Below are 55,741 nucleotides of genomic sequence, written 5' to 3'. Positions count from 1 at the left end.
GTGACTTCACGGCCGCCCTGTGGTGCGAGCGCGACGCGGCCGTCGAACCGCGCACCGCCCAGCCCGCCCTGCGCGCGGCGCTGCGGAAGACCGGCCGGTACACGTGGCTGCCCAGCCGCGAAGTCCGCACGCTGACCAACTCCGGCGTCACCGACGACCACGGCGACCACCACGAAGGCGACGCCACGATCTTCTGCACCGGCGCCTGGCTCGGGGGTCTCGTGCGCGAGCTCGCCGGTGAGGTCCCCGTCCGCCGTGTGCGGCTGCAGATGGCACAGACCGAACCCCTCGGCGAGACGCTGACCACGAGCGTCGCCGACGCCGACAGCTTCCGCTACTACCCGGCCTTCCGCGGCGACGCGCTCGCCGAGCTCGGCCGCACCCAGCCCCAGGGCGACGTCGCCGCCGCCCACAAGATGCAGCTGCTGATGGTCCAGCGCCTCGACGGTTCGCTCACCATCGGCGACACGCACGAGTACGACCAGCCCTTCGGCTTCGACGTGACCGAAGACCCGTACGAGCACCTCGCCGAAGTCGCCGGCGCGCTGCTGGGCCGGCCGTTGCCGCGCATCCGCCGCCGCTGGGCCGGGGTGTACGCCCAGGCCCTCGACCCGGCCGTGATCGTGCACCGGGAACGCTTGGCGGACAACGCTTTCCTCGTCACCGGGCCGGGCGGGCGCGGCATGACTTGCTCGCCGGCGATCGCCGAGGACACCGCGCGGGAGCTGGGCCTGTGACGACCGAGCTCGTGGTGCTGGACCTCGCCGGCACCACCGTCGTCGACGACGGCCTCGTGGTGCGGGCGTTCACCGCCGCGATCGCGAGCGCCGGAGTGTCCGAAGTAGACGAACGCTTCTCGGCGATGCTCGCCCACGTGAACGCCACCATGGGCCAGTCGAAGATCACCGTCTTCCGCGCCCTGCTGCCGACCGAGGACCTCGCGCAGCGCGCCAACGCCGAGTTCGAACGCGCCTACGCCAACCTCGTCGCGGCGGGGGAGTGCGAGCCCGTGCCCGGCGCGGAGGACGTGATCCGCGGGCTGCGCCACGGCGGCGTGAAGGTCGCGCTGACCACCGGCTTCGCGGCCGTTACGCAGCAGGTCATCCTCGAGGCGCTGGGCTGGCGCGACCTCGCCGACCTCGCGCTCGCCCCGGGTGAGGGCCTGCGCGGCCGCCCGTACCCCGACCTCGTGCTCACGGCCGTGCTGCGCCTGGGCGTCACCGACGTGCGTTGCGTCGCCGTCGCCGGGGACACGCCGTCGGACGTGCGCACCGGCTTGTCCGCGGGCGCGCGCGTAGTGGCGGGGGTGCTGACCGGCGCAGGCACGCGCGCCGAGCTCACCGGCGCCGGGGCGACGCACGTGCTGGACTCCGTGCGCGACTTGCCGGACGTACTCGACTGAAGTTTCCGAAGTTTCCGGCCGGCCCGTGCAACCACCCCGGCGCGGATTCCGTCCGCTCGGTATGCGGACAACGGTGAAAGTCCTGGGTGTGAGCGTTCTGCTGCTTTCGGCCGCGGCGTGCGGCGGCGGAGGGGCCGCGCCGGCGGGACCGGGCGCGGCGAGCTCGTCGCCTTCTCCGGCGGCGCCGTCTTCGCCGTCGGTGCCGCCTTCCACCACGCTGCCCCCGCCGATGCCGCTGCCGTCCCCGTCCGGCCCACCGCAGACCCATCCGACGCAGGGCCCGCCGCCCGGCGACACGGCACCGGCCGCCGGCCAGATCGACGCGTCGGCGCTGCCCGCCGGCTATCCGCACGACGTGACGCTCGCGCAGGGCGGCAAGGTCGTCGTGATCCACGCCGACGAAGCCGGCTGCGACCACATCATGGCCGCCGCCGGCGGGGAGACCGCGCAGCAGGCCGTCGTGGTCGTCACCGTCACCAAGGCGCCTCACGGCCAGATGTGCCCCATGCACGTGCGCGAGGTGTCGCTGCCCGTGCCGCTGGCCGAGCCGCTCGGCGGCCGCCAGCTGGTGCTGCGCCCCGGTCCGTGAGCGGATGCAACCGGATGCGGCCCCCGTTCCGTCCTTGGCTCATGAGGTACTTGACGAAGCTGGTCGGCACAGGCCTGATCCTCGCCACGGTGACAGCCTGCGGCGCCCAGGGGACCATGGCCACGAACCCCGCGTCCGGAGGCGACTCCGTGGCGCCGAGCGGCAGCATCTCGACCTCACCGTCACCGGTGCCGAAGCCCCTGCCCAACCCGCCGGGCAAACCGCGGCTCGAGGTGCCGGAAGGCAGCACGCCGGTGCCTGCGGACCAGGTCGATGCGAAGGCCCTGCCGCCGGGCTTCCCGCACGAGGTCTACACGGCCAACGGCGGCACGATCATCAACGTCCGCGCCGAAGAGGGCGGCTGCGGCCACGCCCTCGGCGAGGCGATCGAGCAGACCGCGCAACACGTGGTGCTGGATCTGAGCGAGACCAAGGCGCAGACCGGCCAGATGTGCACGATGGACCTGCGTTACCCCTACATCTCCGTCGCGCTCGCCGCGCCGCTCGGCGAGCGGACGGTGGTCCTGAAGCAGTCACCGCCTCGGTGACGGCTTCACGATGGCCGGCGCTGCGCGGCTCGCTCGGGGGGTTACCGGCCCGAGCCGCCGGGCACCGGCCGGGCGGTCACCCGGGTGCCACCTCCCACCGTGGCACCTGGGTGATCTCCCTCGCGGCGCCCGCCGGCCGAACCGTGGGTGCACCGGCGGAGCCCTAGGCTCACCGGGCATGGGTACCCGCCAGATCTCGCGCACCGCCGTCGTCGCCGCCTCTCCGAAGCAGCTCTTCGACCTGCTCGCCGATCCCGCCAACCACCCGCTGATCGACGGGTCCGGCACCGTTCGCGCCGGCCGTGACGGCTCTCCCTCGCGGCTTTCGCTCGGCGCGACGTTCGGGATGGACATGAAGATGGGCGCGCCGTACCGGATCAGCAACACCGTGGTGGAGTTCGAGGAGAACCGGCTCATCGCGTGGCGCCACTTCGGGGGCCACCGCTGGCGCTGGCTGCTGGAGCCCGCGGGCGAGGGCCGGACCACCGTGACCGAGACGTTCGACTACTCCACCGCCCGGTCACCGCTGGCGTTGAAGCTGATGGGCTACCCCAAGCGCAACGCCGACGGCATCGAGAAAACCCTCACCCGGCTTACGAAGATGTTCCCCGGCTGACCGCAATGCGGCGTGAGCTGTACCGCGTTCGGCGGTAGGCGCGGACAGTTAGTTGTAGTGTGCTAAATGTTAGGATTCTACAACTACCTTCGGACTTTGAGGGGTGCCGTGCCGGAGCTCAGCCGTCGGCGGCGGCAGATCGTGCTGGCGGTCTGCTGCATGAGCCTGTTCATCGTCGGGCTCGACAACACGATCGTGAACCTGGCGCTGCCCTCCATCCAGCACGACCTGGGCGCGTCGGTGTCGAGCCTGCAGTGGACGATCGACGCCTACACGCTCGTGCTCGCGAGCCTGCTGATGCTGTCGGGGTCGACGGCCGACCGGCTCGGGCGGCGGCGGACGTTCCAGACGGGCCTCGTGCTGTTCGGCGTCGGCTCGCTGCTCTGCGGTGTCGCCCCCAGCGTGGGACTGCTCATCGCGTTCCGCGCGTTGCAGGCCATCGGCGGCTCGATGCTCAACCCGGTGGCGATGTCGATCGTCACCAACACCTTCACGGACCCGAAGGAGCGCGGGCGCGCGATCGGCATGTGGGGCGCCACGATGGGGCTGTCCATGGCCGTGGGCCCGGTGCTGGGCGGTGTCCTCGTGGGCGCGGCCGGCTGGCGGTCGATCTTCTGGATCAACGTGCCGGTGGTCATCGCGGCGGTCGTGCTCACCGCGGTGTTCGTGCCGGAGTCGCGCGCGCCGCGGCCGCGCCGGATCGACCCGGTGGGCCAGCTGCTGGTGATCGTGTTCCTCGCCGGGCTGACCTACGGCATCATCGAAGGCCGCGACCTCGGGTACGGCTCGCCGCGGATCCTCGTCGCGTTCGTGCTCGCGCTGGTCTCGCTGGCCGTGTTCGTGCCGTACGAACGAAGGCGGCGGGACCCGTTGCTGGAGCCCCGGTTCTTCCGCAGCGCGCCGTTCTCGGGCGCGACACTCACGGCGGTGTCCGGCATCGCGGCGATGGCCGGGTTCCTCTTCCTCAACTCCCTGTACCTGCAGGACACCCGCGGCTACAGCGCGCTGCACGCGGGCCTGTTGACCCTGCCGATGGCCATCATGTGCGCGATCTGCGCGCCCATCTCCGGCCGGCTCGTGGGCACCCGCGGCGCACGGCTGCCGCTGGTGGGCGCGGGCATCGGCACCGTCATCGGCGCGCTGCTGATGCTCGACCTGTCTTCGACCACGCCGCTGTGGCGGCTGGTCATCGCCTACGTCGTGTTCGGCATCGGGTTCGGGCTGGTCAACGCCCCCATCACCTACGCGGCGGTGTCCGGGATGCCACGAGCGCAGGCCGGTGTGGCCGCGGCGATCGCGTCGACGAGCCGGCAGGTCGGCACGTCACTCGGTGTGGCGGTGATCGGCGCGGTCGTCACCGCCCGCGTCCACGGCTCGTTCGCCGAGGGCCTCGCGGCCGCCAGCCACGCCGGCTGGTGGATCATCGGCGGCTGCGGGCTGCTGGTGATCGTGCTCGGACTCGTCACCACCACGCCCTGGGCGTACGCCACGGCGCGGCGTGTGGGCGTCGAAGAAGAAGCCGACACGGGACTGGTGAAGGCCTGACGTGAGCGCCGACGACCACGAGATCGCGACCCGCGTGTGGGCTCGGCTGCGAGCGCTCGTCCTCGACCGGCACGAGCGCAAACGCGAGGTGTGCGAGGCGCTCGGCATGAGCTTCATCAAGATCAAGGCCCTGCGCCGGGTCGCGGCCCGGCCGCTGACGATGAGCGAGCTCACCGAGCAGCTGAACACCGACCGGCCCTACACCACGCACGTAGTGGACGAACTCGTCCGGCGCGGCCTCGTGCTGCGCGAGCCGCACCCGGAGGACCGGCGCAGCCGTGTCGTCACCGTCACGGCCCCAGGCGCCGTGGCCGCGGAACGGGCCGAGCGCATCCTGGGGGAGCCGCCGAAGTCGATGCTCGCGCTGTCGTCGGCGGAGCTGGCCGAGCTCGACCGCCTCACCGCGCAGATCACCGACGACTGACACGGCCGCGCCCCGCTCACCGGGCTCGGTGGGCGGGGCGCCGGCTGTGTTCGGCTAGCGGAAACTGATCTGCAGCACCGGTTCGCTGGTGGCGGCGAAGAAGTCGTTGCCCTTGTCGTCGATGACGATGAAGGCGGGGAAGTCCTCGACCTCGATCTTCCACACGGCTTCCATGCCGAGCTCGGGGTACTCGAGCACGTCGACCTTCTTGATGCAGTCCTTGGCCAGCCGCGCGGCCGGGCCGCCGATCGAGCCGAGGTAGAAGCCGCCGTGGTTCTGGCACGCGGCCGTGACCTGCTTGGAGCGGTTGCCCTTCGCGAGCATCACCATCGAGCCGCCCGCGGCCTGGAACTGCTCGACGTAGGAGTCCATGCGCCCGGCCGTGGTGGGGCCGAACGAACCGGACGCGTAGCCGTCGGGCGTCTTCGCCGGGCCGGCGTAGTACACCGGGTGGTCCTTGAGGTACTGCGGCATCTCCTCGCCGGCTTCGAGCCGCTCGGCGATCTTCGCGTGGGCGATGTCGCGCGCGACGACCAGCGGCCCTGACAGCGACAGCCGCGTCTTCACCGGCAGCTGCGAGAGCTGCGCGCGGATCTCGTCCATGGGGCGGTTGAGGTCCACGCTCACGACCTCGTCGGACAGGTCGTCCTCGGTCACGTCCGGCAGGAAACGCGCGGGGTCGCGTTCGAGCTGCTCGATGAACACGCCGTCGGCCGTGATCTTGGCCTTGGCCTGGCGGTCGGCCGAGCACGAGACGGCGATGCCGACCGGGCAGCTCGCGCCGTGGCGGGGCAGGCGGATCACGCGCACGTCGTGGCAGAAGTACTTGCCGCCGAACTGCGCGCCGATGCCGAACTGGCGCGTCATCTCGAGCACCTGCTGCTCGAGGTTCGGGTCGCGGAACGCGTGCCCCAGCTCGGAACCCTCGGTCGGCAGCGTGTCGAGGTAGCGCGCCGAAGCGAGCTTCGCGACCTTCAGGTTGAACTCCGCCGACATGCCGCCGACGACGATCGCCAGGTGGTACGGCGGGCACGCCGCGGTGCCGAGGCTGCGCAGCTTCTCGTCCAGGAACCGCGCGAGCCGCTTGGGGTTCAGCACGGCCTTGGTCTCCTGGTACAGGAACGTCTTGTTCGCGCTCCCGCCGCCCTTGGCCATGAACAGGAACTCGTAAGAAGGATCTGACGATTCCCCGGCTGTGTTGTCCTTGTGGTAGAGCTCGACCTGCGCCGGCAGGTTCGTGCCGGTGTTGCGCTCGTCCCAGAAGCTGGTCGGCGCCATCTGCGAGTAGCGCAGGTTCAGCTGCTGGTAGGCGTCGAAGATGCCCTCCGACAAGGCCCGCTCGTCGTCACCGCCGGTCAGCACGCCCTCGGAGCGCTTGCCGATGACGATGGCCGTGCCGGTGTCCTGGCACATCGGCAGCACGCCGCCGGCCGAGATGGCCGCGTTGCGCAGGAGGTCCATCGCGACGAACCGGTCGTTGCCGCTCGCCTCGGGGTCGTCGACGATCGCCCGCAGCTGCTGCAGGTGTGACGTACGCAACAGGTGCTGGATGTCCGTGATGGCCGTGCGAGCGAGCGTGGTCAGCGCCGCGGGGTCGACCTTGAGGAACTTCCGGCCGGCCGCTTCGACGGCTTCGACGCCGTCGGCAGTGACCAGCCGGTACTCGGTGGTGGTGTCCTTGCCGAGCGGCAGGACTTCGGTGTGCTGAAACGTGGTGGACGGCACAGCCAGGCTCCTTTGCCCTGATCGGGATCCGACCACGGTACTCAGCGGCCCGCGGTTCCCAGCACACCCGCGCGGCGACTGTGTTGCAGGGCACTCGGCCCGGGTCGCTCGCGGCTGTCTCCCGGCCGTCCGCAGGGCCCGGAGTTTGGTTCGGGAGGCCGGGTCCACCCCGACGGACCCGACCTCCCGGGGAAAGCGGACGGATGCGTACACCCGTTCCGCGTGGCTCACCTGGCGTTCCGTTCGCCTAGCACGACAGTCTCGTGACGTAGGTCATAAGTCAACGCGGCCGAACGGGTGCTGCCCACACCTTGCTACCCAGTCACCAACCACCTCAAACGCCGGTGATCGTCCCCCGGGCCGCGTGGGGAATCGGGAAACGCCGAAGGCCCTGCGGACCGGTGGTCCGCAGGGCCTTCACTTCGACACGTTCGCCTTACTCACCAAGGTGACCACCTTGGGGGTCCAGGGGGCTTGCCCCCTGGCGGGGGTCTGGGGGTTCGACCCCCAGAGGACACCCGAAGCGAGCTGGGTGTGAGCGCTCTCCGCGAGCACACCCCACGCAGCCTCCGGCGTCAGCTCGCGTAGGCGCGGAGCCGGTCGGCCCGCTCGCCCTGGCGGAGCTTCGCCATGACCTCACGCTCGATCTGACGCACGCGCTCGCGCGAGAGACCGAAGTGCTTGCCGATCTGGTCCAGCGTGCGGGGCTGGCCGTCGTCCAGGCCGTAGCGCAGGCGGATGACGTGCTGCTCGCGGTCGTCGAGCGTCGCGAGGACGCGGCGCAGGTCGTCCTGCAGGAGGCCGGAGATGACGGCGCTCTCGGCGTCGGTCGCCTCCGAGTCCTCGATGAAGTCGCCCAGCGGGGCGTCTTCCTCGGCGCCCACGGGCATGTCGAGGCTCACCGGGTCGCGGGACTGGTCGAGCAGGTTCGCGATCTTGTGGACCGGGATGCCCGACTCGGCGGCCAGCTCGTCGTGCGTCGCGTCACGGCCGAGCTGCTGGTGCAGGTCGCGGCGGATGCGGGCGAGCTTGTTGACCTGCTCCACGAGGTGGACCGGCAGCCGGATGGTGCGACCCTGGTCGGCCATCCCCCTGGTGATGGCCTGGCGGATCCACCAGGTGGCGTAGGTCGAGAACTTGAACCCCTTGGAGTAGTCGAACTTCTCCACCGCGCGGATCAGACCCAGGTTCCCCTCCTGGATCAGGTCGAGCAGCGGCATCCCCCGGCCGGTGTAGCGCTTCGCGAGCGAGACCACGAGGCGGAGGTTGGCCTCCAGCAGGTGGTTCTTCGCCACGTGCCCGTCGCGCACCAGCGCGGTGAGCTCGGTGCGGCGTTTGGTCGTGAGGTCTTCGGCGGAGTCGAGCATGTGCTGCGCGAACACGCCCGCCTCGATGCGCTTGGCCAGTTCGACCTCGTCGGCTGCGGTGAGCAGCGCGGTCTTGCCGATGCCGTTCAGGTACACGCGCACCAGATCGGCGGCCGGGCTTTGGGCGTCGAGGTCGGCGTCCGTGAGCGTCCCCACACTCACGGGCTCCTCGTTCTGCTGTGCTGGAATCCCACGCTCGCGAATCCCGCGCGCTTCGCGTTCGAGAGTCTGGACTGACATTCTCTGCCTCCCCGGTCACGGGCTGAACGTGTCTCGCCGGTGCTGTGCCTTCGGTGTCGGGCCCTGTGGAAACCCTGGCCTCCGGCCCAGCCGGCTTAGCTGGACACTTGTGGTAACGCGCCGGGTTTCCAAAACGTTCCCGGCTTCTGAAGAAAGGACGGGCACACCCGTCGCCCGGTTGCTCCACCAACACTGAGCTTTTGCTGAGAAGCGCGCCACAGCGGGAATAATCATGAGAATTCCATGAGAATCCGCACTGGGGGTGAACCATTCGGTGCCCGGTTACGTTCCCGGGCACCGAGAGCGGCAGCGTGACAGTGGTCTAGACCTCAAGAGAACGGTGAACGGACCGTCGTTCACGCTCTCCACGGCCATCATCGCGCCGAAGCGCCCGGTGGCCACGGATGCCCCACGGTCACGCAACTCCTGCACCACGGCGTCCACCAGGGGCTCGGCCACTTCCGGGCGCGCGGCGGCGACAAAGGACGGCCGGCGGCCCTTGCGTGTGTCGCCGTAGAGCGTGAACTGGGACACCACCAGCAACGGCGCGCCCGCACTCGCGCAGGACTGCTCGTCGCGCAGGATCCGCAGTTCGTGGAGCTTGCGCGCCATCGTCGCCGCTTTCACCCGATCGTCGTCGGCGTGAATTCCCAGCAGCACCAACAGTCCCGGTTCTTCGAGGGCACCCGTCACCGCTCCGTCGACCGTCACACTCGCCCGGGTGACGCGCGCCGCGACGGCCCTCACTGTGACGTCAGAGTCAAAGCCGAAGCAGAAGCAGAAGCCGGCACGAGCATCCCGTGCCGAACGAGTTCGCGCACCACGGGCAGCGTGGCGGCGGACAGCTCGGCCGGGTCGAGGCCCTGCGCGGCCGCCAGCAGCTCGACGAGGTCCTCCAGCGCCAGCACGCCCCGGCAGCCCGCCAGCAGTCGCGTGGCGAGCTCGTCGACCTCGTGCTGCCACCCGGGTCCGTCGGTGCGGTGCAGGCGCCGCACGGTCGTTTCCCAGCCCTCGTCGCCGGGGGAGTCGACGCGTTCCAGCAGCACGCTGTCGGGCACGCGGAAGGCGGTGCCCATGAGCTCGTCGCCGTGCGCGCGCAGCCAGTCGACGCGGTCGAGCCAGTTCGCCGCCTCCGGGCCCAGCGGGTCGTCGTAGGCCTGGCGCAGGTCTTCGCACACCACGGTCGGCGTCTTCCCGGCCGCGCGGCGCAGCGTGACGAAGCCGAAGCCGATGCCCTGCACGCGGTTCTCGGTGAACCAGTCGAGCCACGCGGCGGCCTTCACCCGGCCTTCGGGCGAGCGCGGGTCGATGCCCTCGTCGCGCAGCCAGGTGCCCACGTACAGCGCAGGGTCGGCGACATCGCGCTGCACGAACCACGCGTCCGTTTCCGCCGGCAGCCACCGCGCCACCCGATCGGCCCAGTCCTCGCCACCCGTGTGGAGCCAGGAAGCCAGCAGCTGCCCGGTTCCGCCGTCGTTGAGGAACCCCGGCAGCTGGCGCACGACGAGCGCGCTGGCGTCGTCGCCCGCCAGGCCCGAGTCGCGATAGGTGTAGTCCACGCGCGGTGGTCCGACCACGAACGGCGGGTTGCACACGATCTGGTCGAACCGGCGCCGCGCGACCGGCGCGAACCACTCGCCGCGCACCAGTTCCACGTCGAGCTCGTTGAGCCGGAACGTGCCGGCGGCCAGCGCGAGTGCCCGCGCGGAGACGTCCGTGGCCGTCACGCGCTGGGCGTGGCGCGTGGCGTGGAGGGCCTGCACGCCGTTGCCGGTGCCGACGTCGAGCAGCGTGCCGACCGGGCGCCGGCTGGTGGCGCGGATGAGGCTGAGCGACGCGTGGCCGACGCCGAGCACGTGGTCCTCGGGCACGACGTGGCCGAGCAGGTCGGCGTCGAGGTCGGCCACGACCCACCAGGAGCCCTCCTCGTCGCCGTGCGGGCGGATGTCGAGGGCGGCTTTGTACCCGTCGCCGTCGGCCGCGAGGATCCCCGCCGCGACGGCGGCTTCCGGTGTCAGCGGCGAAAAAGCGGACTCAACGGATTTTTCGGACTCGGTGAGCCCGAGCAGGAACAGCCGCACGAGCGTACCGAGGTCGCCCGCGTCGAGGCTCGCGCGCCGGGCGGGCTCGGGCTCGCCGCGGCCGAGCGCCGCGTGGGCCGCGCCGCCGAGGGCGTCGACCACCCCGTCGGCGTCGTAGTCGGCGCGCCGGAAGGCCTCGCGCAACCGCGCGCAGACGTCGTCGGACAGGTCGGGCAGAGGCGTGTTCGTGCTCACGGTGGGTAAGCCTGCCACGATGGGTTCCGTGACCTCCCATCCCGTCGAACGTGTCCTCGCCCCGCTCGCCGCGGCCTTGCCCGGCCTGGAGGCGCTCTACGTCGACTTCCACCGCCACCCCGAGCTGGCGTTCGCCGAGACCCGCACCGCGGCCGAGCTGGCGCGCCGGCTCGAGGCCGACGGGTTCGAGGTCCACCCCGGCGTCGGCCGAACCGGCGTCGTCGGCGTGCTGCGCAACGGCGAAGGCCCCACGGTGATGCTGCGCGCCGACATCGACGCGCTGCCGGTCGAGGAGAAGACCGGCCTCGAGTACGCGAGCACCGCGCGCGGCGTCGACGAGTCGGGCAACGACGTGCCCGTGATGCACGCCTGCGGGCACGACATGCACGCCACCTGGCTGTCGGGCGCCGCGAGCCTGCTCGCCGCCGCGCGCCAGGACTGGTCAGGGACGTTGCTGGTCGTGTTCCAGCCCGCGGAAGAGGGAAACGGCGGCGCCTCCGAAATGATCGCCGACGGGCTGTTCGACCTCGCCGGGCGCCCCGACGTGGTCTTCGGCCAGCACCTCGTACCCGGTCCGGCCGGCTGGGTCCTCACCAGGCCGGGTGTGCTCATGGCGGCCTCCGATACGCTGCGCATCACGCTGCACGGGCGCGGCGGCCACGGCTCGAGGCCCGAGACCACCGTCGACCCGGCCGTGATGGCGGCGTCGGTGGTGCTGAAGCTGCAGACGGTGGTCTCCCGTGAGGTCGCGGCCACCGAGCCGGCGGTGGTCACCGTCGGCTCGCTGCACGTCGGCTCGGTCGGCAACGTCATCGCCGACGACGCCGTGCTCGAAGTCAACACCCGCGCCTTCGGCGACGGGGTGCTGCTGCGGCTGCGCGCGGCCATCGAGCGCATCGTGAACGCCGAGGCCGTGGGCGCGAACGCGCCGAAGCCGCCGACGATCGAGCTGCTCAACTCCTACCCGGCGACCTCGAACGACGAGACCGCTTCCGACCAGCTCACCGAGGTGTTCCGCGGGCACTTCGACGAGGGCACCGTGCTGCCGGCGCCGCTCGTGACGGGCAGCGAGGACTTCGGCGAGTTCGGCGCGGCGGCCGGGGTCCCGTCGGTGTTCTGGCTGGTCGGGGGCCTCGAGCCGCAGGAGGTGATCACGGCGATGACCGAGGGGCGGTTCGAGAGCGACATCCCGTCGAACCACTCGCCGCGCTTCGCGCCGATCCTGCACCCGACGCTGCGCGCGGGCGTGGAGACACTCGTCGTCGCCGCGTTGTCACGGATGTCCCACCCGGGTGTCGGATGACGGCCCGGAGTGGGAGCATGGAAGACGTGGAGGTGGTGCTGTGAACGAGCCCGCCCGAGGTTCCGATCCCCGCCCGGCCCCGGTGCTGATCACCGAGGCAGAACCGTCCTACGACGATCAGCTGGCCGCACGGAAGAAGAAGTACACCATCATGATGGTGTGCCGCATTCCGTGCCTGATCCTGGCCGGGCTGACCTACCACACGTGGTGGCTGGCGGTCACGTTCCTCGTGATCTCCGTGCCGCTGCCGTGGATCGCGGTGCTGATCGCCAACGACCGGCCGCCGCGCAAGACACAGAACGTCAACCGCTACGAGCGGGAGGCGAAGCAGATCGAGAATCGCGAACACCGGGTGATCGACGGCTGAAGCCCGCTCGTGGGTGCTGCCGCCGGTTCTCGCCGGCAGCACCCACGGGTTTCAGGCTCAGGGCTGGGGGCCGAGGCGGCTCACGGCCAGCGCGCCCAGCCGCGTCCCCGAGCGCAGGACGTCCACAGTGGACTGGCCGGCGAGCCAGGTGGTGAGCACGCCCGCGTCGAACGCGTCGCCCGCGCCCGTGGAGTCCACGCACTCGGCTTCGACCGCGGGCACGGTGGTCACGCCGTGGGCGTCGACCCAGGCGGCGCCGCCGAGGCCGGCCGTCACGACGACCGCTCCGACCGTGCCGAGCAGTTCCTTGGCCGACAGCGGATCGGCCGAACCCGTGAGCGCCACCAGTTCCTCGGTGTTGGGCATCAGCAGGTCGGTGCCGCGCACGTCGTCGAGGAACGCGGCCGGGTCGTGGATGTGCGCCGCCGCCTGCGGGTCGACCGACGTGGTGAGCCCGGCTTCCTTGGCCGCCGCCAGTGCCGCGAGGCCCGCGGGCCGCGACGACGGGTCGAGCAGCACATAGCCCGACAGGTGCAGGTGACTCGCGCCGGCCAGCGCCTCGGGCGTCACGTCCTCGGGCCGGAACCGCTTGTTCGCGCCGCGGTCGGCGAGCATGCTGCGCTGTCCTTCGGCGTCCACCATCACGACGACGCAGCACGTGGCCGCCTCGGGGTCGACCGCGAACGCGCAGCGCACGCCCGTCGCCTCCAGTTCGGCCTTGATCAGCCGGCCGCCCGAGTCGTCGCCGATGCGGGCCACCAGCGTGGTGTCGGCGCCCAGGGAACGCAGCCACAGCGCGGTGTTCGCGCCCGCGCCGCCGCCGGTGAAGCGGATCTGCGCGCGGGCGTCGCCGCCGTGGGGGAGCGGTTCGTCGTGGCGGGCGACCACGTCGAGGCCGGCGTCGCCGACCACCACGATGCCGCTCACGCGCGCACCGCCAATGCGACGGCGACCTCGGTGGCGAGCTTGGCGTTGTTGAGCACCAGGGCTTCGTTGGCGTCGATGCTCACGCCGCCGCTCGCGGTGTGGAAATGCTCCAGCAGCACGGGTGTCACGTCGGAGCCGTGCACGCCGCCTTCGCGCAGCTTCGCGAGCCCGTCGGCCAGCAGCCGGTCGTGCACCTCGCGGTCCATTTCGGACTCTTCCGGGATCGGGTTCGTCAGCAGCACACCGGAATTCGCGTACGCGCGGTGCGCGGCGATCACGGCGGCGGCTTCCTTCGCGTCGTCCACGCGCCAGCCGACCGGGTGGCCCGACGAGCGCCGGTAGAACGCGGGGAACTCGTCGGTTCGGTAGCCGAGCACCGGTACGGAGTTGGTCTCCAGCACTTCCAGCGTCGCCGCGATGTCGAGCACCGACTTCACGCCGGAGCACACCACGACCGTCGGCACCTTCGCGAGCACACCGAGGTCCGCCGAGACGTCCCAGCTCTGCGCCGCGCCGAGGTGCACCCCGCCGAGGCCGCCGGTGGCGAAGACGTCGATCCCGGCCGCGGCGGCCAGCGCCGACGTGCCGGCCACGGTGGTCGCGCCCGAGCGGCCGAGTCCGACGGCCGGGCCGAGGTCGCGCAGCGAGAGCTTGTCCAGCCCGGCGCCGGGCGCGCACACGCGCTCCAGTTCGGCGGGCGACAAGCCGATCACCGGACGCCCGTCGAGCACGGCGATCGTGGCCGGCACGGCGCCGCCGTCGCGCACGACCTGCTCGAGGCGGTGGGCGACGTCGAGGTTGCGGGGGTGGGGCAGCCCGTGCGACAGGATGGTGCTCTCGAGGGCGACGACGGGGTGGCCGTCACGCAACGCCGAGGCGACCTTCTCGTGGAGGAAGAGTTGTGTGGTCACGGACGGACATCATCGGTGATCGCCGGCGTGCTCCCGCCAGCGGGTCAGCTCGGCCGCCAGGTTGCGCCGCGCGGCCGTCTCCCAGCGTGCCCGCGCGGTTTCGCTGCGGTACAGCACGGGCCGGGCCAGCAGGTTCGCCAGCACCGCGGCGCGCCCGGCGGCCCAGGCCGGGTCGTCGTACTTCGCGTACTCGCGGCGGACGGCGGTGGCGTACCCGGCGTAGACCGCGGGCGTGGCGCCGAGGATGGCGAGGTCGGCGTCGAGCAGGGCGGTGGCCGCTTCGTCGTCTTCCGGTGCTTCGTGGGCCGCGGTGGCGAGCACGAGGGCCTCGGCGCGCTCGACGTGGTGCGCGCCGGCGCCCGCCCGGGTGAGCCAGTGGCACAGCCAGGCGGCGCTCGCGCGTTCGTCCTCGCCTGGCACGGCGTCGTAGACCACGTCGTGCGCCCACGCGGCCAGCGCGACGGCGGCGCACTCGTCGGGGCCGAGTCCGGCTTCGGCGGCCAGCCGCGCACCGTCGCGCGCGACGGCCGTGGCGTGGGCGAGGTCGTGGTAGTGGCGGTGTCGTTCGCCGTAGCGTGCTTCGAGCTCGCGCCAGGCTTCGCGGGCCACGTCCTCGTCTCCGCCCACGTGCGCGACCGCGGCGCCCCAGGCCGTCACGGCGTGAACTCCCAGCGCGTCGGGGAAGTCGTGAAGTCCTTCTCCCGCAAGGCGAACACCGTCTCGGGCCGCACCCGCACGGACGCGTTCACGGCCGGGTCGAGGAAGTCGATCCCGTACGCCGTCTCGTACTTGGCGTTCATCGCGTCGAGGAATTCGCGGATCTCCTTCGCGTCGGCGACGAGCTCGGCCGGGCCACTGACCACCACCGGCTCTTCGGGGTCCTCCGTCGCGACGGACACGGCCGAGCCGGCCGCGACGTTGCGCGCCTTCACCGAGCGCAGCGACGAGGAGAACCACAGCACCTCGCCGGTCCACACGGCCCACACGGGCATGAGGTGGGGGAGGCCCGCGGGCGTGACGGTGGCGAGCCAGTAGTCGTGGGAGGTGCACAGCCGCTCGTCGGCCCAGCGCCACGGCAGCAGCCCGGCCGAAGCGGGTGCGATGCCGTAGCCCGGCATGTGCGGCCTGGTCGCGATCGGTCCGTCCATGACGCGGCTCCCGCCGTCCGGTGCCCTCGGCGCTCCTCGGGCACCGACGATAGTCCCGCGGCCGGTGATTCCGGCACCCGCGCGACTGAGGCATGATGGACGCGTGAGCACCGAGACGCTGACGAAGCCGGAGACCGACAGCACCGAGTCGACCGACGACGACTCCCCGAAGATGTTCCACTACGTGCGCAAGAACAAGATCGCCGAGAGCGCGGTCATGGGCACGCACGTGGTGGCGCTCTGCGGCGAGGTCTTCCCGGTCACGAAGTCGCCCAAGCCGGGTTCCCCGGTCTGCCCGGCCTGCAAGGAGATCTACGACGGCCTTCGCCCCGGCAAGGACAAGTAGGCACCACGAGCAGGTCCCGACGACCCGCCCCGGGCGTGGCCGCTCAGGCACGCCCGGGCGAACAAACGTGAAAATCATTCACCCGGTGGCTGTGGAGCCGGGAAAGAACTGGTAGATCTTCGATCCCGCCAGTTCCTTTCCCACAGCAGGAGACCTCCACATGCGCAGAACCGGGATCGTCCTCGCCCTCGTCTTGGTGCTCGCGGCAGCCGTGCCGGGCCTCGCCCAGGCCGTCACCGGGTGGACCGCCGTCGGGTCCGACCGCGCCCGCCCGCTCGACGAGAGCCAAGGCCTCGCCACGATCGTCCGCCCGTCGGGCACCACCATCCGCTACACCGGCGTCGCCACGGTCGACGTCGGGCTGGCCGTGCAGGGCTGGAACCACGTCGGCGACCCGGGCTCGGCGCAGGGCTGGTACGTGGAGCCCTACCAGCGCGACGACCGCGGCGCGAAGCTCTTCCGCGTGCAGGCGCCCGACGGCACGCAGACCGACTACAAGCACGCGCTGGAGCCGTGGGAGGCGAGCAACAACTCCTTCGCCGCCGTCTCGCCCGACGCGCGCTGGCTGGTGGCCGGCGAGTGGGGCACGATGGACCGCCTCCTCGTGCACCCCATGCCCGGCGTCGCCTTCACCGACCCGTCGCAGAACCTGCCCTACGCCTCCGCGATCCGCCTCGACCACCAGGTCCGCGACGTGCAGGGCTGCGACTTCGTCACGGCCACGCGCCTGATGTGCGCCTCCGACGACCCCGACGGCAGCCTCTTCGGCACCACGAAACCGCTCCTGCAGGTCGACCTCGACGCGCCGCTGTCCGGCTCCGACGTGACCGGCCACGTGACGTCACTGGGCCAGCTGCCGCTGCAGAGCGGGTGCGGCGGCACCTTCGAGGTCGAGGGGATCGACTTCGACGAGCGCGACAGCACCCTGCGCGTGATCGTGATGTCGCCGAGCGTCTGCATCGCCGTGGACAGCAAGACCTGGCGGTTCCAGCAGCGGTGACCGAAGTCCGTCAGGGGCACCGCTACGGAGCCGGGGTGCCCTTCACGGCAGCTTGCGCACGGCGTCGTGACCGGACCGGTCGGGCAGCTCGCCCGCCGCGTCCTCGTCCGGAACCGCTTCCTCGTGCGACTCTTCGGGTTCGGAGTCCGCAGTGCGTTTGGGGCGCCGCAACGGGATCGTGGTGCGGTCCCAGAGCGTGCGCCCCTCCTCGGCCCGCATCCGCTCGTTGGCCCGCTCCATCTCGAGCCGGCGCCACTTGCGGCGCTGGCGCCGGGTCGCCTTGGCGGGCCACAGTTCCTGGATCGCGCTGTTGAAGTACGCGCCGCCGACCACGGCCAGGCCGATGAAGAACATCAGCAGCAGGAACGCGATCGGCGCGGCGAGCGCACCGTAGGTGTAGCCGGTCTTGGTGATCCAGTTGAGATAGATGCGCAACCCGATGCTGGAGACCAGGAACACGAGCATCGCGAGCACCGCGCCGGGCAGCCCGCGGTGCCAGGGCAGCCGCCGCGGCAGCGACAGCTTGTACAGCGTGGTCAGCGCCAGCACGATCATCACGCCGAGCACGGGGTAGTAGAGCGTGCCGACCCACGCCGACACCGTGTCTCGCCAGGCGACGGGGAAGAACTCCGGCAGCAGGTCCGGCCCGATCGCCAGCAGCGGCAGCCCGACGACGAGGATCACGAGCCCGCACAGGTACAGCAGGAGCGCGAAGATCCGTTGCCACACCTCGTTGCGCACGCCGTACTGGTCGTGGGCCACGGTGATGGCGTCGACGAACGACGACATCGCCGACGAGCCCGCCCACAGCGAGATGACGAAGCCCACCGACACGATCTCGCCCTTGCCGACCGTGAGGATGCTGTTCACCGTCGGCTCGATGATCTCCTGCACCGCGTTGGTGCTGAAGATGGTGCGGCTGAAGGTGATGATGCGGTCGTGCACGGCCGCGACCACGCCCTGGCCGAACCACTCGCCGACGAAGCCGAGGCTGCCCAGCAACCCGAGCAGCAGGGGTGGGAGCGAGAGCGTCTGCCAGAACGCGGCTTCGGCGGCCTCGGAGAAGATGTTGCCGTCCCAGGCCTTGGCGAAGGTGCGCGTGATGAGGCGCCACGGCCCTTTGCGTGCCGTCTTCGTCGCCGTCGCCGCCTCGGCGTCCGGTCTCACCTCACCCATGGTGGGTCCCAGCATGGTCCATTCGCGGGAATTTGGCTCGTCGCGGGTCCCCTCCCCGGGCGTGTCGGGGGACATCACCCGTGGCGGTGCCGGGCGCCGCGGGGCCCGGAAGGTAAGCTGCCCGAAGTGCCCTCACCGCAGTCGCCGGCGTCGAAGCCGGTACCACAGTGGGGGTTTTCGCACGTCACGGCCGCGACTCGCGGCCTGGGGAGGGGGTGAGCGAGGTTGTCCGAGACGACGACGCAGGGGGTCCTCGGGGCACCACCCGCCGAGCAGGACACCACCGCGCGGCCGCTGCGCGCGTGGCAGCGCCGGGCGCTCACGAAGTACCTCTCGAGCAAGCCGAAGGACTTCCTCGCGGTCGCGACGCCCGGCGCCGGCAAGACCGTGTTCGGTCTCCGCATCGCCGCCGAGCTGCTGTCGGACCGCACCATCGAGGCCGTCACGATCGTCACGCCGACCGAGCACCTCAAGCACCAGTGGGCGGGCGCGGCCGCGGCGGCGGGCATCGACATCGACTCGAACTTCCGCAACACCACCGGTGTCACGTCGTCGGACTACCGCGGCGTCGCCGTGACCTACGCGCAGGTGGCCGCGCACCCGACGCTGCACCGCGTGCGCACGGAGAATCGCAAGACCCTGGTGATCCTCGACGAGGTGCACCACGCCGGCGACGCGAAGTCGTGGGGGGATGCGACGCGTGAGGCGTTCATGCCCGCCGTGCGGCGCCTGGCGCTCACCGGGACCCCGTTTCGCAGCGACGACTCGGCCATCCCGTTCGTCACCTACGAGCCCGACGAGGGCGGCTTCCAGCGCAGCAAGTCCGACCACAGCTACGGCTACGCCGACGCGCTCGCCGACGGCGTGGTCCGGCCCGTGGTCTTCCTCGCCTACTCCGGCGAAGCCTCCTGGCGCACGAGCGCGGGGGAGGAGTTCACGGCGCGCCTTGGCGAGCCGCTGACCGCAGAGCAGAACGCGCGGGCCTGGCGCACGGCGCTCGATCCGTCGGGCGAGTGGATCCCCTCGGTGCTGCAGGCGGCCGACACGCGCCTGTCACAGGTGCGCCAGAGCGTGCCCGACGCGGGCGGGCTGGTCATCGCCACCGACCAGGAATCGGCGCGTGCGTACGCGAAGATCCTGGAGCGTCTTTCGGGCCAGACGCCCACGCTGGTGCTCTCGGACGACCCGAAGGCCTCGGGCCGCATCAAGGAGTTCTCCGAGTCCACCGACCGCTGGATCGTCGCGGTCCGCATGGTCTCCGAAGGCGTCGACGTGCCGCGGCTGGCGGTCGGCGTGTACGCCACGAGCGCCTCGACCCCGCTGTTCTTCGCCCAGGCGATCGGCCGCTACGTGCGGGCCCGCAAGAAGGGCGAGACGGCGAGCGTCTTCCTGCCCAGCGTGCCCGTGCTGCTGGAGCTCGCCAGCGAGCTGGAGGCGCAGCGCGACCACGTGCTCGGCAAGCCCCACCGCGAGAAGGACGGCTGGGACGACGAGCTGCTCGCCCAGGCCAACCGCACGGAGGACGAACCGGGCGAAGAGGAGAAGGCGTTCACCTCGCTCGGCGCGTCGGCCGAGCTCGATCAGGTGATTTACGACGGTAACTCGTTCGGGACCGCCGTCTTCTCCGGCTCCGACGAGGAGCAGGAGTACCTCGGCCTGCCCGGGCTGCTCGAACCGGACCAGGTCCGCGCCCTGCTGCGCAAGCGGCAGGAGGAGCAGCTCTCCGACGAGAAGCGCCGCAAGCCCGAGGCCGAGAAGGCTGCTCCGGCACCCGCGAGGCACCAGTCGGTGAGCGAGCGCCTCGGCTCGCTGCGCAAGGAGCTCAACGCGCTGGTCGGCGTCTACCACCACCGCACGAAGAAGGCCCACGGCGCGATCCACAACGAGCTACGCAGGGTGTGCGGCGGCCCGCCGACCGCCATGGCGACCGTGGAGCAGCTCGAAGAGCGGATCGTCACGCTCCGTTCCTGGTGAGGCTCGCTCCCTCGCCTCCGATCCACCCAAAAACCCCAATGCGGCGTTGGTTGCGTTCAACGCACCCAATGTGGCGTTCGGTGCGTTGAACGCAACCAACGCCACATTGGGGTGAAGTGGACGGCGTGGCACAGTCGACTGAGCGTGTGTGGGCGACCCCGTTGAGGCGTGGGGCTCACGAAGAGTCAGCGAAGTCGATCTCGTCACGCTCGGTGCGCACTGGCGATCACTCCGTCAGTGGATTTACCCTTTCCGGGCTGTGGTCGGGCCGTGTTGCGAAACCGTGTCCAATTGGTGTCATTTAATCGATCCAGCTATCTTCCGCGAAGCTGCTCAGCGGCATATGTTGTCGGCCACAACATATGCGCGTCGGTGCGCCGGGTCTTCCGGATCACCGCCCCGCGAGCATGATCCGGAAGGAACGAGGATGCGCAGCAGAACCCTTACCCTCCTTGCCGCCACGGTGAGCGCCGGCCTGGTGCTGACCGCGTGCGGTGCCAACTCGAACTCCGGGGGCACGGGGGACAGCTCCGCCTCCGGCTCGGCCTCCGCCCCCGCCGGCGGCGGCGCGAACGGCAAGGTCGGCGTGATCCTGCCCGAGACCGCCACCTCCGCCCGGTGGGAGGCGTTCGACAAGCCGATGCTCCAGGCCGCTCTCCAGGCCCAGGGCTTCACCGCCGACATCCAGAACGCCCAGGGTGACAACCAGAAGTTCTCGACCCTGGCCGACGGCTTCATCAGCCAGGGCGTGAAGGTCCTGGTCATCGCCCCGTCCGACCCGGCCGTCGGTGCCGCGATCGAGGCCAAGGCGAAGACCGCGGGCATCCCGGTCATCGACTACGACCGCCCGAGCCTCGGCGGTTCGGCCGACTACTACGTCTCGTTCGACAACGAGAAGGTCGGCGAGATCCAGGCGCAGGGCATGGTCGACGCCCTGAAGAACAAGCCGGGTGCCTCGGTCGTCCAGATCGAGGGCGCTCCGACGGACAACAACGCCACGTTGTTCGGCGACGGCCACGACAAGGTCCTCAAGCCGCTGTACGCCTCGGGCGCGCTGAAGCTCGTCCGCAAGCAGGCCATCAACGACTGGGACCCGCAGCTCGGCGGCACGACCTTCGAGCAGATCTTCACCTCGGCCGGCGGCAAGGTCGACGGCGTCGTGGCGGCGAACGACGAGCTGGCCGGCGCGGTCATCACCGTGCTGCAGAAGAACGGCCTCAACGGCAAGGTCCCGGTCACCGGCCAGGACTCGACCGCGGCCGGCCTGCAGGCCATCCTGCGCGGCGACCAGACGCTGACGATCTTCAAGCCGATCAAGCAGGAGGCCGAGAACACCGCGAAGCTGGCCGCCGCTCTGGCCAAGAATGACAAGGCCGCCGCCGACGCGATCGCGACCGGCACGCTGCACGACCCGCAGAACAACCGCGACCTCAAGTCCGTTCTGCTCACGCCGGAGCTGATCACCGTCAACGACATCAAGACCGTGGTCCAGCAGGGCTACGTCAAGGCGTCGGACATCTGCACCGGCGACCTCGCCGCCAAGTGCACCCAGTACGGCATCTCCTGAGCTGACTGAGTAGCACACCCCCAAAACAGCCGGGCCGGGATGCGTTCCCCGACAACGCATCCCGGCCCGGTACCCACGCGAGAGATATGCGAACCCCATGAGCGAGCCCATTCTCGACATCAAAGGTCTGAACAAGAGCTTCGGCCCGGTCCACGTCCTCCACGACGTGGACTTCGCCGTGCGGGCGGGTGAAGTGACCGCGCTCGTCGGCGACAACGGCGCCGGCAAGTCGACGATGGTCAAGTGCATCGCCGGCATCCACCCGTACGACACGGGAACCGTGCGGTTCAACGGCCAGGACGTCCACATCCACAGCCCGAAGGACGCGGCCGATCTCGGCATCGAGGTCGTGTACCAGGACCTCGCGCTGGCCGACAACCTCGACATCGTCCAGAACATGTTCCTCGGCCGCGAGCGCGGCAGCCAGTGGCTGCTCGACGAGGCCAGCATGGAGAAGGCCGCGCGCGAAACGCTGGCCTCCCTGTCGGTGCGCACGGTGAAGTCCGTGCGCACGCCCGTCTCCGCGCTCTCCGGTGGTCAGCGCCAGACGGTCGCGATCGCCAAGTCGGTGCTGTGGAACAGCAAGGTCGTGATCCTCGACGAGCCGACCGCCGCCCTCGGTGTCGCACAGACCCGGCAGGTGCTGGACCTGGTCCGCCGGCTCGCGGAGCAGGGTCTCGGCGTGGTGCTGATCAGCCACAACATGGCCGACGTCTTCGAGGTCGCCGACCGCATCGACGTGCTGTACCTGGGCCGGCTCGTCGCCGAGGTCCAGACCAAGGATGTGACCACGAACCAGGTGGTCGAACTCATCACCGCCGGCCGGTCGGGCGATCTCGGCTTGGCCCGCCCCGAAGCCGTCGTGCTCTGAGCAACGAGAAAGAATCGCAGATGACTGAGACCCCAGCCAAGGTCCCGCAGCCGGACCAGGCGAACGCGATCGCCGACTTCGGTATCGACACCACGTCGATGTCGACGGGCGAGGCGATCAAGGACTACTTCGCGCGGATGAAGGACGGCCAGCTCGGCTCGGTCCCGGCCGTGCTCGGCGTGATCGTCCTGGCGATCCTCTTCAGCGCCCTCTCGAGTGACTTCTTCACGCTTCGCAACATCGCGAACCTGCTCGCGCAGGGTGCGGGCCAGACCATCATCGCGATGGGCATCGTGTTCGTGCTGCTGCTCGGCGAGATCGACCTGTCGGCCGGTACCGCTTCCGGCGTGTGCGCCTCGCTGATGGCGCTGCACTACGTGCACAACGGGAACCTGCTGGGCACCATGGGCAGCGGCGTGTTCATCACGTTCATCGCCGTGCTCGCGCTCGCCGTGATCCTGGCCGTGCTGCAGCGGATCTGGGCCGGGGCGGTGGTGGCGGGGATCGGCATCGTGGTGATCCTCATCGGTGTCCCGGTGAACGCGTGGCTCGAGATGCTGATCGCGATCTGCACCGGCACGGCCATCGGCTGCATCACCGGTTTCCTCGTCTCGAAGATCGGCATGCCGTCGTTCGTCGTGACCCTGGCGCTGTTCATCGTGTGGCAGGGCGTGATCCTGCAGTTCATCGGTGAGGGCGGCACGCTGCCGATCAGCACGAGCCAGACGCTGAACGCGGTGGCCAACGGGAACCTGTCGGTGCTGGGCAGCTGGATCCTCTTCATCGTCGCGGCGGGTGGTTACGCGCTCGTGGCTCTGGGGCAGCACTTCTCGCGGCTCAAGCGCGGTCTCGTGGTGCAGCCGACGCCGATCGTGCTGTTCAAGGTCGGCCTGGTCGCGGTGATCGCGGGAATCGCGACCTACTTGCTCACCGTCAACCGCTCGTCCAACAACCTCGTGGTGATCGAGGGCGTCCCCTACGTCGTCCCGATCGTGCTGGCGCTGCTCGTCGCGGGCACCTACGTGCTCAACCGCACGCGCTACGGCCGGCACCTCTACGCCGTCGGTGGCAACCAGGAAGCGGCCCGCCGCGCCGGTATCAACGTGCCGAAGCTGCGCACCAGCGTGTTCGTGATCAGCTCGACGTTCGCGGCGATCGGCGCGATCGTGTACTCGTCGAAGATCGGCTCGGTCAACCCGCAGTCCGGTGGCCTCAACACGCTGCTGTTCGCGGTGGGCGCGGCGGTCATCGGTGGCACGTCGCTGTTCGGCGGCAAGGGCCGGGTCATCGACGCGGTGATCGGTGGTGCCGTGCTGGCGATCGTGAACAACGGCCTGGGCCTGCTCCAGCAGACCGCCGCCGTGGTGAACATCGTCACCGGTCTCGTTCTGCTGCTCGCGGCCACGGTCGACGCGCTGTCGCGGCGCCGAGCGGCTGCGTCGGCACGCTGACGCCCGATGCCACGTTCAAGCCGGTGACGAGCTCGTCCGTCGCACGACCCGACGAGGTGCGCCGGCACAACCGCACGACCTTGCTCCGTCTGCTGCACGTCGGCGGGCCGAGCACCCGGGCGACCCTGGCCGCGGAGCTGGGGCTCAACCGGAGCACGATCAAGACCCTCGTCGACGGGCTCGCGGAAGCGGGCGTCGTCGAGGAGAAGGTGCCGAGGCCGGGACGAGGGGCGGGCCGCCCCTCGCTCCTGGTCCTGCCCCAGCCGCACGCGGCGGTCGTGCTCGCGGTCGACCTGCAGGTCGAGCACGTGGCGATCGCGCTGGTGGGGCTGGGCGGCCAGATCCTCGGCCGCAACAGCTGGAACTTGCGCGGCCGGATGCGCGAGGCGGACGAGGTGATCACGCACGTGATCGAGTCGGCCGCCGTGCTGGCCGGCGACCTCGGGGTCACGCCCGTGGCCGTCGGGGTGTCGGTGCCCGGGGTCGTGCGGCGCGCCGACGGCCACGTGCACGAGGCGCCGAACCTGCGCTGGACCGACGTCGCCCTCGGCGAGCGCCTGTCCGGCGTGCTGCGCATCCCCGTGCTGGTCGGCAACGACGCCGAGCTCGGCGCTGTCGCCGAGCACCTGCGCGGCGCGGCCCGCGGGTCGTCCGACGCCGTGTTCGTGTCCGCTGACGTCGGTGTCGGCGGAGGCGTCATCGCCCAGGGCTCGTCGCTGCGGGGCGGTGCGGGCTACGTCGGGGAGATCGGCCACATGGTCGTCCGCCCGGGCGGACGACCCTGCTACTGCGGCAGCAGCGGCTGCTGGGAGACCGAGATCGGCGAGGCGGCCCTGTGCCGGGCACTGGGCCTGCCGGAGGACACCGCACGGGGCGCGATCCTGTTCGAGCTGCGGGAGCTGGCCCGCGACCCCGAGGCGGCGCTCTCCCGGCTCGAGGAGTTCTCGGAGTGGCTCACGCTCGGGCTCGTCAACGTGGTCAACCTGCTGGGCCCGCAGCTCGTCGTGCTGGGCGACCTGCTCACGGTGCTGCCGGACTCGGTGATCCGCGCCGTGGCCGCCGAGGTGCGCCGGCGCAGCCTGGTGAGCCGGGCCGTCGGCGGGACGCGGATCGTGAGCTCGGCGCTGGGCGCGGACGTGAAGCTGCTGGGCGCCGCCGAGGTGGCGTTCGAGGTCGTCCTCGACACGGTCTAGGCAGTTTCGTGAAGGGCACCTTGCCGGACTCCGAGTCCCACAAGGTGCCCTTCACGGACTTCCCGGCGATTGCCCATGGGGAATTGCCGAGTGTGGCGTTTGCCACTGAAGTGCCTGGTATTCGGTTTCGGTGCGGTTTCGGACCGGACAGGAATTGTCAATTCAGCACCCGGTGCAAAACGTGAAGTTGCAAGTGGCGAAGTCGCCGGGGTCTCGGTTTCACCGCGAATGGGTCTCGATACGCCGAAGGCGGCAGGTGCATCGGGCACCTGCCGCCTTCGGGCCGAGTCGTTCGTCTCGGCGTGGTCTCTCGAGACCCCTACTTCTGGATCTCCGCGGCCAGTTCCTTGAGCTTGGCCTCGTGCTCACGGGCGTGGTGCCCGCAGAAGAGCAGCTCACCTCCGGAGCTGAGGACGGCGCGTACCTGAGCCGCAGCCCCGCACCGGTCGCATCGGTCGACGGCGGTCAATTCGGGGCGGGTGAGCGTGGGTGATGTCATGGGGGTCTCCCTCCGTCCCGGTACTGGTTGCCCAGTACCTAGATCCAGCTACGCCCACTTCGGAACTGACGCCCTCGGCGGGATCGCCTCCGGCTCCGCGGTGTTCGTGCTTCCACTGTTCCAGACGTTTCGCGGCCCGCAAGTGTTCCCGCGCCGGTGGGACCTGTGTCACGCCGATTTACCCCAGTTGTCGTAGTCCCATCCCGCTCCTTAGGACAAGGGTGCCTGTGCGTAGTCGTTTTCCGAGGTCAGGCACCATGCGCGAGTGGGTTCTGTGCTATCCGGAAAACGTGCGACGGCCATTCCGGCCCCGGTCTTGTTCGTTCTCAGCGGAATTTCGATGTATGCCGGGGCGGCCATCGCGGTCGGGCTTTTCGGGCACGCCTCCCCCGCGGGGGTCGCCTGGCTGCGCTGCCTGGGCGCCGCCGTGGTGCTGCTCGCGTGGCGCCGGCCCGCCCGCGCTGCGTGGCGGGGCCGGCGGTTCCTGCTCGCCGCCGCGTTCGGCATGGTCACCGCCGTCATGAACGTGGCCTTCTACGAGGCCATCGCCCGCCTCCCTCTCGGCACGGTCGTGGCGCTGGAGTTCGCCGGGCCCGTGGTCGTGGCGGCCGTGGGGTCGCGCACGCGCCGCGACCTCGGCGCGCTGGCGCTGGTGGCCGTCGGCGTCGTCGCGATCGCCGACGTGCGGCTGGAGGGCAGCGCGCTGGGTGTCGTGTTCGCCCTGGCCGCGGCGGCCGCGTGGGCCGGGTACATCGTGCTCGGCAAGCGCGTCGCGGCGGCCGGCGACGGCGTGGACAGCCTCGCGGTGGGCTTCGCCGTGGCCACGGTCGTGCTCTCGCCCCTGGCGCTCGGCACGGGTGAGGTGTGGTCTTCGCCACGTATGCTGCTGCTCGGCATCGGCGTGGGCGTGCTGTCGACGGTGGTGCCCTACGTGCTCGACCAGTTCGTGCTGCGGCGAGTGGGCCGCGCCGGCTTCGCGGTGCTGCTGGCGCTGCTCCCGGTCACAGCCGGCGTCACGGGGTACGCGCTGCTCGCGCAGGTCCCGAGCCTGCCGGAGGCGCTGGGCACCCTCGCGGTGGTCGCCGGGGTCGCGCTGCGCCGCAGGGACGAGCCCGCGTTCGACGATGTCTCGCCGGAGCCGCGATACTGACCCGAACCCCCGGAGGTGGCGATGACCAAGGCGGCGTCGGCAGTTGCGAAGGACCTGGCCTTGTCCGGGGTGGGCGGGGTGCACCTGTCCTGGGCCGACAACAACGGCATCCCGCGCTCGCGCATCGTGCCCATCCACGGCCTCGCGGGCGCCGCCGCCCGCGGCGTGGGAGCGACCTCGCTGTTCGCCGTGTTCGACAGCCACGACGCCATCACCTACGGCCACGCGGGCCTGGCGACGCCGTCCGGCGACATCAGGCTCGTGCCGGTGCTCGAACGCCTGCGCCGCCTCGCCGGCCAGCCCGCGCTCGCCTGGGCGCCCGCACGGCAGGTCGCCGCCGACGGCTCGCCGTGGCCCTACTGCCAGCGCTCGGTGCTGGAACGCCAGGTCGCCGAGGCCGGCCGGCGCGGGCTGGAGTTCCGTGCCGGCTACGAGCTCGAGTTCGCCGTGACGCCCGCCGGCAGCACCGACATCGTCGCGGCCCCCGGGCACCCCGGCCCCGCCTACAGCCCGCACGCGCTCGTCCGCCTCGACGGGTTCGTCGCCGCGTTGTTGCACGACTTCGCCGCCAACGGCCTGGAGATCGGCCAGCTGCACGCCGAGTACGGCGTGGCGCAGCTGGAGCTGTCGCTGGCGGCCACCGACCCCGTGTCGGCCGCGGACGACCAGCTCCTCGCCCGCCAGACCATCCACGCCGCCGCGCACGCCCACGGCCTCGCCGTGAGCTTCGCGCCACTGGTCAGCCTCGCGGCCGCCGGTAACGGCTGGCACCTGCACACCTCCGTGCGGCGCCGCGGCCGCAACCTGCTCGCGGGTGAAGGCCGGCCTGTTGACGAGGGCGCCGCCTACCTCGGCGGCCTGCTGCGCGACCTGCCCGCGCTGACGGCCGTCACGGCCCCGAGCGTGCCGTCCACGCTGCGGCTGCGCCCGGGCTACTTCGCCGGCGCGTACGCGTTCTGGGGCGTGGAGAACCGCGAAGCGCCCCTGCGGTACGTGCCGGGCTCGGCCCTGCTCGGCCCGGACCACGCGAACGTCGAGCTCAAGACTTCCGACGCGTCGGCCAACCCGTACCTCGCGCTGGCGGTCGTGCTGGCCGCCGGGATGGCCGGCATCGAGGACAGTGCCCCGCTGCCCGAGCCGATCGCCGAAGACCCGGGCGGCTGGACGGCGGGCGAACGCGAGACCCGCGGCGTCCTGCCGCTGCCCGCTAACCCTGCGGACCAGGCCGCGGCGCTGCTCGCGTCGCCCCGCGTCTCGGGCGCCCTCGGCGACGAGCTGCTGGGCGCGTTCCGCGCGGTCCGCGCGTCGGACGCGGCGTGGGCCGCGGACCGCACGCCGGAGGAGATCGTCGCGGCCCACGCTTGGCGGTACTGACCGCGTGGCCGACACTGAGCTCTCCGCCGTGCACTGGCTGCCCGGCGCCGCGCGGCTCATCGCCGAAGCGCGCGCCGAGCTGCCGCAGAAGGACGGGCTCTCGGCCGCCTTCGCGGCGCTGGCCGTGTTGCGGGCGGCCGGCTGCGCCGTGGCCGACCAAGACGAGGTCGCCGTGGCGGCCGGCACCGTGCGCGCGCCGGGCGAGCCGCCGGCCGGGGCGAAGAACCGGGACGACTTCCGGCTGCCCGTCCCGTGCGACGCCGCGACGGCGGGTACTGAGCCGCAAGCGCTGGCCGCCGCCGTGGAAGCGTTGTCGGGCAGGCGGTTGCGGGTCGTCCCGGCGACAGGGGAGTGGTCCCCGCAAGCCTTGGTCGACCTGCTCGTGGCGCTGTGGGACCTGCCGCGAGTGGCGGTGCTCGCGCGGCTGGACCCGGCCGAGCTGGGCTCGCCCGACACCCCGGAACGCGCGCTGCTCGACTACCTCCACACCGGCGTCCCTCCCTTGTGGACGAACCGGTGGCGCCCGCCGGGCCACCACCACGTGCTGGTGGCCGGCGTGCGGATCGGCGCGGAGGGCACACTGCTGTCCGTTGTGGACACCTACGCCGCGCTGGGAGACAACGGGATCCACGACCAGCCGGCGGAATGGGTCACGGCCGCGCTGGCCGCCTCGGGAGTGCTGCTGCTCGTCGCGGACGCGGCCCACGCCGGCGAGCTCGCCGAAGCGGTCGCCGGCGCGGGCCTGCGGCCCGGCTTCGCCTAGGTGGTCGACCCGGCCCGGTTGCCCGGCGCGAGGCGGGAGTGCTTGCGGCCGTAGAAGAAGTAGATCAGCAAGCCCAGCACGAGCCACGCGGCGAAGCGGATCCAGGTGAGCACGTCGAGGTTCAGCATGAGGTAGAAGCACGCCACCGCGGCGATGATCGGTACCACGGGGGAGAACGGCACGCTGAACGGCCGCTTCAGGTCAGGGCGGCGCTTGCGCAGCACCGGCACGGCCAGCGCGACGATGATCATCGCCGAGAGGGCGCCGATGCTGACCATGTCCGACAGCGCGGAGATCGGCACGAACGCCGCGAGCGCCGCGATCAGGATGGCGCCCAGGATGGTCATGCGGTGCGGGGTGCCCCAGCGCGGGTGGGTGGTGCCGATGGCCTTGGGCAGCAGGCCGTCGCGGCCCATCGCGAAGCCGATGCGGCCGATGGTCACCAGCTCGACCATCATCACCGACGTCAGGCCGGTCACCGCGCCGAGCGAGATCAGCGCGCCGACCCAGTGCTGGCCGACGCTGTCGAACGCGGCCGCGAGCGGGGCGCCGGTGTCGATGTCGGTGAACGGGATCATGCCCGTGAGCACGATCGAGACGGCGATGTAGAGCACGGCGCACACGGCCAGCGCGCCGAGGATGCCCACGCGCAGGTCCTTGCGCGGGTTGATGGTCTCCTCGCCGAGGTTCGCCAGCGCCTCGAAACCGGTGTAGGCGAAGAACACCACGGCCGCGGCGGTCACGACACCCGCGATGCCGTACACGGACTGCTCGAGGCCGAGTGCGGCCTGCACCACCGGCTGTTCCAGCACGCCCGAGCCACCCGAGGGCGGCTGCGCCGGCGGGATGAACGGCGTCAGGTTGGCGCCCTTGATGAAGAACACCCCGACCACGATGATCAGGATGCACACGGCGACCTTCACGCACACCAGCACGTTGGTGAGCCACGCGGATTCCTTGATCCCCAGCACGGCCACCACCGTCAGCACGGCGATGATGATCACCGCGCCGATGTTGACCTTCGCGTCCTCGCCGAACCACGTGGGCGACAACCCGAGGAGGTTCGCCAGGTACCCGGACCACCCGCGCGACACCACGGCGGCGCCGAGCGCGAACTCCAGCAGCAGGTCCCAGCCGATGATCCACGCGAACACCTCGCCGAGCGTGGCGAACGCGTAGGTGTAGGCGCTGCCGGCTGTCGGCACGCTGGAGGCCAGTTCGGCGTAGCAGAGCGCCGCGAGCCCGGCCACGACCGCGCCGATCACGAACGACAGCGTGACCGCCGGGCCCGCGTGGGTCTTGGCCTCGACGCCGGCGAGCGTGAAGATCCCGGTCCCGATGATGATCCCGACGCCGAACCCCACCAGGTCGCGTCCCCTGAGCCGCCGCTTCAGCTCGCCCGAGTCCTGGCGCTTCAGGACCTCGTCCACGTCCAACGTTCTCCGCACACCCATGGAAGAACGTTAGAAGCTCACGGGCCGGCCTGCAGATCGGCTGCTCGACGCGGACTTCAGTTCAGCGCGAGCCCGGCTTCCTGCGCGAGGATCGCGGCCTGCACCCGCGAACGGAGGTCGAGTTTCGTGAGCACGCGCGAGACGTGCGTCTTCACCGTGGTCTCGCCGATGTGCAGGCGGGTGCCGATCTCGGCGTTGGACAGGCCGGCGCCGAGGCAGCCCAGCACCTCGCGTTCGCGGTCGGTGAGGTCGTCCAGACCAGAGAGCGCGGTGACGAGTTTCCCGGCCGACTGCGCGAATTCCGTGATGAGCTTGCGAGTCACCTGCGGCGCCGGCACACCCTCGCCCGCGGCGACGAGCTTCACGGCCTCGATCAGCCGCGGCGCTTCGACGGACTTGAGCAGGAAACCCGCGGCACCGGCGCGCAGGGCGGCGTGCACGTACTCGTCGAGGCTGTGGGAGTGGCTGCCGCGCCTCGGCGGCCTCGTGGGCATCTGGCTCTTCGCCGGTCCGCTGTGGACCGAGCTGTTCGGCAAGAAGGAAGAGCCGAGCAAGCAGAAGGTGACCTCGTGATCGAGCTCCTCGGTCTCCTGCTCGTGATCCAGGGGGCCGGCGGGCTCATCAACCGGCTCGCCGGCTGCACGAACCCCAGCTGGTTCGTGCAGCTGCACCTGCTGCCCCCGCAGCTGCACATCGCGGCCAGCGCCGTGCTGCTCGCGGTGGGCGCGGGCGTGCTGTTCGCCGGACAGGCTCGCAAACGCCGGCGCGATCACCTGTGACGCGGCTTACACTGGACGCGTGGCCGACGCGACCGGCAGCGTGGCCGGGCCTCTCGTCCTCTTCGCCGTGGTCAGCCTCGCTCCCTCGGCGCTCTTCTGGTGCGCGCTGCGCGTGCCCACCCTCTGCCACTGGCTGCGCGACCGCCGCCGCGAACGGCTCCAGCCGGCGGGCCCGCCCGTCGAACGTCTCTCCGCGGACCTGCGACGGGTGCACCGCGTGCTCGCGTCGTACCCGCCCGGCACTCCGGCGGCCCGGCGCATCGGCACCCGCCAGGCTTACGACGAGCTGCTGCAGACGGCCTGCCGCGCGGTCGGCGTCGAGCACCGGCTCGAGTCGCTGCCCGAGGGCATCGACCGCGATCTCGAACGGCTGCGCATCGAGGAGTCGTTGAGGCGCGAGGGCCTGGCGGTGCCCTGAGCGGCCGGGGTGCGGAGTGTGATCGAGTGCCGCTGACGGGCCTGCCAGGATGAGCCCATGGACTTTCGCCCCCTCGACCGCCCGATCGGGGCGTTCCAGCAGCAGCTCGGCCCCGAGCAGATCCGGGCGGTGTGCGAGCGCGTGTTCGGGCCCGGGACCGTGGTCCGCGGCGCGACCGAGCTGGGCTGGGGCGGCTACAACACGACCTACCGTGTGGAGCTCGCCGACCGACCCGTGATCCTGCGCGTGGCGCCCGAGCCCGCGCGCCAGACTCGGACCGAGTGGCAGTTCATGCGCAACGAGTACGTCGCGGCGCCCTACTTCGCACCCATCGCGCACCTGCTGCCACGCACGATCGCGGCCGACTTCACCCACGAGGTGCTCCCGCGCGACTACGTGGTGCAGGCCGTGCTCGCCGGCCGCGCCGGGCCCGACGTCCTCCCGACGTATCCGCCGGCCGAGCGCGGGCCGTTCTTCCGCGAGCTGGGCCGGCTGACGCGCCTGGTGCACGACGTGCGTGGGCCCGCCTTCGGCCCGGTCGCGGGGCCGCACTTCGCCACGTGGAGCGAAGCGCTGGTCGCCTTCTTCGCCGACAACGCGCTCGACCTGGAGGACCTCGGCCTCGACGCCGCCGACGTGCGGGAGATCGGCAAGCTCGCGGCCCGCGACTCGGCGCTGCTCGATGAGGTCACCGAACCGCGCCTGCTCCACGGCGATCTGTGGACGGTGAACGTGATGCTCGCCGACGATCTCCGCGTCACCGGCGTCTACGACCACGACCGCAGCTCGTGGGGGGACCCGGCGGCCGACTGGCCGATCCGCATGGCGCTGGCCAAACCCGGCACTGAGCGCGACGAGTTCTGGGAGGCCTACGGCCCGCTCGACACCTCGCCCGAGGCCCGGCGGCGGATGCTCTACTACCGCGCCCGCCACCTCGGCGCGCTGCGGCTGGAGCGCCACCGCCTCGACCAGGCGGAGAAGCTCGCGGACTCCTACGACGAGCTGGCCGTCGTCCTCGGGGAGCTGGGCTCAGACTGACGGGTCGGAGCCGCGCAGCGCGGCCCACCAGAACCCGAACGCGGCGACGAGCACGGTGACCACGAGCCACCCGCTGAAGCCGCTGCCGTCGACGAAGGCCCAGAACGCGCCGACCACGGGGGCGACGGCCAGCACCGGCAGGTCGGCGCGGAACTGGCGGGCCAGCGACACCGGGCGCGCCGCGGCGAGCGCGCGTTCTTCGTCGGGCTCGGCGGGGTTGTCGGTGCGGCGGCCGCGCGGTTCGGTGGCCCGCACCGAGCCGGCCGAGTACAGCAGCTCGTCGCCGACTTCGACGGCGACGAGCCGGTCGCGGCGCACGTCGCCGCGGACCACGACCTTCGTCGGCGCGGGCAGGCCGATCAAGGTGGGGGAGAAGTACACCGGGATCCAGCGCGGTGACGCCGTCTCGGTTTCGAGCCAGGACCGCGTGAGCAGACCGCGTTGCACCTTCACCCGTCGCACCGGGATCGGTGACGTCGATGCCGCGGCTCGCGCGGGCCGGACGAAGCGTGTGAAGAACAGGAAAAGATCGACGGCCAGGACCGCCGCGGCCGCGACCACGGTCACCGTGGCGTAGGTTGTCGCGCGGTCGGCGGTCACGATCGGGGTCGCGTCGCGGATCAGCGCGCGGGAGGGCTGCGCGGGGTCGTACAGCACGGGCACGCTCGTGCCGGTCTTCGGCGCCGAGCTGTCGAGCGCGACATCCGCCGTCGCGAGAGACCCGCCGGCCACCGGGAAGCGCACGGTCGCCGAGCCTTCACCGCCGCGCACCACCGTGCCCGTGGCCTGCGCCGTGATGCCCCGGACGTCGGCCTGCGCGTGGGAGAACTCCAGCAGCTGCAACACGAACACGGCCGCGCACGCGACCAGCACGACGGCGCTCGTCACGAGGATGTGGCGCACCGGCCGCAGCCGCAGGAAACTCCGCATGAGTGCCACCTTAGGTGTCTACAAAGGAAAGAGCGGCGCGGGCCGGGGCCCGCGCCGCTCTCCCGGGGGTACAGCGTTACTTCACGAAGCCGATCTTGGTGTAGTCGTACGGCGTGTTCGCGTAGCCGGGCGAACCGAAGTTGCCCAGGGTCTTGCGCACGGCGAACGCACCCGGCGACTGGAAGATCGGGAGCTGGTGGCCCAGGGCCCAGATCTCCTTGTCGGCGGCGTTGATGTCCGCGGCCCGCTTCGTGTCGTCCAGTTCCTGGGCCGCGGTGTCGAGCAGCTGGTTCAGCTTGTCGTCACCGATGCGGCCGTAGTTCTGGTTGATGTTCTTCGGGTCGAGGTAGTAGATGCCCTTGCTGCCGCCGATCGGGAACGAGTTCGACAGCCAGCGGAACAGCGTCAGGTCGAAGTTGCCGACGTTGACGTAGTTCTTGAAGAACTCGGTGCTCGGCACGGCCTGGATGTCCAGCCCGACACCGATCGCCTTCAGCTCCGACTGCATGATCTGGCCGGTCTGCTGGCTGATCGGCGTCGCCGTGGGGATCACCAGGCGCAGCTTGAGCTGCTTGCCGTCCTTGGCGCGCAGGTCACCGGACTGCTTCCAGCCCAGCTTGTCGAGCTCGGCCTTCGCGGCGTCCGCGTTGTACTTGTACGGCCCCGAGTTGTCCTCGTAGGTCTTGGAACCCTTGAGGTACAGGTGGTTGCCGATCGGCGTGGTGTCCTTCTGCATCTGGCCGAGGATCGCCTTGCTGATCGAGACGGTGTCGATGCCCTTCATGATCGCCACGCGCAGATCCTTGTCGGCCAGGATCGCGCCCGACGCGCCGTTGAAGGTCACGTGCGTGTAGTCCGGGTTGTTGGACTGGCGGATGACCGTGTTCGGGTCGGCCTGCGCGCGCTTGAAGGCGTTGATGTCGTTGTTCAGGTTGTAGAAGTCGATCTGGCCGTTGGCGAAGGCGTCCGGCAGCGCGGCGCGCTCCACGACCTTGTAGGTCACGGTGTCCAGCTTCGGCTTCGGGCCCCACCAGTTCGGGTCGCGCTCGAAGACCACGGTCTTGCCGGTCTGGTCGATGCTCTTGACCTTGAACGGGCCGGCGGTGATCAGCGGCTTGGCGGCCCAGGCCTTGTTGAACGTGTCCGGGTCGGCGTTCAGCTCCTTGGGGTAGAGCGGGCTGAACAGCGACTTCCACTCCGCGAACTTCTTCGCGAAGGTGATCTTCACGTCCTGGTCGTCAGTGCCCTTTTCGACCTTGGCGATGTCCTCGTACCCGGTGGTACCCGACACCTGGTAGGCGGGGTTCTTGCCGTTGAGCACGTTGGCCTGCGCGGCGTAGTCCTCCCACGAGAACTGCCGGCCGTTGCTCCACTTGGCCTTCGGGTTGATCTTCAGCTCGACCACCTGCGGGTCGGTGCTGATGACCTCGGCCGAGGTGAGGTAGCTCGGGTCGACACCCACCGACGCGTCCGCGTTCTGCGGGAACGGGTAGGGGATGATGGCGCCGTCCATGTAAGCGCCGTCGGCGACCGTGCCGTCGACCTCGTTGTAGTTCCAGTTGTCGGGCAGCTGGTCGACCGGCCACTTGAAGTCGCCGCCGTCCTTGAGCTGGTCGACCGGCATCGCATTGATGTCCGCGGTCTTGACCTGCTGCGTGCCGGCGTCCTGCAGGCCACTGCTACCACTGCTGGAAGTGCCACCGCCACAGGCGGCGAGCAGAAGCCCCAGAGCGGCAACGGGAGCCACGACTGCGGCCATTCTCCGTCGCATCATGTTTACCTTTCTTTCCCTGTGTGCCAACGGATGCGTGGCTACACGACTTCACGGGTCTTGGCGTAGTGGCAGGCGACGTCGTGGTCGTCCGCACGGGACTCGCGCGGCGGCTCGACGTCGATGCACTTCTGCTTGTCCTGTTCGGACAGTTGCGAGAACACGAAACAGCGCGTGCGGAACCGGCAGCCCGACGGCGGGTTCGCCGGGCTGGGCAGGTCGCCGGTGAGGATGATCCGGGTCCGCTCGCGTTCCTTGATCGGGTCCGGGATCGGAATCGCGGACAGCAGCGCCTGCGTGTACGGGTGCTGCGGCGCGTCGAAGACGGTCTCCACGTCGCCGATCTCGACGATCTTGCCGAGGTACATCACGGCCACGCGGTCGGCGATGTGCCGGATCACCGAGAGGTCGTGGGCCACGAACAGGTACGACAGGCCGAGCTTCGCCTTCAGCTCATCGAGCAGGTTGATCACGCCGGCCTGGATCGACACGTCCAGCGCGGACACCGGTTCGTCGAGCACGATCAGCTTCGGCTCGAGCGCGAGTGCCCGGGCGATGCCGATGCGCTGGCGCTGCCCGCCGGAGAACTCCGCCGGGTACCGGTCGGCGTGCTCCGCGCGCAGCCCCACGAGCCCGAGCAGTTCGGGCACGCGCTTGGCGATGTGCGCCTTGCCGTAGCCGTGGGTCACCATCGGCTCGGCGATGATGTCGCCGATCGGCAGTCGCGGGTCGAGCGCGGCCATCGGGTCCTGGAACACCACCTGCAGGTCGCGCCGGATCTCCTTGCGCCCCTTGCCGTTCAGCTTCGCGACGTCTCGGCCGAGCACTGCCACCGACCCGTTCTGGGGTGCGGCCAGCTCGAGGATCTCCATCAGCGTGGTCGACTTGCCACAGCCGGACTCGCCGACCAGGCCCAGCGTCTCGCCCTCGACGATGTCGAAGCTGATGCCGTCGACCGCCTTGACCACACCGGCCTTGCGCTTGAGCACCGCGCCCTTGGTGATCTGGTAGTGCTTCTGCAGGTCCTGCACGTCGAGCACGGCGGTGCGCTGCGCGCGCGGCAGCTTCGCGACCGCCGCCTCCTCGATCACCTCGGCGCCGTAGACCTCGGCCGCGTCGGCCTTGGGGCCGGCGAGCTCCTCGGTGCGGATGCAGGCGGCCCGATGCGTGGTGTCGACCGGCGCGTTCGGGTTGCCCGGCGTGATCGTGAACAGCTCGGGCTCGGCCTGGTGGCACGCGTCGATCGCCAGCGGGCAGCGCGGCGCGAACGGGCAGCCCGAGGGCAGGTTCACCAACGAGGGCGGCTGGCCCTCGATCGGCACCAGCGGCTGCTTCTCGTGCGCGTCGACGCGGGGGATCGAGCCCAGCAGGCCCAGCGTGTACGGCATGCGCGGCTGGGCGTAGATGGTCTCGACCGGGCCCTGCTCCACGGCGCGCCCGGCGTACATGACCATCAGGCGGTCGGCGAACCCTGCGACCACGCCGAGGTCGTGGGTGATGATCACGATGCCGGCGCCGGTCACCTCCTGCGCGGTCTTCAGCACTTCCAGCACCTGGGCCTGCACGGTCACGTCGAGCGCGGTGGTCGGCTCGTCGGCGATGATCAGGTCCGGGTTGTTGGCGATCGCGATGGCGATCACCGCGCGCTGGCGCATGCCGCCGGAGAACTCGTGCGGGAACGCCTTGGCACGCGCGGCGGCGTTCGGGATGCCGACGAGGTCGAGCAGCTCCACGGCCCGGTTGTTGGCCTGCTGCTTGGTCATCGAGCCCTTGGCGTGCACCAGCAGTGCCTCGGCGATCTGCGCGCCCACGGTGTACACGGGCGTCAGCGCCGAGAGCGGGTCCTGGAAGACCATCGAGATCTTCTTGCCGCGCAGCTTGGACAGCTCGGTGTCGGACTTGCCGATGAGCTCGCTGCCCTGGAACCGGATGGAGCCGGAGATGCGCGCCTGCGGCGGGAGCAGGCCCATGACCGCGAGCGATGACACCGACTTGCCGGAACCGGACTCGCCGACGATGCCCAGCACCTCGCCGGCCGCGACCTGGTAGGAGAGCCCGCGGACCGCGTGCACGCGGCCGGATTCGGACGGGAACGACACGTCGAGGTCGGCGACCTCCAGGACCGTGCCGGTGGGCTTCTCGGTCTCCGCGCCCAGTGCGAGCGAGGCGGTCATGCTGTGGCTCCTGTGGTGCTGGGGGACTTCGTTTTTTCGGCGATGCGCTTGCGCTCCTTGCGCCGCGACCGGCTCGACGACGGGTCGAGCGCGTCGCGCAGGCCGTCACCCGCGTAGTTCACCGCGAGCACGGTGACCACGAGAAAGCCCGCCGGGATGTAGAACAGCCAGGGGAAGGTGCGCACCGCGTCGGTGCCGCTCGCGATGAGCGTGCCGAGCGAGACGTCGGGCGACTGCACGCCGAACCCGAAGAACGACAGCGAGGTCTCGGTGATGATCGCGACGCCGACGTTGATCGTCGCGTCGATGATCAGCAGCGAGGCCATGTTCGGCACGATGTGCTTGGCGATGATCCGCCACGACGGCTGGCCCATGAACTTCGCGGCCTTCACGAACTCGCGTTCGCGCAACGTCAGCGTCATGCCGCGCACGATGCGGGCGGTGATCATCCACTGGAACAGTGCGATCAGGCCGACCAGGATCACCCACGTCTTGCCGCGGAAGGCGGGCGAGAGGATCGAGATGATCAGGAACGGCGGCAGGATCAGCAGCAGGTCCACGACCCACATGGCGATGCGGTCGGTCCAGCCGCCGAAGTAGCCGGCGGCCGCGCCGACGATCGAGGCGACGCCGGTGGAGAACAGCGCGGCCAGCAGGCCGATCGTGAGCGACTTCTGCAGCCCGCGCATGGTCTGCGCGAACATGTCGCCGCCGATCTGGTTCGTGCCGAACCAGTGGTTCCCGTCCGGCGGCAGCAGATTCGACAGCGGGTCGAGCTCGTCGTACGACCACGGCGTGTACCAGGTGTAGGTGAAGGCCAGCACGTAGAACAGCACGATCACGGCCAGCGAGATGACCGCGAGCTTGTTGCGCAGGAAGCGGCGCAGCACGAGCTTTCCGCGGCTGGACGACTTGCTTTCGGCCTCGCTGCGCGGGTCGACCGCCAGCACGGCGGAATCGGCGATGTCGGCCTCGTTCACGGGAGCGGCCATCAGATCCTCACCCTCGGGTCGAGCGCGGCGTAGAGCACGTCGGCCAGCCACCCGGCCAGCAGCACGCAGATCGCGATGAACAGCGTCACGGTCGCGACGATGTTGGTGTCCTGCTTCTGGATCCCGGTCACCAGCCAGTCGCCCATGCCGTACCAGCCGAAGATCCGCTCGGTGAAGATGCCACCCGTGATGAGCAGGCCGAAGCCGAACGCGAACAGCGTCGCCATCGGGATCAGCGCCGTGCGCAGGCCGTGCTTGAACAGCGCGCGCCGGCGGGTGAGGCCCTTCGCCTGAGCGGTGCGCAGGAAGTCGGAGCCGAGCACGTCGAGCATCGCCGAACGCTGGTAGCGGCTGTAGTACGCGACCTGCGTCAGCACGATCGCCAGTGTCGGCACGATGATGTGCTGCAACCGGTCGAGCAGCACGTCGCCGAAACTGCCGTCGATCCCGCTCGTCTCGCCCTGCACGATGAAGAACTGGTACCCGCCGAGCAGGTTGTCGTTCACCGACTGGGCGCCCGCCTTGAGGATCGTGGCGATCACGAAGACCGGGGTGGACAGCACGACGAACGAGAACGTGGTGGCCACGTAGTCGCTCACCTTGTACTGCCGGATCGCGCTCACCACACCGACGAGCACGCCGATGATGATGCCGATCGTGATGCCCAGCAAGAACAGCCGAAGGCTCACGCCGGCACGGCGGAAGAGCTCGTCGGTGATCGGCTGGTCGGCGACCGTGCGGCCGAAGTTCCCCTGCAGCACTCCGCCGAGCCAGGTGAAGAAGCGCTCGGGGATGGGCTGGTTCAGGTAGAGCTCGGCCGCCTTGGCGTCGATAGTGGACTGCGGAGCCGGTGGGTTCCGCAGCTTCAGCGCGTCGAGCGGGCTGAAAGCCAGCGACGCCAAGGAAAAGGCCGCGAAGGTGGCGACCAGGCACAATGCCACGTAGTTGACGAGGCGGCGGAGGAGGAAGCCGATCACAGTTTCCTCGATTCACCGGGAACGGAGGTTCCACTCCGTACCGACGGCCACGCCTGACTCTCGCCCCATTGAGTTTTCGTCGAAAACACTAGCCGGTGCTGCCTTCCGAATGCTGCTGACGCTCGTTGTCGGCGCAGCATAATCCGGAGAAGGCCCTCCGATCTTCGTTCCCAGGCAACCAAATAATCACGATTTCCGCCGCAGGCACGTGAAGGACCGACTTTCGGCTGTTGCGGTGGACGGGGGCCGCGAGGTATTCACTACGTGCGGTTCGTCGCGGTGGGTGTGTGGGTGAATACCGCGGATCACGTTCCGGAAATGTTTCCGGGGACGGACGGAAATGTTGAAGACGGCCGCGGAACGTTGGAAACGGACATACCAGTCATGGTTTGGACCTCTACGCCTGCCGGTGACCCGCCGGGCAGAGGTCCAGTCCTGTGCGCCGGCCCCTCTTCGTCCACAGTGGCCGGTCGAGCCGGTGCTGAATCGAAGCGTGCCGAGCGGAGCGTGCCCGATCGATCAGCGCCCGAATCGATCAGCGCCCGATCGATCAGGTGCCCAGTGGATCTTCGTGCACAGCAAAGAACCCCGCCACCGGATTCCGGTGACGGGGTTCCTCGTCGAGACCGAGCGATCAGTCCAGGTAGTCCCGGAGGACCTGGGATCGCGACGGGTGCCGCAGCTTCGACATCGTCTTCGACTCGATCTGGCGGATGCGCTCACGCGTGACGCCGTAGACCTGGCCGATCTCGTCGAGCGTGCGGGGCTGGCCGTCGGTGAGGCCGAAGCGCAGCCGGACCACGCCCGCCTCGCGCTCGGACAGCGTCTGCAGCACCGACTGGAGCTGGTCCTGCAGCAGCGTGAACGACACCGCGTCGACCGCGACGACCGCTTCGGAGTCTTCGATGAAGTCACCGAGCTGCGAGTCGCCCTCATCGCCGATGGTCTGGTCCAGCGAGATCGGCTCACGCGCGTACTGCTGGATCTCCAGGACCTTCTCCGGCGAGATGTCCATCTCCTTGGCGAGCTCCTCGGGCGTCGGCTCGCGGCCGAGGTCCTGAAGGAGTTCGCGCTGTATACGGCCGAGCTTGTTGATGACCTCCACCATGTGCACCGGGATGCGGATGGTGCGGGCCTGGTCGGCCATCGCGCGGGTGATCGCCTGGCGGATCCACCACGTGGCGTACGTCGAGAACTTGTAGCCCTTGGTGTAGTCGAACTTCTCCACCGCGCGGATCAGGCCGAGGTTGCCCTCCTGGATGAGGTCCAGGAACGCCATGCCGCGGCCGGTGTAGCGCTTCGCCAGCGACACCACGAGCCGGAGGTTCGCCTCCAGCAGGTGGTTCTTGGCGCGCTCGCCGTCGCGCACGATCCACTTGAGATCGCGGCGCATCTGGGTGACGAGCTTCTCGCCCTCGTCCTCGGCGGTGCGCACGCGCTCGGCGGAGTAGAGACCCGCCTCGATGCGCTTGGCGAGCTCCACCTCCTCCTCGGCGTTGAGCAGCGCGACCTTGCCGATCTGCTTGAGGTAGGCGCGCACCGAGTCGGCCGAAGCGGTGAGCTCGGCGTCCTTGCGCGCCTGGCGCAGCGCCTCGGACTCCTCCTCGTCCCAGACGAAGTCGGGGTTGTCCGAGGCGGACTTCGGCCCCTTCTCGGCGGCTGCGTTGCTACGGCGGCGCGCGGCGGGCGTCTCCGTCCCCTCGGCTTCTTCTTCCGAGTCGTCGGAGTCTTCTTCGGCGACCTCGTCGTTGACCGTCTCGTCGACGACGTCGACCTCGACCTCTTCCAGGTCGGACAGGTCCGGGCTGTCGAGTTCGGCCTCGTCGAGGTCGACCGGGCCGTCCGGGTCGCCGTCTTCGGTCTTGGACGCCTTGGTGGTGGCCTTCTTGGCCGGCGCCTTTTTGGCCGGAGCCTTCTTCGCGCCGGCGGTCTTGGGTTTCGCCGCGCCGGTGGCTGCCTCGTCGGCCGGCTCGCCGGCTGCGGTCGCTGTCTTCGTCCCGCTTCGGGTTGCGGTTCTTGCGGCTGCCACTTACGCCCTTTCGCAGCGGTCGATCATGACGAGCCGAGGTATCGCCACCTCGGCTGCCTCACATTCGGGGAACACGCCTCGGCCTGCGGTTTTCACTCCCGCAGCCGTGGGCCGCGTTCCATTGTAACGACGGCCGGGCAGTGCGTCGCGAAGCGATCACCCTCCGGCCTGCCGCACGGTACCTGTACGTGACCTTCCCGTGACCCGCGCGTAGGTTTCGCGGCCGTTCACGGGCGGGTCCGGGTCAGTGCGCGATGCCCTCGACCGCGGCCGCGGCGGCGCCGACGATGCCCGCGTTGTTCTGCAACGAAGCCACGATCACCGGGGTCCGGACGTCCAGCAGCGGCACCCACTTCTCCGCCTTCTTGCTCACGCCGCCGCCGACGATGAACAGATCCGGCCAGATCAGATTCTCCAGCACGGTCAGGTAACGGTGTACCCGCTTGGCCCACTGGTGGTAGCTCAGGCCCTCGTTGTCCTTCACCGACGCCGCGGCGCGCTTCTCCGCGTCGTGGCCGTCGACCTCGAGGTGGCCGAACTCGGTGTTGGGCACGAGCTTGCCGTCGTGGAACACGGCGCTGCCGATGCCGGTGCCGAAGGTCAGCAGCGCGGTGACGCCGGTGCGCGCGGCCTCGTCGCCGAAGCGGATCTCGGCCATGCCGGCCGCGTCGGCGTCGTTGAGCATCGCCACGTCCGCGACGCTCTTGCCGAGCCGCTTGGCGAACAGCGCGTCGGCGTCCGTGCCGATCCAGGCGTGGTCGATGTTGGCCGCGGTGTGCGCGACCCCCTTCTTGACCACCGCCGGCAGTGTCACGCCGACCGGTCCGTCCCACTCCGCGATGTGCACGATCTCGGCCACCACGTCCGCGACGGCGTCGGGCGTCGACGGCTGCGGCGTCTCGATCCGGTGTCGCTCGCCGATGAGCTGTCCCGTTTCCAAATCGACCAGCGCGCCCTTGATCCCGCTGCCGCCGATGTCGATTCCGAAACCTCGGGTCGCCGTCACTGACGTGGTCCCTTCTCGCACGATTCAGATGTCTGCTCCGGAGACTTTAACCGGATGTGGTGACATGTCCGACGTGGGAGCTGACGAGTCGTTGCTGAAAAGCGTTGCGGAGCAGGTGGCGGTCGAGGCGGCCGGGCTGGTGCGGGCGGCCTGGACCGCCATGCAGGCGGGCGGCGTGGTCCGCGTGGACACCAAGTCGGCGGACACCGACGTGGTCACCGCGATCGACAAGGAGTCCGAGGAGCTGGTGCGCGAGCGGCTGGCCGAGCTGCGCCCGGGCGAACCGGTGCTGGGGGAGGAGGGCGGCGGCGCCGCGGCCGGGTCCGGCGTGACGTGGGTGGTGGACCCGATCGACGGGACCGTGAATTTCCTTTACGGGCTGCCGGCGTTCGCGGTGTCGCTGGCCGCGCAGGTCGACGGGGTGTCAGTGGCCGGCGCGGTCGTGGAACCCGTCAGCGGCCGCCGCTGGACGGCCGCGCGGGGCCAGGGCGCCTGGCTCGACGGCCGGCGCCTGTCGGCGTCCTCGCCGACGCGCCTGGACCTGTCACTGGTGGGCACCGGGTTCGCCTACGCGCGCGATCGTCGCGTGCGCCAGGGCGCGCTCGCGGGCGAGCTGCTCGGGCACGTGCGGGACATCCGCCGCGGCGGAGCGGCGTCGCTGGAGCTGTGCGCGGTCGGTGCGGGCTGGCTCGACGCGTACTTCGAGCACGGCCTGCACCGCTGGGACTGGGCCGCCGGGGCGCTCGTCGCGGCCGAGGCCGGCGCGACGATCCTCCTGCCGGGCTCGGCACCCGATCTGGGCGAGGACGTGACCTTCGCGGCGGCGCCCGGCATCGCGGAGCCGCTGCGGCAGGTGCTGGCCTCGCTGGACGCCAAGAGCGTCTGACGCCCGCCCTGGACCCCCGCCCGGGGGTCCAGGGTCAGCAGGCGACGTCGCGGGCCGCGGCGAGCATCGTCTGGTCGATCACGGGCGCGCCGGGGCCCGAGGACTGCTCGTTGCCGCCCCCGCCCTGGTGGGACTTGGACCAGTCGGCGAGCTTCTGGAGGATCTGGCGCGCCTCCGGGCGCGGGCGGACGTCGTCGAAGAGCGTGCCGGTGACGAGGTCGACGCTGGCGTCCTTGCGGTTGTCGCGCACGAGTTCGGCACACGGCACCACGAGGCTCACCGTGCGGGCGGCCGCGGCGCCGTTCTCGCCGTAGCGGATCTGGCCGCGGCACTTGGCGTCGCCCTTGGGGTAGGCCGGGTCGTTGGCCGGGTCGCCGATGGCGGTGAAGCCGAGCTCGCGCAGGGCCGTGGTCGTGATGCCGCCCTGGCCGCGCGTGGTGCTGGCGTTGAGGACTTTCAGCGCCACCTTGTCGGGGGGCACGGGGGAGCGGTCGTCGAGGCCGTTGTGGGCCACGGTCGTGTAAGTGGTGCCCGGAGGCGGAGTGGGGGCCGGCGTGCAGAGCACGGCCTCGTCGACGTCCCCTCGATCGACCACGGCGTTCACCCACACGAACACCGCGCCGAGGGCGAGCACCCCGATCACGATGAGCGCGGGCAGCGGCCGGTGCTTGCGATAAGGCCGCGCACCACGGTCCCCCGAGCCGTTCCCCGACGCCACCTGCCCCGTCCCTTCCCGAACGCGGAAACCCCGTCCGCGGACCCCGCCCCGCAGGACCCCACAACCCCGTGGCGCCGCGCGCCCCGGTCGATGTCGTCCCCCGGTGTCGTCCCCGGTGTACCAGGCGACGCTGTGAGGGCCGCCGTGGCCGCCCAGCCTAGGCGTTCCGCGCCGCACCCGGTGGCGCGGGTCACCCTGTGCCCGCCCCGTCCCCGCCGAGGCCGGGCCGCGAATCGCCGGTCCGCCGATCGCACCACGGAGACCTCCGCGGGAGCAAGCGGACAACGCTGCCGGGTGATCTTCGCGACCCGTGGGCAACCTCGACGGACGCCAGCCGTCTCACCTGCGGATTCCCCCTGTCGGGTGACGAAATTCAAGCAATGCGCGACTCGGTGCGGAGCTCGGCGAACGGTGAGCTACCCTTCCCGGGCTCCGGCCGCAGGAAGAGGGGCACCTGGCTGAGACCTCGGTCACTGCGGGCGCCGGGCACAAACAGGGGCCCTGGAACGTTGACCAGCGGCACGACCGGCTCACGGGTACGCCCGGGGGACCGGAAGAACAAGACAAGCTGATTCGCAGGGGTGAGGGACACATGGCTACCGACTACGACGCTCCGCGCCGCAGCGAAGCCGACGAGCTGGCCGAAGACTCGTTGGAGGAGCTGAAGGCCCGGCGGAACGAGAACCAGTCCGGCGTCGTCGACGTCGACGAGGACGCGAACGCCGAGAACTTCGAGCTTCCTGGTGCCGACCTTTCCGGGCTTTCCGGTGAGGACATGACCGTGAAGGTCGTGCCGAAACAGGCTGACGAGTTCACCTGCTCGGTCTGCTTCCTGGTGCACCACCGCAGCAGGCTCGCCGAAGACAACGGCGGCCGGCTGATCTGTCGCGACTGCGCCTGAGCACAGCCTGCGCCTGACGGCGTACGGGGATCTCGTACAGGACTTCAGGGAAACACAGGTTTTTCAGGGGAAACACAGTCGCGGCGGTCCGGGGAAGCTCGCTCGCGAGCTGGATAAAGGGGGTCGGCCCACCAGGCCGGCCCCCTTCCGCGTCCGCGGGACCGGTTCCGCGGACGCGGCGGCGCTCTCGCTCAGGAACGGGCGCGCAGCAGTTCGGCGACGCGCTTCGGCTTGCGCGTGCTGAACAGCCAGTACGGCGTGGGGTCGGCCGGATCCGTGAGCTGCACGCGGACCGCCGGGCCCACCCAGCCGCGGTGCAGGACGAACGCGGCCGGGTCGCCGTCGCGCCCGAGGGCGCGGCGCTTGTCGTCCTTCTCGAGGATCTCGACCACGCCGACGAAGCGCAGCGGCAGGTGCGCGTCGCCGACCCACAGCTCCGGCTCGTCACCGCCCGTCACGCGCACGCGGGAGCGGCCGAGCGACAGCACCAGCGCACCCATCACCACGATGGCGATGGGCAACGGGATCCACACCGGGATCGAGGGGTACCCGAGGTGGATCTCCACGCCGAGCAGGATCGCGCCGAGCATCGGCAGCGGCCAGCCCCACAACGGCACGTACAGCCGTTCGGAGTGCGCCAGTCCGCGCTTCACGGCGGTGTTCACGGTGTCAGCCACGCGACAAGGGTAGTCTCGCCGCCCGTGTCCAGCGTTCAGGTACTCCTCACCCGGCTCGACCCAGGCGTCCCGTTGCCCGCGTACGCGCGGCCCGGCGACGCGGGCGCCGACCTCGTCACCACCTCGGATATCGTGCTCGGGCCCGGCGAACGCGGGGTGGTGGGAACCGGTGTCGCGATCGCGCTGCCGCCGGGGTTCGCGGGGTTCGTCCACCCGCGCTCGGGACTCGCGGCCCGCGTGGGGCTTTCGGTGGTGAACACCCCCGGCACGATCGACGCGGGGTACCGCGGTGAGATCCGGATCTGCCTCATCAACCATGATCTTCAAGAGCCGGTGGTGCTCGCGCGCGGCGACCGGATCGCGCAGCTGGTGATCCAGCGGGTCGAGCAGGCCGTGTTCGTGGAGGTTGCCGAGCTCGGCGACACCGAACGTGGCGCCGGTGGTTACGGCTCGACGGGCGGGCACGCCACACTGGTCCCGGACGTGCCCGGCGCGGACGCGGGCACTGGGGAAGGAACGGAGAAGTAGTGGGGATCTTCGGACGCAAGCGCAAGTCCGACAGCGGGGTCGACGGGGCGACCGAGTCCGCCGACGGCGCCGCGGGCGACACCGGGGCGAACGCCGACGACGCGATCGAACCCGAGAACCAGCTGTCGGAGACCGAGCAGGGGCCCTTCGACGTCGCCGACGCCGAAGAGGACGGCATCCCGCGCATCGACCTCGGTTCGGTGCGGGTCCCGGTCCCGGACGGCTCGCAGGTGCAGGTCGAGATGGACCCGGAGGCCGGCGGTGTCCGCGCGGTCCACGTGGTGACCGAGCAGGGCCAGATCACCGTCAGCGCCTACGCGGCGCCGCGTTCCGGCGGTCTGTGGCGCGAGGTCGGCACCGAGCTGGCCGACCAGCTGCGAGCCGACGGCGCGAAGGTGACGGTCGGTCGCGGCGAGTGGGGCCTGGAGCTGTCCGCCATCGTCGGCGACGTCGCGCTGCGCTTCGTCGGCGTGGACGGCCCGCGCTGGATGCTGCGCGGCGTGATCGCCGGCCCGCAGTCGCAGTCCGCGCAGGCTCCCGACGTGCTGCGCATGATCGTGCGCCACACCATCGTCGATCGTGGCGACTCCCCGATGCCGGTACGCACCCCGCTCCCGATCACGCTCCCGGACGCCGTCGCGCAGCACATCGCCGAGCAGCAAGAAGGCTGACAGCCAAGCGAAGGAAGGCCTCGGCACTCCCGTGCCGGGGCCTTCCTTCATTTCTTTTCACCACCTGGTTTTCATCGCAGGTCTCCGGCGGACCCGAACCAGCCCTTCAGGAACCCGACCAGGCTCGCGCGCCCCAGCACCTCGCGGTCCCGCCCGAAGGCGGCCAGCTCGACCACGCCCAGCTCGCCCCTCGGCAGCACCCCGGCCCACTCGCGGGCCACCGTCACGGGGTGCACCAGGTCTCCGGCGCACGCGCCGATCCCGGCCGGCACGGCGACCGTCGCGAGCTCCGTCAACGACGGTGCCCGCCGTCCCGCCGCGACCCGCAGCCCCGCCACCAGCTCGTCGCCGTGCCGTCGCCAGGCCCGCGACAGCTCGTCGACCAGCCACCCCGGGCTCCCGGCGGCCACCGCGGCCAGCGCACCGTCCACCCCCTGGCAGGCCACCAGATCCGCTGAGGCCCGCGCGGCGACGGCCGCGGCCGCTGATCCGGGTTCGCCGTTCCAGGCCGGGAGCGCGCACACCAGCCCCTCGCAACGGCCCGGGTTGGCCACTGCCCACTCCGCGGCCAGGTGCGCGCCGAACGAGACGCCCCCGACGATCAGCGATCCGTGGACGCGCGCGAGCCGGTCGAGCTCTTCGAGGTACCCGTCGGCGAGCGCGGCGCCGGGCGGTGGGGGCGGCGCGATCAGCCGGGCGCCCACCAAGGCCAACGGGCCGGTGAACACCGACTGAACGAACACCTCGTCGGACCCCGTACCGGGCAGCAGGACCACAGGGAGGTTCCGGATTGCGGACGTCACGTTGCGATCTTGGCGCAAACCCGTTTCGCTGATGTGAACCACAGCTACGCTGGATTACGCACGGGCCGCGAAGTCGGAGGCCCCGGAGCACAGGAGCACACCATGTCCGCCAAGGACGGCGGCTACTTCAGCCGGTTGGTTCGCAAGCTGACCAGCGACGTCGAGGACCTCGACGCCGACGAGATGTCCGAGAGGTCCGGGGCCGAGGGTGCTCGCCGCGCCTGTGACTGCCGGTCCGGCGAAGAGGCGACAGTGCTCGGCAGGCTTCGCAGCGTCGAGCTGTGCCCGAGCGAGGGAACTCCGACGCTCCAGGCCGAGCTGTTCGACGGGACACAGGGCGTGACGCTAATCTGGCTGGGCCGACGCCGGATCCCCGGTATCGAGCCGGGTCGGACCATCAAGGTCCGCGGCCGGATGGCAGAGCGTGACGGCCAGAAGGTGCTGTACAACCCGTACTACGAACTCCAGAGCCCGGTAGGTTGATCGACTCCCGTGACTGAACCCGCTCCCCGCGACGAGACGCACGTGCCCGAAGGCGGGGACGAAAAGCACGACACGGACAACGACACCGAGAAGCCCGAACCCACGTTGCTGGAACAGATGGGCGGCGTGTCGGGCCTGTTCTACTCGTCGGTGCCGGTGATCGTCTTCGTGCTGGTGAACGCCTTCTTCGGGCTCACCGCGGCCATCTGGGGCTCGGTCGGCAGCGCCGTGGCGATCACAGTGCTGCGGGTCGTGCGCAAGGAGCCGCTGCAGCCGGCGATCTCGGGCTTCTTCGGGGTCGCGATCGCGGCGTTCATCGCGTTCCGCACGGGTTCGGCCAAGGGCTTCTTCCTCTTCGGCATCTGGGCGAGCCTCGCCTACTGCGGCGTGTTCGTGCTGTCGATCCTCGTGCGCTGGCCGATCGCCGGCGTGGTGTGGAGTGCGCTCAACGGCGCCGGCCAGGCCTGGCGCAAGGACAAGCCCTCGCGCTACGGCTACGACGTCGCCACGCTCGCGCTGGCCGTGATCTTCGCCGCCCGGTTCGTGGTGCAGCGCTGGCTCTACAACAGCGACTACACCGGCTGGCTCGCGTTCGCGAAGATCGCCATGGGTTACCCGCTCTACGCGCTGGGTCTGCTCGTGGTCGTCTGGGCGGTCCGCCGCTCCGACAAGCGGCTCAAGGCGCTGGGCGAGACGGAACCGAAGCCGGAGACCGACGCGGAGGTCGAGGCCCGGCTGCGCGAGAAGTACGCGCAGACGCCGACTCCGGAGGCTTAACGGCCTGCCCCAAGACACAGGAAGGCCCCTCACGTGCTCGTGAGGGGCCTTCCTCGTGTGCCTCAGTATCCCAGGGCCGTGCGGATCTCCGGCTCGACGTCCGACGTCGCCACGAACAGCAGCTCGTCACCGGCTTCCAGCGGGTCCTCCGGCTGCGGCACGATCACGCGGTCGCCGCGCAGGATCGTGACGAGCGCGGCGTCGCGGGGAAGCGCGATGTCGCTCACGGGCTTGCCGGCCAACGGGGTCTCCTCGGGCAGCGTGAGCTCCACGAGGTTCGCCTGGCTCTGGCGGAAGGTCATCAGCCGCACGAGGTCGCCGACGCTCACGGCCTCCTCGACCATCGCGGCGAGCATGCGCGGGGTCGACACGGCCACATCGACGCCCCAGGCGTCGGTGAAGAGCCATTCGTTGGCGGGGTTGTTCACGCGCGCCACTACGCGGCGCACAGCGAACTCCGTCTTCGCGAGCAGCGACACCACGAGGTTGGACTTGTCGTCGCCGGTCGCGGCGATCACCACGTCGCAGCGCTCGATGCCGGACTCCTCGAGGTTCGAGAGCTCGCACGCGTCGCCGAGCACCCAGTCGGCCTGCGGCACGCTGTCGGGCTCGAACTGGTCCGCCTCACGCTCGATCAGCATCACTTGGTGCCGCCCGTCGATCAGCTCGACGGCGATGGAGCGCCCGACGGCGCCGGCACCCGCGATCGCGACCCGCATCAGTTCTCCTCCTCCGGAGCGCGAGCGGCCACGCTCGTCACGTCGCTGACGGTGCCGGAGCGGGCCGCGACGTACACGACGTCGTCGGCCTGCACCATGGTCTTGTTGTCCGGCAGCACGCCGTTGCCGAACCGCATGATGAACGCGACGCGCGCACCGGTGGCGTCCTGGAGGTCGCGCACGCTGCGCCCGACCCAGCCCTCGTTCAGCGGCAGCTGCAGCAGCGCGACGTTGCCCGACGGATCGCGCCACACCGACGCGACGCCGTCCGGCAGCAGGGTCCGCAGGAAGCGGTCGGTGGTCCACGGCACCGTCGCGACGGTGGGGATGCCCAGCCGCTCGTACACCGCGGCGCGCTTGTGGTCGTAGATCCGCGCGACCACGTGCTCGATGCCGAAGTTCTCGCGCGCGACCCGCGCGGAGATGATGTTGGAGTTGTCCCCGCTGGACACGGCCGCGAACGCGCCGGCCTCTTCGATGCCGGCCTCGATCAGCACCTGCCGGTCGAAACCGACGCCGACGATCTGCTGGCCGTGGAAGTCGTGTCCCAGCCGTCGGAACGCCTGGGGGTTCTTGTCGATGACGGCCACCTCGTGGCCGAGACGCTCCAGCGCCGCGGCCAGGGATGCGCCGACCCGGCCGCACCCCATGATCACCACGTGCACGCCTTGCCTCCTCGTAGGTGGGGGTAAACCCGTCCGTAGGTACCCTCGCGCACCACGGGCGAACCTACCCTGCCGGGCCCCGGTTGGTTCCACCGTCCTCCCCTCCACCGCCCTCAACGGAGCAGCTCCGCTGCGCTGTAGATTCACCAGGGTGTCGAAGTTCCCGACCGTGTTGAAGCGCCTGGTTCTCGGACGTCCGTTCCGCAGTGACCGGCTCGGCCACACGCTCCTGCCCAAGCGCATCGCGCTGCCGATCTTCGCCTCGGACGCGCTTTCCAGCGTCGCGTACGCGCCGGAAGAGATCTTCCTGACCCTGAGCTTCGCCGGGCTGTCGGCGTACGCGTTCGCGCCGTGGATCGGGGTGGCCGTGGCGCTGGTCATGCTGACGGTCGTGGCGTCGTACCGGCAGAACGTGCACGCCTACCCGAGCGGTGGCGGTGACTACGAGGTCGCCGGCACCAACCTGGGGAGCAAGTTCGGCCTCACGGTGGCGAGCGCCCTGCTCGTGGACTACGTGATGACCGTCGCGGTGTCCACTTCGTCCGGTGTCGCCAACATCGGCTCGGCGATCCCGTGGGTCGCCGAGCACAAGGTGATCACCGCCGTGGTGATCGTCGCGGTGCTGACCGCGCTGAACCTGCGCGGAGTGCGCGAATCGGGCAAAGCCTTCGCAATCCCCGTCTACGGGTTCATCATCGGCATCCTGGTCATGGTCGTGTGGGGGCTGATCGAGGCCGCGACGGGCACGACGATGCGGGCGGAGAGCGCCGGGTTCACGCTGCACTCCGAGGGCACGTGGACCGGGTTCGCGTTCGTCTTCCTGATCCTGCGGTCGTTCTCCTCGGGCGCGGCGGCGCTGACCGGGGTCGAGGCGATCAGCAACGGCGTGCCGGCGTTCAGGAAGCCGAAGTCGAAGAACGCGGCCACCACGCTGCTGCTCATGGGCGTGCTCGCGGTGACGATGCTCATCGGCATCATCACGCTCGCCGTGATCACCAAGGTGAACTTCGCCGACAATCCGGCCGAGCAGCTGCAGGGCGCGCCGCAGGGGTACCAGCAGAAGACGATCGTGACGCAGATCGCCCAGGCCGTGTTCGCCGGCTTCCCGCCGGCGTTCTACTACATCTCCTTCGCCACCGGCATCATCCTGCTGCTGGCCGCCAACACGGCGTTCAACGGTTTCCCGGTGCTCGGCTCGATCCTGGCGCAGGACCGCTACCTGCCGCGGCAGCTGCACACGCGCGGCGACCGGCTGGCGTTCTCCAACGGCATCCTGTTCCTCGCGGTCTTCGCGCTGGTGCTGATCATCGCGTTCGACGCGGAGGTCACTCGGCTCATCCAGCTTTACATCGTGGGTGTGTTCGTGTCGTTCACGATCAGCCAGACCGGCATGGTTCGGCACTGGAACCGTTTGCTGGCCAAGGAAACCGACGGCGCGGTGCGGCGGCGGATGCGGCGCTCGCAGACGGTCAACGCGATCGGTCTCACGATGACCGGCACCGTGCTGATCATCGTGCTGATCACCAAGTTCCTGCTCGGCGCGTGGATCGCGATCGCCGCGATGGTGGCGATCTACGCGTTGATGACGGCGATCCGGAAGCACTACGACCGTGTTTCCGAGGAGTTGAAGGAGCTCGGCGACACCCCGACCGTGCTGCCCTCGCGCAACCACGCGATCGTGCTCGTGTCCAAATTGCACCGTCCGACGCTGCGTGCGCTGGCCTACGCCAAGGCGATGCGGCCGGACGTGCTCGAGGCCGTGACGGTGAACGTCGACGACGCCGACACCCGCCGGCTCACCGCCGAGTGGGAGGCGCACAAGTTCAAGGTGCCGCTGAAGGTCGTCGAGTCGCCCTACCGCGAAATCACGAAGCCGGTGCTGGACTACGTGAAGCGGGTGCGCGGAGACAACCCGCGCAACGTGGTCACCGTGTTCATCCCGGAGTACGTGGTGGGCCACTGGTGGGAGCAGGTGCTGCACAACCAGAGTGCGTTGCGGCTCAAGGGAAGGCTGCTGTTCCAGCCGGGCGTCATCGTCGCGAGCGTGCCGTGGCAGCTCGAGTCGTCGGCGAAGGCGGCCGAGCGCGGGCGCCGGGCCCGGCCTGCGGCCGGTGACGTGCGACGCGGGTTCGCGGCGAGCGGCGGCGCAGCGGCCGCGAAGCCTGTGGAAACCCCGAAACAAGCCAAGGAACCTGCTGAATGACGGAGAACTGGCTCGGCCGCGTGCTCGAGCTCGAGATCGGCCCGGTCGCCCACGGCGGCCACTGCGTATCGCGTGTGGACGGACGGGTGGTGTTCGTGCGCCACGGGTTGCCGGGCGAGCGCGTGCGCGCCGAGGTGACCGAGGACAAGGGCGGTTCGTTCTGCCGGGCGGACGCGGTGGAGGTGCTCGACGCTTCGGAGCACCGCGTCACGCCGCCGTGCCCGCTGGCAGCGCCGGGCGGCTGCGGTGGCTGCGACTGGCAGCACGCCGACCCGGAGTACCAGCGTTCCCTGAAGGCGGCCGTGGTCGCCGAGCAGCTGGAACGCCTGGCGGGCATTACGCGCGACGTCGTGGTCGAGCCGCTCGAGGGCGGTCCGCTCGGCTGGCGCAGCCGCGTGCGGCTCGTGGCCGGCCGCGACGGCCGCGCCGGGCTGCGCGCGCACCACAGCCACCGCGTCGTCGCGCTCGATGACTGCCCGATCGCGGTGCCGGGCACGCTCGACGTGGCGCTGGCCAAGCGCTGGCGTCCGGGCACCGAGCTCGAGACGACCACCGACGGCGACGGGCACACGCACCTGCGTGAGCTCTCCACCGTCCACGGCCGCAACAAGTCGCGCCAGCTGTCCGGCGGTCTCGCCGTGCAGCACGCGGCGGACCGCGACTGGCGTCTCGACGCCCACGGTTTCTGGCAGGTGCACCCCTTCGCGGCGGACACGTTCGCGCAGCTCGTGCGCGAGTGGGCCGAGGCCCCGCGCGGCGGGGTCGCGTGGGACCTCTACGCCGGCGTCGGCTTGTTCGCGTCGGTGCTGGCCGAGCAGGTCGGGCCGGAGGGCCGCGTGCTCGCCGTGGAGTCCGGCCGCCAGGCGGTGACGGACGGCGAGCGCAATCTCGCGGACCTGCCGCAGGTGTCGTGGCGCGCGGGCCGGGTCGAACACGCCCTGGAGGACGCGCCGAAGCCCGTCGACGTGGTCGTGCTCGACCCGCCGCGCAAGGGCGCCGGGCGCGCGGTGGTGGACGCGATCGCGGCGGGTTCGCCCGACCGGATCGTGTACGTCGCCTGCGATCCCGCGGCGCTCGCCCGGGACGTGGCGACCTTCGCCGACCACGGGTACTCGCTCACGGACCTCAGGGCGTTCGACGCGTTCCCGATGACCCATCACGTGGAGTGCGTGGCGCTGCTGAGTTGATTGCCCCGGCTCCGCCGGGGGCGTGCGAGATCGCCTTTGAGCCGGCTTCTGAATCGGGCGGTCGGATCGGCCGGGGGCCGATCGCACCGCCCCATCCGGAAGCCGGCGCGATCTCGCCGGTGGGTCGCCTTCGCAGGGTGAGTTGGGTGGGTGGCGGTGACCTCAGCCGGCCGCGACCTCGATGGGCCGGGCCTCGGACTGGGGCTGGGGTGGCTTGCGTCGAGAGTGGCGCGGCCACAGGGTCAGGGCCAGGCCCACCGCGAGCAGGCCGGTGAGGACCCAGACGCCTGTCGTCACGTCCGGAGCGGCCGGCGCGCCCTGCAGGAGGCTGCGCAGGCCTTCGGTCGAGAAGCGGAACGGCGTCCACGACCACAGCAGCGCGCGGTAGGCCGGGTTGAGCAGTTCGGGCACCTGCCCGGCCACCGCGGGCGCCACGAGGTACAGCGGGGCCAGGATGGCGAGCGCGCGCAGGCCGAGCAGCCGCAGCAGACCGGCCTGCACCGCGGCGAACGCGGTGACCGTGAGGAACAGGAAACCGAGCACGTCCCAGGTCAGCGGCAGCGCGGAGTCCCACAACGCGGCGAAGCCCACCAGCACACCCGTCACCAGCACGGCGCTGCCCAGCACCTGCGCCAGGCAGACCGGAACGCTCACGCGACGGCCGGCACTGAGCCGCACCAGCACGGCACCGGCGACGAGCGAGCCCAGCCACGCGAGCGCGCTGGCGGCCAGCGGCACGATCCGGCCCGCGGCGCTCGCCGGATGCAGCATCTCGAGCCGCGGCTCGCCGGGCAGCGCCTGAGCGGCGCCCGCGAGGACCTGCTGCGCCACCTGCGTGCCCGCCGGGTTCACCGCGCCGGAGAGCACGACGGTCGCGGCGGGGCCAGGACGAAGCTCCAGGACCCCGTAGACCTCCTTGTCCGCCAACAGGTTCCGGGCCTCGGCCGGGTCGGCGACGTGCCAGTCGAGCTGCGTGCCGCCGTGGGAGGCGACCTGGCGCGCCAGCCCCGCCATCGGCGGCGGCGCCGAAACGGCGACAGGAACGTGATCGGGCGCGACGGTGGCCTGCGCCCCGAACGTCAGAAACCCCAGCACCACGGCGGCGAGCGCACCCGCCAGCACCGCGACCAGGGCGAACGCGCCCGCGGGGCGCCGAGCAGCAGCCGACATGACGGCCTCCCAGTTATTCTTCACATGTTGAATTACGACCAAAGTAGGTCCCGCCCCCAGGAAAGTCAACAGACGTTGAATACTTCCGCCGGTACCCTCACGGCCGTGACGACGACGCACGCGCACCGGCTGGTGCTCTGGGACATCGACCACACGCTCGTGGACCTCACGGGGGTCGGCAGCAGCTGGTACGCCACGGCTCTCACGGCCATGGGCACCGAGCTGCGCACCCACCCCGACTACGGCGGGCGCACCGAGCGCGCGATCACCGCCGACATCCTCACCACGCACGGCATCGAGGCGACCGAGGAGAACATCCAGCGCCTGTGGAGCGAGCTGATCGCCGTGGCCGACGAGGCCCGCGGCACGCTGCACGAAGCCGGCCGGGCGCTCGACGGCGCGGCGGCCGCACTGGCCGCGATGGCCGGCCACGGCGCCGTGCAGACGCTCGTCACCGGCAACCTGCCGGAGATCTCGGTGCACAAGCTCGCCGCGTTCGGCCTCGACGAGCACCTGGAGCTGGAGATCGGCGGGTACGGCTCGCTCTCGGCGCACCGGCCCGACCTCGTCCCCCACGCCGTGGCCGCGGCGGCCGCGAAGCACGGCACGGCGTTCGCGCCCGGCGACGTCGTGGTGATCGGCGATACCCCGAACGACGTGAAGGCCGCCCTCGACAACGGTGCCGTCGCGGTCGCCGTCGCCACCGGGCACTACAGCGCCGAAGAGCTTGCCGCCTCGGGTGCGCACACCGTGCTGCCCGATCTCGCCGACCTCGACTCGGTGCGCAAGGCCGTGCTCGGCTGAGCGGTTCACCCCTGTTTTTCGCCCCGCACGGCGGTTTCGGCGCCCGCGCCGAGGCCGCCGTGCGCGGTTAGTCCTTGGTCGAGTGCTGTTTCCTGAGTCCGCATCCTCCTTCGGGTCAGGGTTTTCTCCCTCCGGGGCAGCACTCCCCTAGGGGGACGAGTCGCTCCCACGAAGGATGTCGGCTTTAGGTCCAGGCGCAAGACTCGGATCATGACGACCGCATCGCCGG

At 70.7% G+C, this 55,741-nt stretch carries 56 protein-coding genes and 1 pseudogene (2 of these 57 only partly in view); 32 read left to right on the top strand and 25 right to left on the bottom strand.

Features of this window, described 5'->3' with window-relative positions:
• The 7 genes from ABZU76_RS24785 to ABZU76_RS24755 form a co-directional block, all read left to right on the top strand.
• Positions 1 to 737: the 3' portion of a TIGR03364 family FAD-dependent oxidoreductase gene (locus tag ABZU76_RS24785; RefSeq protein WP_354873514.1), read on the top strand. It extends 382 nt beyond the left edge of the window; the window shows 737 of its 1,119 coding nt (coding positions 383–1,119); the start codon falls outside the window, past its left edge; the stop codon is at positions 735 to 737.
• The gene (locus ABZU76_RS24780) at positions 734 to 1,402 is read left to right on the top strand and encodes a phosphonatase-like hydrolase (RefSeq protein WP_354873512.1); all 669 of its coding nucleotides are present in this window, start codon (positions 734 to 736) and stop codon (positions 1,400 to 1,402) included. The genes ABZU76_RS24785 and ABZU76_RS24780 overlap by 4 nt, the downstream gene beginning before the upstream one ends.
• Before the next feature lie 88 nt (positions 1,403 to 1,490).
• Positions 1,491 to 1,991 (top strand): hypothetical protein, encoded by a 501-nt coding sequence (locus tag ABZU76_RS24775; RefSeq protein WP_354873510.1) that lies wholly within the window; start codon positions 1,491 to 1,493, stop codon positions 1,989 to 1,991.
• A gap of 41 nt (positions 1,992 to 2,032) precedes the next feature.
• Positions 2,033 to 2,539, top strand: coding sequence for a hypothetical protein (locus ABZU76_RS24770; protein WP_354873508.1), 507 nt, complete (start codon positions 2,033 to 2,035; stop codon positions 2,537 to 2,539).
• A gap of 178 nt (positions 2,540 to 2,717) precedes the next feature.
• Entirely contained in the window at positions 2,718 to 3,155 is a 438-nt protein-coding gene (locus tag ABZU76_RS24765; protein ID WP_354873506.1) for an SRPBCC family protein, read from the top strand.
• 108 nt (positions 3,156 to 3,263) lie between these two features.
• On the top strand, positions 3,264 to 4,700 hold the full coding sequence (locus ABZU76_RS24760) for an MFS transporter (protein ID WP_354873504.1): 1,437 nt from the start codon (positions 3,264 to 3,266) through the stop codon (positions 4,698 to 4,700).
• 1 nt (position 4,701) lies between these two features.
• Positions 4,702 to 5,124, top strand: a complete 423-nt coding sequence (locus tag ABZU76_RS24755) for a MarR family transcriptional regulator (protein WP_220238307.1) — start codon at positions 4,702 to 4,704, stop codon at positions 5,122 to 5,124.
• A 54-nt stretch (positions 5,125 to 5,178) separates the two neighbouring features.
• Here the strand turns inward: ABZU76_RS24755 and ABZU76_RS24750 are convergent, their stop codons facing one another.
• From ABZU76_RS24750 to ABZU76_RS24735, 4 genes are all read right to left on the bottom strand, one after another.
• Entirely contained in the window at positions 5,179 to 6,849 is a 1,671-nt protein-coding gene (locus ABZU76_RS24750; RefSeq protein WP_354873502.1) for a fumarate hydratase, read from the bottom strand.
• Positions 6,850 to 7,424: 575 nt separating this feature from the next.
• A complete protein-coding gene (locus tag ABZU76_RS24745; protein ID WP_354873500.1) occupies positions 7,425 to 8,456 on the bottom strand; it encodes a sigma-70 family RNA polymerase sigma factor in 1,032 nt (343 codons plus the stop codon).
• Positions 8,457 to 8,738: 282 nt separating this feature from the next.
• On the bottom strand, positions 8,739 to 9,203 hold the full coding sequence (dtd, locus tag ABZU76_RS24740; protein WP_354873498.1) for a D-aminoacyl-tRNA deacylase: 465 nt from the start codon (positions 9,201 to 9,203) through the stop codon (positions 8,739 to 8,741).
• Positions 9,200 to 10,732 carry a methyltransferase gene (locus tag ABZU76_RS24735; RefSeq protein WP_354873496.1) on the bottom strand — a complete coding sequence of 511 codons (1,533 nt, stop codon included), beginning with the start codon at positions 10,730 to 10,732 and terminating at the stop codon, positions 9,200 to 9,202. The genes dtd and ABZU76_RS24735 overlap by 4 nt, the downstream gene beginning before the upstream one ends.
• Before the next feature lie 19 nt (positions 10,733 to 10,751).
• Here ABZU76_RS24735 and ABZU76_RS24730 point away from each other — a divergent pair, with 19 nt between their 5' ends.
• Positions 10,752 to 12,035, top strand: coding sequence for an amidohydrolase (locus ABZU76_RS24730; protein WP_354873494.1), 1,284 nt, complete (start codon positions 10,752 to 10,754; stop codon positions 12,033 to 12,035).
• Positions 12,036 to 12,075: 40 nt separating this feature from the next.
• A complete protein-coding gene (locus ABZU76_RS24725) occupies positions 12,076 to 12,402 on the top strand; it encodes a DUF3099 domain-containing protein (RefSeq protein ID WP_354873492.1) in 327 nt (108 codons plus the stop codon).
• A gap of 57 nt (positions 12,403 to 12,459) precedes the next feature.
• Here the strand turns inward: ABZU76_RS24725 and ABZU76_RS24720 are convergent, their stop codons facing one another.
• The 4 genes from ABZU76_RS24720 to ABZU76_RS24705 are packed head-to-tail and all read right to left on the bottom strand — an operon-like array spanning position 12,460 to position 15,388.
• Entirely contained in the window at positions 12,460 to 13,329 is an 870-nt protein-coding gene (locus ABZU76_RS24720) for a carbohydrate kinase family protein (protein WP_354873490.1), read from the bottom strand.
• The gene (locus ABZU76_RS24715; RefSeq protein WP_354873488.1) at positions 13,326 to 14,240 is read right to left on the bottom strand and encodes a pseudouridine-5'-phosphate glycosidase; all 915 of its coding nucleotides are present in this window, start codon (positions 14,238 to 14,240) and stop codon (positions 13,326 to 13,328) included. The genes ABZU76_RS24720 and ABZU76_RS24715 overlap by 4 nt, the downstream gene beginning before the upstream one ends.
• A 9-nt stretch (positions 14,241 to 14,249) precedes the next feature.
• A complete protein-coding gene (locus tag ABZU76_RS24710) occupies positions 14,250 to 14,897 on the bottom strand; it encodes a hypothetical protein (protein WP_354873486.1) in 648 nt (215 codons plus the stop codon).
• Positions 14,894 to 15,388: a pyridoxamine 5'-phosphate oxidase family protein gene (locus ABZU76_RS24705; RefSeq protein WP_354873484.1), complete on the bottom strand. Its 495-nt coding sequence runs from the start codon at positions 15,386 to 15,388 to the stop codon at positions 14,894 to 14,896. Before ABZU76_RS24705 ends, ABZU76_RS24710 begins: the two co-directional genes overlap by 4 nt.
• Before the next feature lie 103 nt (positions 15,389 to 15,491).
• Between ABZU76_RS24705 and ABZU76_RS24700 the strand changes: the two genes are divergently transcribed.
• On the top strand, positions 15,492 to 15,734 hold the full coding sequence (locus ABZU76_RS24700) for a DUF3039 domain-containing protein (protein WP_220238317.1): 243 nt from the start codon (positions 15,492 to 15,494) through the stop codon (positions 15,732 to 15,734).
• 160 nt (positions 15,735 to 15,894) lie between these two features.
• On the top strand, positions 15,895 to 16,734 hold the full coding sequence (locus ABZU76_RS24695; protein ID WP_354873482.1) for a hypothetical protein: 840 nt from the start codon (positions 15,895 to 15,897) through the stop codon (positions 16,732 to 16,734).
• Between the two features lie 42 nt (positions 16,735 to 16,776).
• Here ABZU76_RS24695 and ABZU76_RS24690 read toward each other — a convergent pair whose 3' ends face one another.
• Positions 16,777 to 17,910: a YihY/virulence factor BrkB family protein gene (locus ABZU76_RS24690; RefSeq protein WP_354873480.1), complete on the bottom strand. Its 1,134-nt coding sequence runs from the start codon at positions 17,908 to 17,910 to the stop codon at positions 16,777 to 16,779.
• Between the two features lie 225 nt (positions 17,911 to 18,135).
• Here ABZU76_RS24690 and ABZU76_RS24685 point away from each other — a divergent pair, with 225 nt between their 5' ends.
• From ABZU76_RS24685 to ABZU76_RS24665, 5 genes are all read left to right on the top strand, one after another.
• Positions 18,136 to 19,884 carry a DEAD/DEAH box helicase gene (locus ABZU76_RS24685; RefSeq protein ID WP_354873478.1) on the top strand — a complete coding sequence of 583 codons (1,749 nt, stop codon included), beginning with the start codon at positions 18,136 to 18,138 and terminating at the stop codon, positions 19,882 to 19,884.
• A 427-nt stretch (positions 19,885 to 20,311) separates the two neighbouring features.
• Positions 20,312 to 21,451 (top strand): substrate-binding domain-containing protein, encoded by a 1,140-nt coding sequence (locus ABZU76_RS24680; RefSeq protein WP_354873477.1) that lies wholly within the window; start codon positions 20,312 to 20,314, stop codon positions 21,449 to 21,451.
• Positions 21,452 to 21,548: 97 nt separating this feature from the next.
• Entirely contained in the window at positions 21,549 to 22,322 is a 774-nt protein-coding gene (locus tag ABZU76_RS24675; protein WP_354873475.1) for an ATP-binding cassette domain-containing protein, read from the top strand.
• Between the two features lie 20 nt (positions 22,323 to 22,342).
• Positions 22,343 to 23,773 carry an ABC transporter permease gene (locus ABZU76_RS24670; RefSeq protein WP_354873473.1) on the top strand — a complete coding sequence of 477 codons (1,431 nt, stop codon included), beginning with the start codon at positions 22,343 to 22,345 and terminating at the stop codon, positions 23,771 to 23,773.
• A 23-nt stretch (positions 23,774 to 23,796) separates the two neighbouring features.
• Positions 23,797 to 24,966: an ROK family transcriptional regulator gene (locus ABZU76_RS24665; protein WP_354873471.1), complete on the top strand. Its 1,170-nt coding sequence runs from the start codon at positions 23,797 to 23,799 to the stop codon at positions 24,964 to 24,966.
• Positions 24,967 to 25,285: 319 nt separating this feature from the next.
• Here the strand turns inward: ABZU76_RS24665 and ABZU76_RS24660 are convergent, their stop codons facing one another.
• Complete coding sequence (locus tag ABZU76_RS24660; RefSeq protein WP_220238323.1) at positions 25,286 to 25,465, bottom strand: hypothetical protein; 180 nt, start codon at positions 25,463 to 25,465, stop codon at positions 25,286 to 25,288.
• Between the two features lie 340 nt (positions 25,466 to 25,805).
• Here ABZU76_RS24660 and ABZU76_RS24655 point away from each other — a divergent pair, with 340 nt between their 5' ends.
• Genes ABZU76_RS24655 through ABZU76_RS24645 form a run of 3 tightly spaced genes read left to right on the top strand, consistent with a single transcriptional unit; the run spans position 25,806 to position 28,752 of the window.
• On the top strand, positions 25,806 to 26,615 hold the full coding sequence (locus ABZU76_RS24655) for an EamA family transporter (RefSeq protein WP_354873469.1): 810 nt from the start codon (positions 25,806 to 25,808) through the stop codon (positions 26,613 to 26,615).
• 21 nt (positions 26,616 to 26,636) lie between these two features.
• On the top strand, positions 26,637 to 27,989 hold the full coding sequence (locus tag ABZU76_RS24650) for a glutamine synthetase family protein (RefSeq protein WP_354873467.1): 1,353 nt from the start codon (positions 26,637 to 26,639) through the stop codon (positions 27,987 to 27,989).
• A 4-nt stretch (positions 27,990 to 27,993) separates the two neighbouring features.
• Positions 27,994 to 28,752: a hypothetical protein gene (locus ABZU76_RS24645; protein WP_354873465.1), complete on the top strand. Its 759-nt coding sequence runs from the start codon at positions 27,994 to 27,996 to the stop codon at positions 28,750 to 28,752.
• Here ABZU76_RS24645 and ABZU76_RS24640 read toward each other — a convergent pair.
• Both ABZU76_RS24640 and ABZU76_RS24635 read right to left on the bottom strand, forming a co-directional pair.
• Positions 28,749 to 30,206 (bottom strand): amino acid permease, encoded by a 1,458-nt coding sequence (locus ABZU76_RS24640; RefSeq protein ID WP_354873463.1) that lies wholly within the window; start codon positions 30,204 to 30,206, stop codon positions 28,749 to 28,751. The genes ABZU76_RS24645 and ABZU76_RS24640 overlap by 4 nt on opposite strands.
• Before the next feature lie 56 nt (positions 30,207 to 30,262).
• Positions 30,263 to 30,658: pseudogene (locus ABZU76_RS24635) on the bottom strand (response regulator transcription factor); the annotation flags it as partial.
• Between the two features lie 117 nt (positions 30,659 to 30,775).
• Here ABZU76_RS24635 and ABZU76_RS24630 point away from each other — a divergent pair.
• The 3 genes from ABZU76_RS24630 to ABZU76_RS24620 are packed head-to-tail and all read left to right on the top strand — an operon-like array spanning position 30,776 to position 32,441.
• Positions 30,776 to 30,985 carry a hypothetical protein gene (locus ABZU76_RS24630; protein ID WP_354873461.1) on the top strand — a complete coding sequence of 70 codons (210 nt, stop codon included), beginning with the start codon at positions 30,776 to 30,778 and terminating at the stop codon, positions 30,983 to 30,985.
• 19 nt (positions 30,986 to 31,004) lie between these two features.
• Positions 31,005 to 31,403, top strand: a complete 399-nt coding sequence (locus ABZU76_RS24625) for a hypothetical protein (RefSeq protein WP_354873459.1) — start codon at positions 31,005 to 31,007, stop codon at positions 31,401 to 31,403.
• Positions 31,404 to 31,460: 57 nt separating this feature from the next.
• A complete protein-coding gene (locus ABZU76_RS24620) occupies positions 31,461 to 32,441 on the top strand; it encodes an aminoglycoside phosphotransferase family protein (RefSeq protein WP_354873457.1) in 981 nt (326 codons plus the stop codon).
• Here the strand turns inward: ABZU76_RS24620 and ABZU76_RS24615 are convergent.
• From ABZU76_RS24615 to ppgK, 7 genes are all read right to left on the bottom strand, one after another.
• Positions 32,433 to 33,371 (bottom strand): DUF3592 domain-containing protein, encoded by a 939-nt coding sequence (locus tag ABZU76_RS24615; protein WP_354873455.1) that lies wholly within the window; start codon positions 33,369 to 33,371, stop codon positions 32,433 to 32,435. The genes ABZU76_RS24620 and ABZU76_RS24615 overlap by 9 nt on opposite strands.
• A 76-nt stretch (positions 33,372 to 33,447) precedes the next feature.
• On the bottom strand, positions 33,448 to 35,130 hold the full coding sequence (locus ABZU76_RS24610; RefSeq protein WP_354873453.1) for an ABC transporter family substrate-binding protein: 1,683 nt from the start codon (positions 35,128 to 35,130) through the stop codon (positions 33,448 to 33,450).
• A 53-nt stretch (positions 35,131 to 35,183) separates the two neighbouring features.
• Positions 35,184 to 37,316, bottom strand: a complete 2,133-nt coding sequence (locus ABZU76_RS24605) for an ABC transporter ATP-binding protein (protein ID WP_354873451.1) — start codon at positions 37,314 to 37,316, stop codon at positions 35,184 to 35,186.
• Complete coding sequence (locus tag ABZU76_RS24600; protein ID WP_354873449.1) at positions 37,313 to 38,308, bottom strand: ABC transporter permease; 996 nt, start codon at positions 38,306 to 38,308, stop codon at positions 37,313 to 37,315. The genes ABZU76_RS24605 and ABZU76_RS24600 overlap by 4 nt, the downstream gene beginning before the upstream one ends.
• Positions 38,308 to 39,285, bottom strand: a complete 978-nt coding sequence (locus ABZU76_RS24595) for an ABC transporter permease (protein WP_220238333.1) — start codon at positions 39,283 to 39,285, stop codon at positions 38,308 to 38,310. The genes ABZU76_RS24600 and ABZU76_RS24595 overlap by 1 nt, the downstream gene beginning before the upstream one ends.
• Before the next feature lie 634 nt (positions 39,286 to 39,919).
• On the bottom strand, positions 39,920 to 41,314 hold the full coding sequence (locus ABZU76_RS24590) for an RNA polymerase sigma factor (RefSeq protein WP_354873447.1): 1,395 nt from the start codon (positions 41,312 to 41,314) through the stop codon (positions 39,920 to 39,922).
• A 244-nt stretch (positions 41,315 to 41,558) separates the two neighbouring features.
• Entirely contained in the window at positions 41,559 to 42,320 is a 762-nt protein-coding gene (gene ppgK, locus ABZU76_RS24585) for a polyphosphate--glucose phosphotransferase (RefSeq protein WP_354873445.1), read from the bottom strand.
• 64 nt (positions 42,321 to 42,384) lie between these two features.
• Here ppgK and ABZU76_RS24580 point away from each other — a divergent pair, with 64 nt between their 5' ends.
• Positions 42,385 to 43,206, top strand: coding sequence for an inositol monophosphatase family protein (locus ABZU76_RS24580; protein WP_220238336.1), 822 nt, complete (start codon positions 42,385 to 42,387; stop codon positions 43,204 to 43,206).
• A gap of 34 nt (positions 43,207 to 43,240) precedes the next feature.
• On the opposite strand, the gene cei is transcribed toward ABZU76_RS24580, so the two are convergent.
• Complete coding sequence (gene cei, locus ABZU76_RS24575) at positions 43,241 to 43,924, bottom strand: envelope integrity protein Cei (RefSeq protein ID WP_354873442.1); 684 nt, start codon at positions 43,922 to 43,924, stop codon at positions 43,241 to 43,243.
• A 592-nt stretch (positions 43,925 to 44,516) separates the two neighbouring features.
• On the opposite strand from cei, the gene ABZU76_RS24570 reads away from it, so the two are divergent.
• Positions 44,517 to 44,825 (top strand): DUF4193 domain-containing protein, encoded by a 309-nt coding sequence (locus tag ABZU76_RS24570; RefSeq protein WP_204090248.1) that lies wholly within the window; start codon positions 44,517 to 44,519, stop codon positions 44,823 to 44,825.
• A gap of 191 nt (positions 44,826 to 45,016) precedes the next feature.
• Here ABZU76_RS24570 and ABZU76_RS24565 read toward each other — a convergent pair whose 3' ends face one another.
• Positions 45,017 to 45,502, bottom strand: a complete 486-nt coding sequence (locus tag ABZU76_RS24565) for a DUF3093 domain-containing protein (protein ID WP_354873440.1) — start codon at positions 45,500 to 45,502, stop codon at positions 45,017 to 45,019.
• 24 nt (positions 45,503 to 45,526) lie between these two features.
• Here ABZU76_RS24565 and dut point away from each other — a divergent pair, with 24 nt between their 5' ends.
• Together dut and ABZU76_RS24555 are read left to right on the top strand one after the other, a co-directional pair.
• Positions 45,527 to 46,030: a dUTP diphosphatase gene (gene dut / locus ABZU76_RS24560; RefSeq protein WP_354873438.1), complete on the top strand. Its 504-nt coding sequence runs from the start codon at positions 45,527 to 45,529 to the stop codon at positions 46,028 to 46,030.
• Complete coding sequence (locus ABZU76_RS24555; protein ID WP_354873436.1) at positions 46,030 to 46,701, top strand: DUF3710 domain-containing protein; 672 nt, start codon at positions 46,030 to 46,032, stop codon at positions 46,699 to 46,701. The genes dut and ABZU76_RS24555 overlap by 1 nt, the downstream gene beginning before the upstream one ends.
• 71 nt (positions 46,702 to 46,772) lie before the next feature.
• Here the strand turns inward: ABZU76_RS24555 and ABZU76_RS24550 are convergent, their stop codons facing one another.
• The gene (locus ABZU76_RS24550; RefSeq protein ID WP_354873434.1) at positions 46,773 to 47,504 is read right to left on the bottom strand and encodes an alpha/beta hydrolase; all 732 of its coding nucleotides are present in this window, start codon (positions 47,502 to 47,504) and stop codon (positions 46,773 to 46,775) included.
• Positions 47,505 to 47,606: 102 nt separating this feature from the next.
• Between ABZU76_RS24550 and ABZU76_RS24545 the strand changes: the two genes are divergently transcribed.
• A complete protein-coding gene (locus tag ABZU76_RS24545; protein WP_220238342.1) occupies positions 47,607 to 47,987 on the top strand; it encodes an OB-fold nucleic acid binding domain-containing protein in 381 nt (126 codons plus the stop codon).
• Between the two features lie 117 nt (positions 47,988 to 48,104).
• Positions 48,105 to 48,764 carry a DUF3159 domain-containing protein gene (locus tag ABZU76_RS24540; protein WP_354873779.1) on the top strand — a complete coding sequence of 220 codons (660 nt, stop codon included), beginning with the start codon at positions 48,105 to 48,107 and terminating at the stop codon, positions 48,762 to 48,764.
• A gap of 62 nt (positions 48,765 to 48,826) precedes the next feature.
• On the opposite strand, the gene ABZU76_RS24535 is transcribed toward ABZU76_RS24540, so the two are convergent.
• Both ABZU76_RS24535 and ABZU76_RS24530 read right to left on the bottom strand, forming a co-directional pair.
• Positions 48,827 to 49,483: a TrkA family potassium uptake protein gene (locus tag ABZU76_RS24535; RefSeq protein ID WP_354873432.1), complete on the bottom strand. Its 657-nt coding sequence runs from the start codon at positions 49,481 to 49,483 to the stop codon at positions 48,827 to 48,829.
• Positions 49,483 to 50,391: a TrkA family potassium uptake protein gene (locus tag ABZU76_RS24530; RefSeq protein WP_354873430.1), complete on the bottom strand. Its 909-nt coding sequence runs from the start codon at positions 50,389 to 50,391 to the stop codon at positions 49,483 to 49,485. Before ABZU76_RS24530 ends, ABZU76_RS24535 begins: the two co-directional genes overlap by 1 nt.
• Between ABZU76_RS24530 and ABZU76_RS24525 the strand changes: the two genes are divergently transcribed.
• Positions 50,300 to 52,351, top strand: coding sequence for an APC family permease (locus ABZU76_RS24525; RefSeq protein ID WP_354873428.1), 2,052 nt, complete (start codon positions 50,300 to 50,302; stop codon positions 52,349 to 52,351). The genes ABZU76_RS24530 and ABZU76_RS24525 overlap by 92 nt on opposite strands.
• Positions 52,348 to 53,538, top strand: coding sequence for a class I SAM-dependent RNA methyltransferase (locus ABZU76_RS24520; RefSeq protein WP_354873426.1), 1,191 nt, complete (start codon positions 52,348 to 52,350; stop codon positions 53,536 to 53,538). Before ABZU76_RS24525 ends, ABZU76_RS24520 begins: the two co-directional genes overlap by 4 nt.
• A gap of 162 nt (positions 53,539 to 53,700) precedes the next feature.
• Here the strand turns inward: ABZU76_RS24520 and ABZU76_RS24515 are convergent, their stop codons facing one another.
• Positions 53,701 to 54,708, bottom strand: a complete 1,008-nt coding sequence (locus ABZU76_RS24515) for an ABC transporter permease (RefSeq protein ID WP_354873424.1) — start codon at positions 54,706 to 54,708, stop codon at positions 53,701 to 53,703.
• Positions 54,709 to 54,840: 132 nt separating this feature from the next.
• On the opposite strand from ABZU76_RS24515, the gene ABZU76_RS24510 reads away from it, so the two are divergent.
• Positions 54,841 to 55,512 (top strand): haloacid dehalogenase-like hydrolase, encoded by a 672-nt coding sequence (locus ABZU76_RS24510; RefSeq protein ID WP_304504330.1) that lies wholly within the window; start codon positions 54,841 to 54,843, stop codon positions 55,510 to 55,512.
• Between the two features lie 210 nt (positions 55,513 to 55,722).
• Positions 55,723 to 55,741: the 5' end (the start) of a DUF2156 domain-containing protein gene (locus ABZU76_RS24505; protein WP_354873422.1), read on the top strand. It continues 2,192 nt past the right edge of the window; the window shows 19 of its 2,211 coding nt (coding positions 1–19); it begins with the start codon at positions 55,723 to 55,725; its stop codon lies beyond the right edge, outside the window.

Source organism: Amycolatopsis sp. NPDC005232 (genome assembly GCF_040607795.1).
Lineage (GTDB): Bacteria > Actinomycetota > Actinomycetes > Mycobacteriales > Pseudonocardiaceae > Amycolatopsis.
The sequence above is the reverse complement of the archived record's forward strand: the minus strand, read 5'-3'. Positions and strand labels throughout refer to the sequence as shown.

Bases quoted from the DNA above. Each gene is read 5' to 3' on its own strand.
- ABZU76_RS24770 (WP_354873508.1), top strand. From the start codon at position 2,033: ATGAGGTACTTGACGAAGCTGGTCGGCACAGGCCTGATCCTCGCCACG.
- ABZU76_RS24765 (WP_354873506.1), top strand. From the start codon at position 2,718: ATGGGTACCCGCCAGATCTCGCGCACCGCCGTCGTCGCCGCCTCTCCG.
- ABZU76_RS24745 (WP_354873500.1), bottom strand. From the start codon at position 8,456: ATGTCAGTCCAGACTCTCGAACGCGAAGCGCGCGGGATTCGCGAGCGT.
- ABZU76_RS24730 (WP_354873494.1), top strand. From the start codon at position 10,752: ATGGGTTCCGTGACCTCCCATCCCGTCGAACGTGTCCTCGCCCCGCTC.
- ABZU76_RS24705 (WP_354873484.1), bottom strand. From the start codon at position 15,388: ATGGACGGACCGATCGCGACCAGGCCGCACATGCCGGGCTACGGCATC.
- ABZU76_RS24695 (WP_354873482.1), top strand. From the start codon at position 15,895: ATGCGCAGAACCGGGATCGTCCTCGCCCTCGTCTTGGTGCTCGCGGCA.
- ABZU76_RS24690 (WP_354873480.1), bottom strand. From the start codon at position 17,910: ATGGGTGAGGTGAGACCGGACGCCGAGGCGGCGACGGCGACGAAGACG.
- ABZU76_RS24680 (WP_354873477.1), top strand. From the start codon at position 20,312: ATGCGCAGCAGAACCCTTACCCTCCTTGCCGCCACGGTGAGCGCCGGC.
- ABZU76_RS24675 (WP_354873475.1), top strand. From the start codon at position 21,549: ATGAGCGAGCCCATTCTCGACATCAAAGGTCTGAACAAGAGCTTCGGC.
- ABZU76_RS24670 (WP_354873473.1), top strand. From the start codon at position 22,343: ATGACTGAGACCCCAGCCAAGGTCCCGCAGCCGGACCAGGCGAACGCG.
- ABZU76_RS24660 (WP_220238323.1), bottom strand. From the start codon at position 25,465: ATGACATCACCCACGCTCACCCGCCCCGAATTGACCGCCGTCGACCGA.
- ABZU76_RS24655 (WP_354873469.1), top strand. From the start codon at position 25,806: ATGTATGCCGGGGCGGCCATCGCGGTCGGGCTTTTCGGGCACGCCTCC.
- ABZU76_RS24650 (WP_354873467.1), top strand. From the start codon at position 26,637: ATGACCAAGGCGGCGTCGGCAGTTGCGAAGGACCTGGCCTTGTCCGGG.
- ABZU76_RS24640 (WP_354873463.1), bottom strand. From the start codon at position 30,206: ATGGGTGTGCGGAGAACGTTGGACGTGGACGAGGTCCTGAAGCGCCAG.
- ABZU76_RS24620 (WP_354873457.1), top strand. From the start codon at position 31,461: ATGGACTTTCGCCCCCTCGACCGCCCGATCGGGGCGTTCCAGCAGCAG.
- ABZU76_RS24615 (WP_354873455.1), bottom strand. From the start codon at position 33,371: ATGCGGAGTTTCCTGCGGCTGCGGCCGGTGCGCCACATCCTCGTGACG.
- ABZU76_RS24610 (WP_354873453.1), bottom strand. From the start codon at position 35,130: ATGGCCGCAGTCGTGGCTCCCGTTGCCGCTCTGGGGCTTCTGCTCGCC.
- ABZU76_RS24605 (WP_354873451.1), bottom strand. From the start codon at position 37,316: ATGACCGCCTCGCTCGCACTGGGCGCGGAGACCGAGAAGCCCACCGGC.
- ABZU76_RS24600 (WP_354873449.1), bottom strand. From the start codon at position 38,308: ATGGCCGCTCCCGTGAACGAGGCCGACATCGCCGATTCCGCCGTGCTG.
- ABZU76_RS24580 (WP_220238336.1), top strand. From the start codon at position 42,385: ATGTCCGACGTGGGAGCTGACGAGTCGTTGCTGAAAAGCGTTGCGGAG.
- ABZU76_RS24570 (WP_204090248.1), top strand. From the start codon at position 44,517: ATGGCTACCGACTACGACGCTCCGCGCCGCAGCGAAGCCGACGAGCTG.
- ABZU76_RS24545 (WP_220238342.1), top strand. From the start codon at position 47,607: ATGTCCGCCAAGGACGGCGGCTACTTCAGCCGGTTGGTTCGCAAGCTG.
- ABZU76_RS24540 (WP_354873779.1), top strand. From the start codon at position 48,105: ATGGGCGGCGTGTCGGGCCTGTTCTACTCGTCGGTGCCGGTGATCGTC.
- ABZU76_RS24535 (WP_354873432.1), bottom strand. From the start codon at position 49,483: ATGCGGGTCGCGATCGCGGGTGCCGGCGCCGTCGGGCGCTCCATCGCC.
- ABZU76_RS24530 (WP_354873430.1), bottom strand. From the start codon at position 50,391: ATGCGCTTGGGCAGGAGCGTGTGGCCGAGCCGGTCACTGCGGAACGGA.
- ABZU76_RS24520 (WP_354873426.1), top strand. From the start codon at position 52,348: ATGACGGAGAACTGGCTCGGCCGCGTGCTCGAGCTCGAGATCGGCCCG.
- ABZU76_RS24515 (WP_354873424.1), bottom strand. From the start codon at position 54,708: ATGTCGGCTGCTGCTCGGCGCCCCGCGGGCGCGTTCGCCCTGGTCGCG.